This window comes from Geomicrobium halophilum (assembly GCF_014207655.1).
GTDB classification, from domain to species: Bacteria; Bacillota; Bacilli; order Bacillales; family Marinococcaceae; genus Geomicrobium; species Geomicrobium halophilum.
The window spans coordinates 1-57671 of the sequence record NZ_JACHHJ010000008.1; the positions used below are offsets into that span (position 1 = coordinate 1).

Below are 57671 nucleotides of genomic sequence, written 5' to 3' on the forward strand. Positions count from 1 at the left end.
GAGCGTAGGACGTCGCCTGGCTTTTCCCTAAACCAACGCAGGATACTCATCTTGCGTTGGTTTTTTTTGTGTTGCCATGCACAATTTGGGCGTTTCCCCCGTAAGATATTCTTACACTCATTTTCTGCTTTGATCCAACGATGCTTTGTATAAATTCTATGAGATTAGGAAACACTAAAATGAAATGATCCGTGTAGGAGGGGAATAGAATGTATGCAAAGGAATTAGGGGAAAATTGCGGGGTTTGCGAAAAGGAAAGCGAAAAGGGATTCTATTTATTATCGATGTGGATCTGTCTTTCTTGTGAGCGTAAAATAGTAGAATTAGACGCTGATGATTCAGATTATATGTGGTATATTAAAAAGTTACGTGAGAGTAAGATGAACGCCATGCTCCTTCAATGAGCATGGCGTTCTTTTTTTTCTGTCTGTTATAATAGGAGAAAAAGGATTTGAATGTAATGATCGGGTATTGCCCTCTTATAGAAAAGTTAGAGGCTCATAACGAGCAAAATCCTGTTTCCATGCATGTACCAGGTCATAAAAATGGACGTTTGTTGTCTCCCCCTTATTCTACTTATTTTGAGCAAGTGATGCAGTTGGATCAGACTGAATTAAAGGGTCTTGATGATTTGCATGCTCCAATGGGAGCGATTCTTGAAGCGGAACATCTGGCCGCTGAACAGTATGGCTGCGGGCGTACTTTTTTCCTGGTTGGGGGGTCTACACTTGGTAACCTGACGATGATTCTTGCTTTTTTTGAGCGGGGAGATCGCGTGCTCGTACAACGAGATGTACATCATTCGGTTATTCATGGGTTAGAGCTTGCCGGGGTAGAAGCGGTGTTTATTTCACCGGATTACGATAAGTACAGCGGTTTAACAATAGGAGTGTCAAAAGCGTCAGTGGCTTATGGTTTTGAAAGTTATCCAGATATTCAAGGGGTACTGCTCTCTTCTCCGAGTTATTATGGAAATGTCGGTGATCTCAAGGGAGCGATTGATGAAGCAAAGAGTCATGAAGCCTATGTATTCGTAGATGAAGCCCATGGAGCCCACTTACATATCGACGCAGAATTCCCCATTTCGGCTTTGGCTGCGGGTGCAGATGCGGTGGTGCAATCAGCGCATAAAACATTGCCCGCGCTTACGATGGGGGCTTTTTTACATCTACGTTCTACCGAACATGAAGCCCGATGTCGTTATTGGCTGCATCGTTTACAGACGAGCAGCCCATCTTACCCGATACTTGCGTCACTTGACGTTGCCCGCGCTTTTAGTGCTTCAATGTGTGGGAAAAAAATCGCTTCTCAGTTAGATGCCTTTCAGAAAAGCGTAGATGAAGCCTGCCCTGCAGCCCGTGTGAAAAACGATGATCCTTTGAAATTGATCTTACGTGCACCTGCTGGATGGAATGGTTGGGAATGGGAAGATCGTTTAAATAAAGAGCAAATTTATGTTGAGTTAAGTGATCGCAGGCATGTGCTCCTCGTTTTGCCGTTAGAGAGCCCGGATTTATGGAAGCATACAATATTACCTGTGCTTACCTCGTTATACGAGGGGGAGCATATGGAAACGACGTTTGATGAGATGGTTTTTCCCCCTTTTCCAAGCGTGGAACGTTATTCCTTTTCCAAAAAACTAGAAAATCAGGATGTTGAAACTGTTTCGGTTAAAAATGCAGAAGGTAGAAGGATTGCTGAGGAAATCATTCCGTATCCACCAGGAATTCCACTCTGGATGGAAGGGGAAATGATTGATCAGCCTCGGTTACAGTTTCTTTGTAATTGGTTAGCTTCAGGTGGCCGTATTCAAGCAGCATCACGGATTTATGAAGGGCGCTTGCTCGTTAGAAAAGAGGTCGGTGAAAATGAGTAGAGGAACGTTTGTCACTTTTGAAGGCGGTGAAGGCGCTGGAAAATCAACAGTAGTACCTAAAATCGCGAAAGATCTAGAAGAAAAAGGGTATGAAACGCTCGTTTCAAGAGAACCAGGAGGTGTCGCCAGCGCTGAGCAAATTCGGGCGATTTTACTTGGCGATCAAGAGCAAATTCTTGATGAATACACAGAGGTACTTTTGTTTGCAGCCGCTAGACGTCAGCATCTAGTGGAAAAAATTATTCCGGCCCTTGAGGCCGGCAAAGTGGTTCTATGCGATCGTTATCTTGATAGTAGTCTAGCTTATCAGGGATATGCAAGTGGAGTAGATATGGAACAAGTGAAAATGATAAATATGTTTGCGGTTCAGCATTGGCTCCCTGAGCGTACGATATTTTTAGATCTCCCTGTAGAGATTGGTTTATCACGGATTACGAAAAATGCTCGGGAGGAAAATCGATTGGATCAAGCAGGGATTGACTTTCATGAACGGGTGCGTGAGGGGTATCAACTGCTTGCAAAAGAGGATCCGGAGCGTTATCGTATAGTCCAAGCAAATCAAAGCATGGAACAAGTAGAAAAAGCCGTACTCCAGTATATACAGGAAGTTTTGGGATAGAAAAGCACTAGTTTTTCCATCCGGCATAAAGTATGATAAGAATAAGAAGCTTCATATTCAGGGAGGAGGCCGTCCATGAAATTAATCATTGCCGTTGTCCAGGATAAAGATAGTAATCGCTTATCTACGGCGCTTATAGAAAATGACTATCGAGCCACAAAATTGGCATCTACAGGTGGTTTTCTGCGTGCGGGAAACACAACATTTTTAATCGGTGTTGAAGATGAAAACGTCGCTGACGTGCTTGATATTATAAAGGAAAACTGTGAAAGCCGTGAGCAACTGGTCGCACCTGTCTCTCCTATGGGCGGAAATGCAGATTCTTATGTCCCTTATCCTGTTGAAGTACAAGTTGGAGGCGCGACAGTATTTATTATGGATGTTGAGCAGTTTGAACAATTTTAATACGGGGGGTCGCTCATGGAATGGGATGCACTACGTGCGGAACAGCCGGTAGTGACGCAGTTACTGCAGCATGCTGTGTGGCGGGAGCGTCTTCCTCATGCTTATACTTTTGAAGGCGAGGACCGTGGTGAACTCATAGGAGCAGCAACGCTTCTTTGCCGTGCTTTTATGTGCAGCTCTAAAGAGCCCAAGGACAAGCCTTGTAACCAATGCAGTGAATGTAAACGAGTGCTTTCCGGTAACCATCCGGATGTCACCTTTATTCAACCAGATGGTCTTTCCATCAAAAAAGGACAGGTCGAATTATTGCAAAAAGAATTTGCATTTAAAGGGATGGAGTCTGTCAAAAAGGCATATATCATAGAAGAAGCGGATAAAATGACCGATAGTGCCGCCAATAGTTTATTGACTTCCTTGGAGGAACCAGGTGGAGAAACCTTAGCCATTTTAACGACAGGGAATCTCCATTTTTTACTTCCTACTATCGTGTCCCGGTCTCAAGTACTATCGTTCACTCCATTGTCGGAGTCAAAGCGGCAGGAGCGGTTACAAGAACAGGGGGAGACGCTGGAACTGGCAGCGATTAAAGCTCGAGTTGGGGACAAGCCAACTGAAATTCCGGCAGAAGAGCGTAAGACCTGGATTGTACAGGGGCGTCAGGTAGTGATACAATTAGCGGAAGAGGTCTTCAAAAGGCCTCCGCAGGCAAAATTGCTACTCCAGGAAAAATGGCATACACATTTTAAAGATAGAGGGTCTATTGATATAGGTCTTGACCTTTTCCTTTATTGGTATCGGGATGTACTATATACAAAATGGGGCAGGGAGGATCTTGCTTATCCTGATCAGTTGGAACGATTGAAAGCCGAAGCATTCAATCGATCGGAATACATGCTGGCTGCCAATATGAAGGCAGTCATGGAAGCGAAAAAATATCTGGCGGCCAACGTGAATCCGCAACTGTTGATGGAGCGGTTACTGCTTCGCCTCCAGGAGGGATCATGATATTGCACGAAGTGATAGGCGTTCGCTTTAAAAAGGCTGGGAAGATTTATTATTTTTCCCCCGCTGGGCATGATGTGCAGGTCGGTCAATCTGTAATCGTTGAAACGGCGCGCGGCATTGAAAACGCTTATGTCGTAAAAGAAGAGAGAACGGTAGGCAGTGACGATGTTGTTTTACCGCTTAAGAAGGTTATACGGCTCGCAACGGCGGATGATCATAAACAGGTAGAAGAAAATATAGAACTTGCACGGCAAGCGAAGGACGTTTGTAAGGAAAAAATTATTGAACATGATTTAGACATGAAATTAGTAAATGTTGAATATACATTCGACCGCAACAAAGCGTTATTTTATTTCACCGCGGAGGGGCGGGTCGATTTCCGAGCCCTTGTTAAAGAATTGGCTTCAATTTTTCGGACGCGGATTGAACTCAGACAAATCGGGGTTCGGGATGAAGCAAAAATGCTGGGGGGGATCGGTCCTTGCGGTCTCATCCTTTGTTGTTCAACGTTTCTCGGTGATTTTGAACCTGTTTCCATTAAAATGGCAAAAGATCAGAATTTATCGCTCAATCCGGCGAAAATTTCTGGACTATGTGGTCGTTTAATGTGTTGCCTAAAATATGAAAATGATGAGTACGAACAGGCGAAGAAAGAGCTTCCTGACATTGGTGAACAGATTTATACAGAGGAAGGCAAAGGAAAAGTGGCTGGATTAAATATGCTGGAACGTCTCATACAGGTAGAAATGGAAGATCCGGCACGAACATTGGAATTTTCTTTAGAAGAGCTGATTGAGCAAGGATCATTAACCGGCTAAGTGTGCCACGAGAAGGTGGGAAAGCAACGTGGCGAAAAAAGAAATGTTTTCACAAGTCATTCATATGGAGAAAAAGCTGCTCACCTTTCATGAAGAGCTTCGAGAGTTAAAAGAGCAGTTGGCAACGCTTATTGAAGAGAATCAAGGCCTGGTCACCGAAAACCGTTTGTTACGCGAGCGGTTGGAGAGTGAAGGTATAACTGCCACTTCGGCAGACGAAGAGCCTTCAGAGAAAGATTCTAGTGCTGTGACTGCCCTACCGGGTGAAGGCTATGATAACCTTGCTCGCTTGTATCATGAAGGCTTTCACATATGCAATTTGCATTATGGCAGTTTACGAGCGGATGGTGATTGCCTCTTTTGTCTCTCGTTTTTCCAATCGAAATAGTAAAGATGAGCCCGTGCACTTTTGTGATACGGGTCTTTTTATTCTTTGAGGTGAACATATGGAGTTAGGGTCGAAAGAACGGGTTGATTATATTTATAAAAATCAATTGCGGATTATTCAAGGCGAGGAAACGTTTCCTTTTTCGAAGGATGCGGTATTGCTAGGGCAATTTGTTTCGGCGAAAAAAACGAAGGGGAAAATGATTGATTTATGCGCAGGGAGCGGTGCGATCTCCCTGGTCCTTTCCACGCGGAGCCAAGTACCGATTACAGGGGTAGAGTTGCAGCCTGAATTATGTGATATGGCCAGACGGAGCGCGAAACTCAATGGCCGGCAGGAACAGCTTACGTTCATATGCGAAGATATTCGAAGGGTTTGGGAAAGGCTAGGGGTAGAGACTTATGATGTGATTACGTGTAATCCCCCTTATTTCCAAGGGATGGGTAAAAAAAACACGAAATCATCTATAAAGGCAGCCCGCCATGAAATGGATGTCACCATAGAAGATGTGGTCCAAACGTCGTCGCAGTTGCTCAAATACAAAGGGAAAGCTGCTTTTGTTTATCGGCCGGAACGTTTACAGGAACTGTTTCGTGCTTGTGAACAGGTTCAATTGACGCCGAAACGCATCCAGTTCGTGCATCCAAAGGAAAATAGGGATTCGAACATTGTACTGGTGGAAACAATGAAGGGGGGGAATCAAGGACTTAAAACCTTGCCACCGGTCATCGTGTACGGGAGTCATGGATATACAGATCAGTTCCAACGGGCGTATGAAGGAGATCATGAAAAAGGCCCACAGCTGGCCACGAAGGTTGCTACAGAAGTCGCCGAACACTATGTCTATATGCTTGAATGCGGCGATGGATCGTATTACACAGGCTATACGACGGAACCTTACGCACGCTTACATAAACATAAAGAAGGCATTGCGGCAAAGTATACACGAGGACGCGGACCTTTCTCGCTTATTCATTTACAAGCGTTTCCGAGTAAAACAGAGGCCTTGCGAGAAGAATGGCGGATTAAGCAGTTAACTAAGGCTGAAAAGAAACAGTTAATTCAAGAAAGGAGAGGGAGCTTTGGAAAACGGTATACTCTATCTCGTTCCGACGCCGATCGGTAACCTTGAAGATATCACACATCGAGCGGTTCGTATCCTTAAGGAAGTGGAACTCATTCTTGCTGAGGATACGCGGCAAACGCGGAAATTGCTCTCCCATTTTGACATTCGTACACCAACGCTAAGCATGCATGAGCATAATGAGAACAAAAGAATCGAGGAATTATTGGAAAAACTACAGAGTGGGCAAAACCATGCACTCGTAAGCGATGCCGGAACACCGCTTGTGTCCGACCCCGGGGAACGGCTCGTGTCAGCATGCATTCGTGAACAAGTGACAGTGACTCCGTTGCCTGGGGCCAACGCAGCGGTTACGTCTTTGATTGCATCGGGGTTTGGGGGCGGTCCTTTCTATTTTCACGGCTTTCTCCCCCGTAAGAAAAAAGAGGTGACCGAAACATTGAAACGATTGGGTGACATTCAGGTCCCCCTTATTTTTTACGAATCGCCTTATCGACTTACGGCGACGTTGGAACAGCTTCGGGATAGCTGGGAAAATCGAGAAGCGGTTGTTGCCCGTGAGCTGACGAAGCACTATGAACAATTTTATCGCGGTACGTTGGAAGAATTGGCGAGTATCGGTCGCGAGAACGGTTGGAAAGGTGAATGTTGTCTTATTGTCGGCGGGGCGTCAGATGAAGAAGCAGATGCCTACCGTAAAGTACATTGGTGGGAGGGGCTTACGGTCATCGGACATGTGGAAGCTTATGAAGCGAGCGGATGGGGGCGGAAGGCTTCCCTTAAGCAATGCGCTGTCGATCGGAAGATGAGTAAGAATAAAGTGTATGCTATCTATCATGGGTTAGATCAATAAAGGCGGATGGGGTTTGAAGATCCGCCTTCTTTCTCGTGCGAGGGATTTTTTATGTGGATGATTTCGAATTTTCTACATAATTTTGCAGAGTACCGATGATTTCTTCAGCGCCTTCAGGGCTTAAAACGATTTTGCCATCTGCTAGTGATAAGTTGTGATCTGACACATCACCTGTAATTTGGCATGCTTTATTTGGTTTGTATTTTTTCAAAATAATCTGGTCATGGTCAACGTAGATTTCCAGGGCATCTTTTTCCGCAATATCGAGCGTACGCCTCAATTCGATCGGAAGGACGACACGACCAAGCTCGTCTACCTTTCTTACAATACCGGTGGATTTCATAAATATCCACGCCTCCTTGTGCATGCAAGTATTATTGTGTCAATTTTTTGACACATTATCTCTATAATGTCATAATAGCAAAATTGTAAAATCAAGTCAATAAAAAGCATATTTGCCCATTTATGTAGAGTTTTAGATTTATAATTGTTTAACCTCTTTTTGTGGGTTCTTCGCTTTCTTGACATCTCCATACATTGGCGCTATAGTTTTTATTAGGAATATATGTATACCCTTTGAACGGATGAGTAAATGCTCACGTGTCTACAGAGAGCTGGGTTTGCTGAAAGCCGGCGACAAACGAAGTGTTGAATATGGTCCGGGAGGATTTTGTTCTCGAGCTTCGAGTAAGAGAATAACGTTGATCCGCGTTACGGATGGCCATCAGCTGCGGAGTTGATGCTTTGAGCTCTTGATACGTCAGGAGAAAAAAGGGTGGTACCGCGTGAGTATACTCTCGCCCCTAAATGAAGGGGCGGGAGTTTTATTGTGGACTGGATTAAAAGCGCTCATTTACGTTCATGATGAGACGAAGAAGATCTTAAAGAAGGAGGAGTTCCACGATGGCAAAACCAACATTTTATTTAACGACACCGATTTATTATCCAAGTGGCAAACTTCATATTGGCCATGCGTATACAACAGTGGCCAGTGATGCCTTAGCCCGTTACAAGCGTCTAAAGGGCTATGATGTGATGTTTCTAACGGGGACAGATGAACACGGTCAGAAGATTGAACGAAAAGCAGAAGAAGCCGGGACGACCCCGCAAGCATTTGTGGATGATATTGTTACAGGCATTCGCGATCTATGGGAGAAGCTGGATATTTCCTATGATGACTTTATTCGAACCACGGAACATCGGCATAAATGGTCGGTACAGGAAGTGGTTGAACGGCTGAAGGCGCAAGGTGATATTTATTTGAGTGAGTATGAAGGCTGGTATTCCGTTTCTGATGAAACCTTTTACACAGAAATACAGCTGGATGAACCCATTAAAGATGACGATGGGAAGATTATTGGGGGAAAGAGCCCTGAAAGCGGACATCCAGTTGAATGGGTACGTGAAAAGTCGTATTTTTTCAGAATGTCAAGATATGCCGACCGTTTACTTGCTTTTTATGAGGAAAATCCTGATTTTATCCAGCCAGAAACACGAAAGAATGAAATGATCAATAACTTTATTAAGCCAGGCCTGGAGGACCTTGCTGTATCCCGCACTGCATTTTCCTGGGGAGTCCCATTAAAGAGCGATCCTGAACACGTCGTGTATGTCTGGATTGACGCTTTATTAAATTATATTACTGCTCTCGGGTATGGAACCGACAATGAAGAGCAGTTCAAACGCTACTGGCCGGCAGACATTCATGTGGTCGGAAAAGAAATCGTCCGTTTTCATACAATCTATTGGCCAATTATGCTCATGGCTCTTGATCTTCCACTACCTAAAAAAGTATTTGGACATGGCTTTTTACTTATGAAAGATGAAAAGATGTCAAAGTCTAAGGGAAACGTTGTATATCCGGGGCCGCTCGTTGATCGTTATGGATTAGACGCAGTACGTTACTATTTGCTGCGAGAAGTTCCATTCGGTGCCGATGGTGTTTTTACTCCGGAGAGCTTCATTGACCGCTTGAATTTTGACTTGGCGAATGATCTAGGGAATTTGTTAAACCGGACGATCGCAATGATTAATAAATATTTTGATGGTAAATTGCCAGCTTATATAAAAGATGGTACCCCTTACGATAACAGCCTTGTAGAACTTGCTTATGCAACGGTGAGCAAGGTGGAAACGCACTTGGAGGATATGGAGTATTCCATAGCATTAACGGCCATTTGGCAATTCATTGGACGTGCGAATAAATACATTGATGAAACGCAGCCGTGGATGTTGGCCAAAGATGGTCCGGGTGAACAGTTGCAGGCTGTGATGTATCATTTGGCGGAATCCCTCCGTTACATTGCGATTATGATCCAGCCTTTTCTCACGAACACGCCTCAACAAATGGCGGAACAACTAGGATTTGCAGATCAAAAGGACCTTCTTTCGTGGGATTCACTGCAAACGTTTGGACAGTTATCGGAAGACACAGTAGTCGTTAAGAAAGGGGCTCCGCTCTTTCCTCGTCTCGATGTGGAAGAAGAAGTTGCCCACATTACTAAGCAAATGGCTGATACCGAAAAACCTGCAAAGAATGAGCCGTCGAAGAAAGAAACCGAAGGCATCATTACGATCGATGAATTCAAAAATGTGGAATTGCGAGTCGCAGAGGTTACTGCTGTAGAACCCGTAAAGAAAACGGATCGATTGCTTAAAATTCAACTGGATGTCGGAACAGAAAAGCGCCAGGTCGTCTCTGGGATTGCTGAACACTATAATGCAGACTCACTGCTTGGAAAAAAACTAATCTGTGTCACCAACCTAAAGCCTACCACATTAAAAGGTGAAAAATCTGAGGGAATGATTCTTGCTGGGCAGGCAAAAGAAACATTGCGCGTCGTCACCGTTGATGGTGAATTGCCGAACGGCACAGTAATTTCATAGGAAAGGACGTTAGTATGGCAAAACTATTTGATACGCACGTCCATTTGAACGTGGAGCAATTTGAAGAAGACAAAGAAGCGGTTATCGAACGTGCAAAAGAAGCCGGTGTAACATTGATGAATGTTGTCGGCTTTGATCACGATACGATTAAAGGAGCCATCGACCTCGCAGAAACTTATGATTTTATCTACGCTACGGTGGGATGGCATCCGGTTGATGCCGTTGATATGAAAATGGAAGATTTGGATTGGATTGAATCGTTGGCTGATCATCCAAAAGTGGTTGCGATCGGAGAAAGCGGTCTTGATTATCATTGGGATAAATCTCCCGCTGATGTTCAAAAAGATGTGTTTACAAAGCAAATCGAGTTAGCGAAAAAAGTGAACCTGCCGATCGTTATTCATGGACGTGAGGCACAGGAAGATATAGCCGAAATCATGGAGAAAGAGGGTCTTGGAGCAGCAGGCGGGATTATGCATTGCTATAGTGGAGATGTCGAAACTGCGAAACGCTGTTTAGACCTGGGCTTTCATATCTCATTCGGAGGACCGGTTACCTTCAAAAATGCACAGATGCCGAAGGACGTTGCTAAAATCGTCCCTTTGGATCGGCTGTTGGTCGAAACAGACTCCCCTTTTCTAGCCCCTCACCCATACCGGGGGAAACGAAACGAGCCGGCATACGTATCGAAGGTGGCCGAAAAAATTGCAGAATTGCATGAGATACCGCTGGAACAATTGGCAGAAACGACGACAAGAAATGCGAAAACATTGTTTCAGATCCAGTGAGGGAGATCATCATGGAAAAAGCAAAAATGATCATTGAAGAATGTATCGTCGTTGAGGGGCGGGATGATTCAGTCACGGTTAAACGTGCAGTCGATGCTGACACGATTGAAACGAGGGGTTCAGCTGTGCCCGTCCATGTCATTGAACAGATCAAGCTTGCGGATCGTCGTCGGGGTGTAATCGTACTCACTGACCCAGACACTCCAGGGGAGCGGATTCGGCGGATTGTGGCTGAATCTGTGCCCACGAGTAAACATGCGTTTCTTAGCAAAAATGAGGCAAAATCTACCTGTGGTAAAAGGGTGGGGGTGGAGCATGCCGCCCCATCATCGATTCAGCGTGCACTGGAACAGGTGCGAGTGCCTGGCCATGACGTAGTAACGCATAGAGATCCTGTGTCTGTTGCAGATGTGCGGGCAGCCGGGTTATTGGCCGGGCCGGATGCCAGAGGGCGACGGGGTCTTGTCGGGGAACAGCTGCACATAGGATATGCCAACGGCAAACAGTTTTTAAAACGTCTTCACATGTTCCGTATTGATCGACAAGAGTTTCACAATGCCGTTGCTAAAGTCCTGCAACGAGAAGAGGAGCCTCCGCGATGACAAAAGATATTGCTACGCCTTCAAGAACGAAAGCGATTATGGATAAGCATCAGCTTTCGTTTAAAAAGAGCCTTGGTCAAAATTTCATCCTTGATGCGAATATCTTGAGAAGAATGGTTGAAGCAAGCGGGGTCACAAAAGAAGATGGTGTCATTGAGGTAGGCCCTGGGATAGGTGCACTCACTGAGCAGTTCGCCAGAAGAGCTAAAAAAGTCATCGCTTTTGAAATTGATCAGCGTCTCTTGCCTGTGCTTGACGACACGCTCTCGGATTATACGAATGTCGACATTTATCATCAGGATATCCTAAAAGCAAACATGCAGGAACTATTTGAAACGACGTTTTCCGATACAAAAGATGTCGTCGCTGCCGGAAATTTGCCTTATTATATAACGACGCCCATCCTCATGGCCTTTTTGGAAAAGCGGCTCCCTATCAAAACATTGACGGTAATGATGCAAAAAGAGGTTGGGGAACGTTTAGCGGCAAAGCCTGGGACTAAAGCTTACGGCTCTCTCTCCATTGCGGCACAATACTATGCGGAAACGGAGGAGGTTATGACTGTTCCTGCAACTGTATTCATGCCGCGGCCACACGTGGACTCAACGATTATTTGTTGTCGCATACGCACTCAGCCTCCTGTTCAGGTGGAGGATGAACAATTATTTTTCACAGTGGTTCGTGCAGCCTTCGCGCAGCGTCGCAAAACGCTGATGAACAACTTGCGCCATTGGATAGGGAAAAAAGGAGATCAAGATGCGCTGAAAGCCGCTTTCAGATATGCTGGCATCGAAGGGGGCACCCGGGCAGAGATGCTCTCTCTGTCTGAATTTGCGGCTTTAACAGACGGATTGTTAAAAGAAAAGGTTGTACCATCCCTTGAGCTAAGCTGAGCTCAAGGGATTTTTTGTATATATTGCGCTTTTTTAATTGAATTTTTCACCAGGCACGCGTCCTTCGCATAGGTTGAAGTATGAAGGAGGAGTCACGATGTCATTAGAGATCGGTGATCTCGTTACTCGATTTTCTTATAATGAAGATATCTTATTTCGGATTACCGCCATTCAAAAGGATGGCAATTATGAGCTAAAAGGTGAAGACTTACGATTGGTTGCGGATGCACCATATGAAGATCTAAATAAGATTGATGACGATGAACGAGCGAAACGGGAAAAAGAAGAACGAAAAAAAGAAGAACAAACGTATCATCTTTTTCGACAAGGCTGCCGTTTGTTAAGAGAGAAAAATGAATATGAAATGTCTTCATCCTATTCCACTTCCACCCCCCTCTATTTTGAAATGAGGGGTCGTGTTTTGCATATGGATGGAGATGGTTCATATTTGCAAAAATGCAAGTTAATGTATGAGCGCCTTGGAATCCCTGTTTACGGAGCGCATATGAAAGAAACCGATATGCAACATCAGGTTTCCTCACTTCTGGAAATGGTGCAGCCTGATATTTTGGTTATCACCGGTCATGATGCTTATACATCAGCAAGAGGGGAACACAATGATCCAAAAGCCTATAGGCATTCCCGTGCTTTTGCCCAAACAGTCAGGGAAGCAAGGAAGGTCGTTCCGCATCTGGATAATTTAATCATTTTTGCCGGTGCCTGCCAATCCTACTTTGAAGCTCTTATAAGAGCTGGCGCTAATTTCGCGAGCTCCCCAGCAAGGGTTAACATTCATGCACTTGATCCCGTTTATATCGCAGCAAAAGTAAGTATGACTCCTTTTATGAATCGTGTAGAGTTATATGATATTTTAAGAAATACACTCACGGGCGATGACGGACTTGGCGGTATTGATACAAAAGGGGTATTGCGACGTGGATTGCCCTTACGTGACGAAACTGAAATGTAAAGGTTTTATCATCTTTTTTATTTTCTCTAACCCTCCCGTATAAAATGTATAGAAATGCGCAAAATAAAGGGAAATCCTACCGTTTAAAAAAATGTATTGACAGGAGGGTTTGTTAGTTGATACAATTTAAATTTTATATAAATTGACGGTTGGGCAAATGTATGGTATAATGCCAGAAGTGAGGTGGGGTGATGAGATGGGTAAAACGTTAATGGAAATTAAGGAAGCTCTTGAAGAGAATGTCGGTAAACGGATTACACTGAAGGCCAATGGCGGGCGCCGCCGGATCGTTGAGCGCTCTGGGCTTTTGGAAGGCACATACCCCTCTGTGTTTATTGTTAAGTTAGATCGGGATAAGCATAAAATTGAGCGTGTATCCTATAGCTACACGGACGTTCTGACAGAAACCGTACAACTTACAGTATGTGCAGATGAAGAACTACAAGCTTAATCCTGCTCCTTAACCGGAGCTTTTTTTTTAGGATCAATACATAATTGACATTGACGTTAGAAACTGGCAGCTATATTTTTGCTCCAATTGTTTTAAACTATAATCGCATGTTCAAAAAGGAGAACAAACGGGGAAAGAGTGTTTTTCTTTTTCGAGAAAGTTTTCCTAGACTTTTTGAACATTGTCTATAGAAGCACGGCACATTTAAAGCAGGGGGATGGTTCCGTTGAGTCGGAAACGCGGTATAATGTCCGATGCCTTAAAAGAAGAAATTGCGAAAGAGCTCGGTTTTTATGATACCGTTACCAAAGAAGGATGGGGCGGTATAAAGTCCCGTGACGCTGGTAACATGGTGAAACACGCAGTTGAGATGGCCGAAAGAAATATGGCGGACAAAAACCAACAGTAAATGTCGTGCCTTAACCCGGAGCATACTAGCTTCGGGTTTTTGACTTGGTTTCCTTATCAGTAACTGTACAGTTAAGCTTTTTTCGACTAAAATGGGGCTAACAGTTAGAAATGATCGATATCGTTTCAATACGGATTAACAGCGAAAAAGAGGAGAATGAACGTTGAAGTGTTCACTAAAAGCCCCAGCGAAGATAAACCTGTCCTTGGACGTACTCGCGAAGCGTTCGGATGGTTATCATGAAGTTGAAATGATCATGACCGAAGTCGACCTTGCCGATCGTATCGACTTGACAGGTAGGAGCGACGAGAAAATTGTGGTTGAGATGTCTGAAGGATTTCTTCCGCTGGATAATCGTAATTTAGCGTTTCAAGCAGCTCAAAAACTCAAGGATAGATACAGAATAAGAGCTGGGGTAACGATAACTATACAAAAAAATATTCCGGTCGCAGCTGGTCTTGCGGGAGGAAGCAGTGATGCGGCCACAGTGTTACGTGCTTTAAATGCGATGTGGGAACTCTCTCTTTCGAAAGAAACGTTAGCGAGCATTGGTGCAGAAATCGGCTCGGACGTTGCTTTTTGTGTTCACGGTGGGACTGCTAAAGCGGTTGGCCGAGGAGAGAAAATTGAAAGGCTACCTGTACCTCCTCCATGTTGGGTCGTATTGGCAAAGCCTCCGATCGGGGTTTCTACAGGCGACATTTACCGTCAGGTTTCTGTCCCGGAGCGTAACGAGTCCTATTCATCTCGTATTGAGAATGCCATCTATGCATGGGATTACGGACAGATTTGCCGGCACCTTCACAATGACTTGGAACAAGTAACTTTAGCCCTTTACCCTGAAGTCCGCCGCATTAAGCAACGGATGCTAGAATCAGGTGTTGATGCAGCACTGATGAGTGGAAGTGGGCCAACCGTATTTGGTCTCGTGAAGCACGAAAGTCAGGTCAATCGTGTCTACAACGGTTTGCGTGGTTTCTGTGAAGATGTATACGCTGTGCGCTTATTGACGACCTGACTTGATAAAAGCCGGATGAAAATGGTATATTTTCTATAAATATTCGTGTTTAAGAATGTGTAATGTCAGGGGCATGAGTGATTGTGCTCATGTGCATATAGGCTATGCCCCTGTATATACTCGGCTTTTGGAATGAGGGAGGGTGTACATGAAAAAGAAATTAAAACGAAGCGGTCGTCTCGTGGATATGACCTATTTTTTACTTCAGCATCCCCATCAATTAGTGTCCCTCAATTTTTTCGCAGATCGTTATGCTTCAGCAAAATCGTCCATAAGCGAAGATTTGACGATCGTTAAGGAAATATTTGAAAATGAAAAAATGGGCTACTTAACGACACTCCCGGGCGCGAGCGGAGGTGTAAGGTATGAACCCGCGGTTCCTTTCGAAGAAGGAAATGAACTTGTCGAACAACTTTGCGAACGCTTGGAGGAACCTGATCGACTACTACCCGGCGGTTATTTATACATGATGGATATCCTTGGAAACCCAGGGATGATGAACGATATTGGACGTTTGTTTGCCGGGATGTACCGGGGGCAAAACATAGATGCGGTGATGACGATTGCGACGAAGGGAATTCCTTTTGCCTATGCTATTGCTACCTATCTTGATGTACCCGTAAGCATTGTTCGCCGTGATCATCGGGTAACTGAAGGCTCCGTGGTCAGTATCAATTACGTATCTGGTTCTTCGAAACGGATACAAAAAATGTCGCTTGCGCGCCGAAGTATCCCGGAAGGAGCCGACGTTTTAATCGTTGATGATTTTATGAAAGGTGGAGGGACAGCACGGGGAATGAGCGATTTATTAACCGAAGTCGATGCTCATCTCGTCGGTATTGCTGTCCTTGTCGAAGCTCAACATCCGGAACGGCTGATTGATGAATATATTTCCTTAGTCCGCATTGCAGAGGTAAATGAAAAAACGAGAGAAATTAAGGCTCAGCCTGGGAATTATAGAGAACACCTGGCTGATTAACATTGCAAATGGGAGATGAAATAGCATGGAAACCATCTACACAAATCAAGCGCCTGAAGCCATTGGGCCATATTCTCAAGGGATGATCGTCAACAATCTGTTCTATAGTTCAGGTCAAATTCCACTTACACCGAATATGGAAATTGTCGCTGGTGGGATTCGTGAACAAACCAATCAAGTGCTTAAAAATGTACAAGCTGTTGTCAAAGAAGCGGGCGCTTCCATGGAATCCGTCGTCAAAACAACGATTTTTATCAAGAATATGGACGATTTTCCGATTATTAACGAAGTATATGGCAGCTACTTTAGTGAGCATCAACCTGCCCGCTCCTGTGTTGAGGTAGCGCGGCTGCCTAAAGATGTGCAAATTGAAATAGAAGTGATCGCACTTGTAAATGAGTAAGAAGACCACCTTAGGGTGGTTTTTCTGCATTCAATCGAGATATGTTATTTAAAAAGCCCGGGAAAAAATTAGCTTTCGTATTTCTTAATCGTCTTGCTTCTAAGGCTCCTCATGGATAATCCGGTGGATCGAAGCTACATCTCCTCGTCCTATCTCGGTTCTTTGTGTCCTTTTTTTGAACACACTATAGTACACTTTTGTTATTGGAGGGTTCTGTATGGCCAATCAACCACTTATTTCACAAACAAGTGCGAGCCTTATTGAGCATGCCCGTCGCCAGGGGCTATCTGAGTTAGAATTACAACAGGCTTTTGCAGAAGAAGATGTATCTTTTTTAAACGCTAAAAGTGCAGAATACTTTAATTACGATGAGCTATTCACCTATGCCAAAAGGCATAATGAAGAGTTAGTGAGGGCGATCGAGCAAGGGTATCAAATGAAATTTAACACCCTAGACGGTTTAAAAACATGGTTAACGGAGAAATTTGGTTTTCAAGAAGGGGTTCCTACCGAGAAGAAGCAGGCGAAATTAAAGGGTTAAAAGTGGAAGATGATACTCTACAAACATTGGAAAGTGCATTGGCAACAAATTGGCGGGTCGTACGATTTGAAAAGGAGGAGGAAAGTAAACAAGAAGTGTTATTGCAATTAGATGTTTGGGTGTGATATGAAAGTCACTAGATTCCATTAATTAAGATAGAAAGATCCAAAGAAGGGCGACCCTTTGTTCAGGGTTATCTTTTTTCGCTCGATATCTATAAACGATATAACTGAAATTTCTTACTATATTTATGCGACATTAGTGATAAAAGAGGAACCTTTGCCTGATATCGATTTTCACCTTTTCAGTCATCATTATGAAAATTTTTTATAGTTGGAAAGAGGATTTTGGGTGTTTCATGTGGAACCTTGTAGCCAAGAGCTCATTTTTAGCGTTAACATTAGAAAAGGTGGTGAAAAGATGGAAGTCACAGATGTAAGACTTCGCAGGGTGAATACATCTGGTCGTATGCGGGCCATTTCTTCCATTACGTTCGATCAGGAATTTGTCGTTCATGACATTCGGGTCATCGATGGGAATAACGGGTTATTTGTCGCGATGCCAAGTAAGCGTACCCCTGACGGGGAATTTCGAGACATTGCCCACCCGATTTCGTCTCAGACACGTGAGAAAATCCAGATAGCGGTTTTAGATGAGTACGAACGTCAAGGTGATAACATTGAATATGAGGAAGCGGGGGCTTCATAAAGACGATTTGTTCAAAAGGGGGGGTTGGAGTCTTCCAAGAAGACAAGCCTCCGAGTCATGAACGCGAACGTGTTGTTACGGAACCAATCTTTCAAATTTCATAACATGCGTAGGGCAAGAGACGTAGGATTGGCTGAACTGCCTTTGTTTGCAAGTTGTTGAAGAAATATTTTTTCCCGAACTTTTTGAATATGCTCAATTGAGGCCTTGTACGGAAAAGTACAGGGTCTTCTTCACGATTTGTGATCCTTGAAAACAACCGATATTTAGGATATATTCGAATGGAATAAGCAGAGCTGGAGGTCATTAGATGGACGAACGATATGCGGTTATTCTCGCAGCAGGCCAAGGCACACGCATGAGATCCAAACAACCCAAGGTGCTGCACACTGTATGCGGAAAACCGATGGTTACTCATGTTGTTGAGCAAGTCCAAAGCGCTGGTTTTGCACAAACAGCGGTTGTCATCGGCCATGGGGGGGAAGAGGTGCAGGAGTCTCTCGGAATTGATGTCGATTTCGTTTGGCAACAAGAGCGCTTAGGTACGGGACATGCTGTGAAGCAAACAGAAGCTTTGCTTGCAAACAAAAAAGGTGTGACTCTCGTGATTAGTGCGGATACACCCATGATCTCGGCTGCAACAATGCAAGCGCTTAGCGATCATCATGAGGTGAGTGGTGCAAAGGCTACTGTACTAACGGCGAGGGTTGAGGACCCAACCGGACTTGGACGTGTCATTCGCGATTCAAGGACAAGCGATGTAGAAAAGATCGTTGAACATAAAGATGCTAGTGCAAAAGAGAGGGGAATTTCTGAGATCAATACAGCTACATACTGCTTTGACAATGAAGCCCTTTTTTCTGCTCTTCAGGAAGTCAAAAATGATAATGCCCAACAAGAATATTACTTGCCAGATGTGATTGAAATCTTGAAAGAACGTGGGGAGAAAATCTCCGCCTGGGAAACGCACGATGCTTCAGAAGCGCTTGGCGTAAATGATCGCGTTGCTTTAGCGAGTGCTGAACAAGCGATGCAAAAACGTATAAATGACTATTGGATGAAGCAAGGGGTTACAATGATCGATCCTGATCACACGTATGTAGCAGCGGATGCGGAAGTAGGCGCTGATACAACCCTTTATCCGGGTACGATGATCCGTGGACAAACAGTGGTTGGTGAAGGGTGTGAAATCGGGCCTCATTCGGATATTACCGACAGTACGATTGGAGATGGGAGTGCGATCCATCATTCAGTCGTTTCTGCAAGTAAAGTTGGAAACCAAGTGCAAATTGGACCCTTTGCCCATATTCGACCGGAAACTACTGTTTCAGCTGAAGCAAAAGTCGGTAATTTTGTTGAAGTGAAGAAGTCCGAGATTGGAAAAGGATCTAAAGCGAATCATTTAAGTTACATTGGCGATGCCTGGATTGGCGAAAATGTAAACCTTGGCTGCGGAGCCATTACAGTGAATTATGATGGAGAGGATAAGCATTTGACGACGATTGAGGATGGTGCTTTTATCGGTTGCAATGCGAATCTGATCGCGCCTGTGAAGGTAGGAGCAGAAGCATTTGTCGCTGCGGGATCAACGATTACTGAAGATGTACCTAAAGAATCGTTATCGATCGCAAGGTCGAGACAGACGAATAAAAATGACTATTTTAAGGAAAAATAAATTCTTAGGTTTTTCCATATTTTTTAGTTCATTACACGTGAAGGAGACTTCAAAATGCCCACGTATAACGATTCATCACTAAAAATATTTACGCTGAATTCAAATCCTGATCTTGCAAAAGAGATTTGTAGTCAAGTTGGAGTTGATTTGGGCAAAAGTTCCGTGAAGCGCTTCAGTGACGGTGAAATCCAAGTAAACATTGAAGAAAGTATTCGCGGCTGTGATGTCTATCTTGTCCAATCCACATCCGAACCAGCTAACGAACATATTATGGAACTCCTTATTATGATTGATGCTTGTAAACGTGCTTCAGCAAAGTCTATCAACGTTGTGATTCCTTACTATGGTTATGCCCGCCAAGATCGAAAGGCCCGTTCCAGAGAACCGATCACATCTAAACTCGTGGCGAATTTAGTGGAGAACGCAGGTGCTACAAGGGTGTTAACCCTTGATCTACATGCATCGCAAATTCAGGGATTCTTTGACATTCCAGTGGATCAATTAATAGGAACTCCGCTATTTTCTTCTTATTTTATCGAAAAACAACTGGAAGATGTTGTAATTGTCTCACCTGATCATGGTGGGGTTGTCCGCGCAAGGCAAATGGCCGAGCGGCTTGAAGCGCCCATCGCAATTATTGATAAGCGACGCCCGCGTCCAAATGTAGCAGAAGTGATGAATATTGTCGGGGAGATTGAAGGGAAGACCGCCATTATTGTTGACGACATTATCGATACAGCAGGCACACTTCAATTAGCTGCAGATGCTCTCGTGGAACAAGGGGCGGCACATGTATATGCTTCTTGTACTCATCCTGTACTTTCAGGTCCGGCTATTTCTCGGATTCAGGATTCGAAACTTGAAGAATTGATTGTCTCTAATACGATTGCTCTTCCTGAAGAGAAGAAAATCCCGAAAATCACTCAACTTTCGGTGGGGCCGCTAATGGCACAAGCAATTATCCGGGTTCATGAACAAACCTCTGTTAGTTCGCTGTTTAACTAGCAAGTTGCAAAAAAGCACGTGTAATGGTAAAATTGTTCATTAGAGTGCGTAGGATATACGGATCCGTACGATATATTGAAATAACGCATGAGCGCATGCATTTCATAGTTTTTTTGGTGAAAATGATGAATGAGGTGAAATTATGGCAACATTACAAGCAAACGCAAGAGAAGACTTGCGTCGTTCCGAAACGCGTAAGCTAAGAGCAGAAGGGTTTGTTCCCGGCGTACTTTACGGGAAGAAAACTGCCAGTACAGCGGTTTTTGTGCCGGGTCTTGAATTCACAAAGACCTTGCGTCAAGTGGGGCGGAACGGAATTATTGACTTGACAGTAGACAATGGAAAAAAACATCAAGTTATGGTCCATGACTTGCAACAAGATGTTATTAAAGGGCACATCACCCACATCGATTTTTTTGAAGTGGACATGACTTCAGAACTTGATGTGGATGTTTCCGTTAATCTTGTCGGAGATGCGCCTGGTGAAAAAGAAGGCGGTGTCCTTTCTCAAATGCTCTACAGCATATCTGTTCGCGCACTTCCTAAGGACATTCCGGAACAAATTGACGTTGACATTTCTGAACTTGGAATCAATGATTCGATTGCAGTTGGTGACTTAAAATCAGGTGCAAAATTTGAATTTCATAGTGAAGATGAAGAGACAGTCGTTGCGATTCTTCCTCCAACAACCGAAGAAGAACCGGGTGAAGAGGATGAAGAACAAGAACCTGAACTTGTCGACAGCGACGACGATGAAGAGGAAAGTAAAAACGATTAATCTTTGTAAGAGATAGGGCATAGCCTGAGGGTTATGCCTTTTTTCAACTGGATAGCAATGATACTTGGTTCCTCTAAAGGAGGTTCAAAAATTGAAATTACTTGTTGGTCTTGGTAATCCCGGATTAAAGTATGCGAAGACCCGTCATAACATAGGGTTTATGACGCTGAATGATATTGCGAAAGAATTGGGCATCAAATTAAAGAAAAATACAAATTTTCACGGTGAATATAGTGAAATAATCGTTAACGGCGAGCGTATAATGCTTCTAAAACCTTTAACATATATGAATCGTTCAGGTGATTCTGTTCAATCCATGGTTAGTTATTTTAAGATCGCCCCCTCTCAAATCATGGTCATTTATGATGATCTTGATTTGCCTGTTGGTACGGCGAAGTTTCGGAAAACAGGCGGGCATGGAGGGCATAACGGTATCCGTTCACTCATACAACATTTAGGAACAAAAGAGTTTAACCGTGCTCGTATCGGCATCGGTCGCCCGCCGGAGGGAAAATCCGTTACCTCACATGTCCTTAATCGTTTTAGCAAAGGGGAAAAGGCTGAGGTGGACAATGCCCGTCTCCATGTAACTAAAGCCTGTACGGCCTGGATGGAAACGAGTTTTGATCAAGTTATGAATCACTATAACTAAATGAGAAGCCAGGCTTGGTTACCTCTGATCCCATGTATATCTTTTTTCTCAATCGTGGACACTACTTGTAAGTGTAGACGGAAGGAAAGGGGTTAAGCATGGCGATTTACTATCAATGTAGGCAATGTGGCTCACATATGGGAACAATCTCAACGACAGAGGCTAAAAATCGCGACCTAGGCTTTGGGCTTCTCTCTAAGCAAGACGAAGAAGAAATGATGCATGTGGATCAGGCAGGTCATGTTCATGTCGATATTCTTTGTGATGCCTGTCATGAGGCGACAGCTTTGAATCCGGAGCTTCATGAACAAACACGGTGGATTCATTAAATGAAACGAGCTTTGGCTTGCCAAAGCTTCTTCGGTCGTTGAAAGAAAAAGAAAACACGATGCCTAGGGGTTTCGAATAGTTTGAAAATAAAGAAGCATTTGCGGAAAAATGGACGGACAGAAGATGAGCAGGGGAGGATTAACGTTCATGAAGGCAATTGAACAAACTTTAATTAAGAATCAACATATACGTAGTATCGATGATGGCCTAGAAAATGGGCTGCATGAACAATTGCTTACGGGAATGAGTGGCTCTTCGAAAACGTTACTGTTATCGGGTTTTTATGAAGAAGGGCGAAAACCGCAAATTCTCGTTACTTATAATTTACTACAAGCGCAAAAATGGCAAGAAGATTTAAGCGATTTACTCGGGGAAGAGAACATTTATTTATACCCTGCGAACGAGCTAATTTCTGCAGAAATAGCAGTGGCCAGCCCAGAAATGAAAACGCAGCGCATGGAAGTGATGAATGCGCTTTTTTCTGATTTTCAAGGGGTTGTTATTGTTCCCATTGCGGGTCTTAGACGTTTGTTGCCGCCTAAGGAAGTTTGGGAGGAGAACCAGATTTATCTCCGTACTCAAGATGAATTGCATGTCGAAGATTTTCTGAACCGGTTAGCTTCGATGGGATATTCACGTGCGGACATGGTTTCTGCTCCCGGGGAATTCAGTGTACGTGGTGGTATTATTGATGTTTATCCGTTAACTGAAGCGCATCCGATCCGCATTGATCTCTTTGATACCGAAGTGGAGTCCATGAGGTATTTCAATGCAGACGATCAACGATCACTAGATGAGGTTGATTCGGTGCAGCTGGGGCCTGCAGAAGAAACCGTCCTGTTTGACCATCATTGGCAGCGAGCTGCAGAGAAATTAGAAGCTCAAATGGACGAGACCATTCAGGGAGCCAAAGACGTGGAGCTCAAAGATGAATTGCAGCGAAATTTGTCTTACGAGCGTGATCAGCTTAAAGAGCAGATTCGATTTCAAGGGATATACAAATATATCTCCTATTTTTATAGGAAAGCGCATACGCTCATTGACTATTTACCCGAAGATACGGTCATCTTCGTGGATGAGATTAGCCGCGTTCAAGAGACGGCAGAACGCCTAGACAGGGAAGAAGCAGAATGGCAGACAACATTACTTGAGCAAGGAAAAGCACCGCAAGGAATAAGGATGTCTGAATCTTTTCAAGATGTATTAAAAGTAATTCGTCAACCTATCGTTTATTTCTCTCTGTTTTTACGAAGTGTCCCTGGGACACAGCCTCAAAACATCGTCAATGTGAACTGCAAGGCTATGCAACAATTCCACGGACAAATGCCTGTCTTGCAAGGAGAGATGGATCGTTGGGTTAAAGGCAACTTTGCCGTGGTTTTTATCACCTCTGATGAAGAGCGGGGGCGGCGTTTGAAAAATATTCTGCAGGATTATGATATGGATGCGGAAAGGGTGAATCGCGATACGGATATACAGCCCGGTCGTGCTTATATCATGCAGGGCGATTTACACAATGGCTTCGAGCTCCCCTTCGATCAACTGGCGGTTATTACGGAACGCGAGACTTTTACCAAGAAAGTGACGCGTACACGACGCAAACAAAATGTATCGAATGCTGAAAGAATTAAAAGCTATTCGGAGCTTCAGGTTGGAGACCTCGTGGTACATGTGGATCATGGAATCGGGAAGTATTTAGGCATCGAGACACTCTCGGTGAATGGGCTTAACCAAGATTATGTACACATTTCCTATGCAGGTAATGATAAATTATATGTCCCTGTGGAACAGATCGATCAAGTGCAAAAGTACGTAGGTTCTGAAGATAAAGATCCGAAAATCTATAAACTTGGCGGTCAAGATTGGAAAAAAGTGAAACGGAAAGTGCAATCGTCTGTGGAAGACATTGCTGATGACTTAATTAAGCTTTACGCGGAGCGTGAGGCATCAAAAGGTCATGCCTTTTCCGAAGATACCCAGGAACAACGGGACTTTGAAGCGGCCTTCCCTTATCAAGAAACAGAAGATCAGTTAAAGGCCATTGAAGAGATCAAAGAAGATATGGAGCGGGAACGCCCTATGGATCGCCTGCTTTGCGGTGACGTTGGCTATGGAAAAACCGAAGTTGCGATTCGAGCTGCTTTCAAGGCGATAATGGATGGAAAACAGGTGGCTCTTCTTGTCCCAACGACGATCCTTGCCCAACAACATTTTGATACCTTTTCCGAACGGTTTGGGGATCATCCTATCAACATTGGACTGTTAAATCGTTTTCGTACACGCAAGCAGCAGCAAGAAGCCCTGCGCTCGTTAAAGACCGGAGGCCTTGACATGGTCATTGGCACTCACCGTGTGCTGTCAAAAGACGTTCAGTTCAAGGATCTTGGCTTATTAATCGTTGATGAAGAACAGCGTTTTGGAGTTACACATAAGGAAAAAATTAAACAATTACGGGCGAATATCGATGTGCTCACGCTAACTGCAACACCGATCCCGCGTACTTTACACATGTCTATGCTTGGGGTGCGTGACCTGTCCCTTATTGAAACGCCGCCTGAAAATCGTTTCCCTGTACAGACCTATGTTCTAGAGTATAATGCGCCACTCATCAAAGAAGCCATTGAACGGGAAATAGGCCGAGGTGGGCAGGTTTTCTTCCTGCATAATCGTGTGGATAACATTGAACGGATGTCTGAGCAAATTTCTATGCTCGTACCAGATGCAAGGGTTGCCTATTCCCATGGACAGATGAGTGAGCGTGAGTTGGAAGCAACGATGGTTGATTTTCTTGAAGGACATAAGGATGTGCTGGTGACTACTACGATTATTGAATCAGGGGTAGATATTCCGAATGTAAACACGTTAATTATTAATCACGCCGATAAAATGGGACTGTCTCAGCTGTATCAAATTCGTGGCCGGGTGGGGCGTTCAAATCGGGTCGCCTATGCCTATTTTTCTTATCAGCGGGATAAAGTGCTCACTGAAGTTGCTGAGAAACGTTTGCAAGCGATCCAGGAATTCACAGAACTGGGCTCTGGATTTAAAATCGCCATGCGTGATTTGTCCATCCGCGGTGCAGGTAATTTATTGGGTTCTGAACAACATGGCTATATTGATTCCGTTGGTTTTGACATGTACTCACAAATGCTTAAAGATGCCATTGAGCAACGTAAAGGTACGAAAGAAACAGAAAGTAAAGCGTCTGATATTGAGTTGGATATAAAAGTCGAAGCCTATATTCCGGAGGATTATATTAAAGATGCTAAGCAAAAAATCGAAATGTATAAACGTTTCCGTGGGATTGAAACATTTGATGATCTAAGTGATTTGCAAGACGAAATGATCGATCGTTTCGGGGAATATCCAGATGAGGTCCGTGCGCTATTTTCGATTTCAAATGTAAAAATATATGCCTTGCAAGAAGGAGTAGAATCGATTTCAGAAAGCGCTGGGAAGTGTACGATTATGCTTTCTGAAGAAACCTCTAACGTCATCGATGGGGCAATGCTTTTTAAATTTGTCAATGAACTAGGAAGAGATGTTGTCGTTGGAACTGAAGGAGAGAAAATTAAACTTATCATCCATGCAAAACGATTATCTTCTGCCGTTTATGTGTCGTTGCTTGAACGGATTCTTAGCCGAATTCCAGAAGTAAGGAAAGATTATATGTCCGAAACAGTTTCCTCTTAAAACGGGAATTACCTGCGTTCGGTGTTCTTAGGAAAAATTATTTTATTATGGATGAATAGTTCTTTTTTGGTTACGGATAATAACAGTAGTCAGCAGGTAGATATGGTTAATGAAAAGATATCTCATCAAAGAAAGAGAGGCATCTGCATGAAAGCTACTGGTATTGTCCGTCGTATTGATGACTTAGGGCGAGTTGTTATCCCAAAAGAAATAAGGCGAACGCTTAGAATCCGTGAAGGAGATCCATTGGAGATTTTTGTAGATCGGGATGGGGAAGTTATTTTGAAGAAATACTCACCGATCTCGGAGCTTGGTGATTTCGCAAAAGAGTATGCTGAAGCGCTGTATGATAGTCTCGGTCATCCAATTCTTGTAGCGGACCGTGATTCCTACATTGCTGTATCTGGGGGTTCCAAAAAAGATTATGCAAATAAAAGTATTGGTGAAGTTGTAGAGTCTGCCATTGATAAACGACAGACGATGGCAGATTTTCAACATGGTGAGTATAATCTTGTTAGTGATCACCGGGATGCAATGCAAGGTTACGTTGTCGCGCCCATCATTGCAAATGGGGATCCGATCGGTGCCGTCGTCATGATCGGTAAAGAGGAGCTGCCAGAGGAAAGTGTTGCGCGCATGCTTATAGAGACAGCTGCCGGCTTTCTAGCAAGACAAATGGAGCAATAAATTTTTGCCCTTATCCTTTCATGACATTAGGAAACAACGATGGTCTCCTCGAACCCCAAAGTCATTCCTAATATATCATTCCGCAGGGAAGAGGAGATGAATAATGAATGTAAAAAAACAGCTGGTTTCCTCTTTACAGACACCGGCTGTTCCACTATCATGAAAGTATAACATAATCATTAGCACAAAATATCATAACTGAAGCAGGTCCGTTGAGGATCTGCTTCAATTTGGTTGGATGGAGAAAAGCGATGTTCATAATAATCAGAATTTAGTAGCGGGAAGGGATAGTTAATAGCGGAGTCAGTGAATGCGACGATGTTAAGGGAGACATATTATACTGGATCCGCCTTAGTTGCCAGAGTTAGCTATTTCTTGATCATGTGGAAGAAACGCCTGATTTTTTTAGACTTTCGCTCTTGTTTCGCCTGCTCCTGTACTGGATCCGCTTTTTCTTGTTCGATCAAGTCTTTTTCCAAGAGTTCACGAGCCTTAGTGTAGATAAGCAATTTGATTTCCTCCTTCCATTCATTTTTTAAAGAGTAATGTTTAAATAGTTTGACAAAAAAGAGGGACGTTTTGAAACAATTATCTTCAAGTTTAAGCTAAATGTAACATATTCAGATCTGTAGATAAAGTGTGAAAATATGGAATATAAAAAATAGACGATGTAAAGCGGGGTACGAACTCCGCTCAAGATCTCATGGTTTTCATTCATGATTGGATAGCAGCCATCGTGGGAATAAGAATGAACAAAGGAGGCATCGATATATGGCTGAAACACCCCCGCATATTCATCGGAAATCAGATACAGCTTTACTTCTCATTGATTTTATTAATAATTTAGATTTCCCAGAAGGAGAGGCACTACGCCCCCACGGGGAAAAAGCAGCTATACAAGCTCAACGATTAAAAACGAGAGCGAAGAACCAGAGTGTTCCGGTTATTTATATTAATGATAATTATGGAAGATGGCAAAGTAATTTTCAGCAAATTGTTGAGTTTTGTACAAGCCCCCAATCGAAAGGAAAAGAGATGTCGAAAACAGTTTTACCGGAGGCCGATGATTATTTTGTCCTTAAGCCACAGTTTTCAGCTTTCTTTGAAACTCCATTAGAATTACTGCTTGAATATCTGGGAGTGAAAAGATTGATTCTCACAGGTGTTGCTGGAGATAAATGTATTCATTTCTCTGCTAATGATGCGTACATGAGGGGGTTTGAATTATATGTCCCTGAAGATTGTTTAGCTTCAGATGAAAAAAGCAATAACATTCAAGCCCTTTCCTTAATGAAAGGAGTGCTAGGGGCAGATACTACGCCGTCCTCTCGCCTTGAGTTTCCCCTAGATAAATAAAGGAGGCAGGAATTCTTATTCCTACCTCCGCAGTCATTTGTATTTTTCCTCTGCTTCTGCAATTTCTTCCTGTAATTGCTCGATGATCTCCGCGCCATCGCTGCCTACTTGTTCTTTATACTCTTCAATGACAGGTTCGCTCGCTTGTTCAAAAGCGGCCTTTTCCTCATCATCCAACTCCACAAATTCGATATCGCTTTCCAAAATTGTTTCTAACGCCTCTTCGTTACGTTCTTCCTGCATTTCTACAGAAAGGCCTTGTAACTCTTTGATCGTTTCATCGACAACTGTACGTACTTCATCGGATAGCCCTTCATAAAATTCAGGATTGGCCACGGTCGCAGTCGCATAAATTGCGTGTTCGGATTCGATGACATAATTCTGCACTTCCTGAAAGTTCATTTCTTCGACGGCAAAATAGGGGTTCTCTTGTCCATCAATCATGTTCAGTTGTAAAGAACTATACACTTCTTCATAGGGAAGCGGTGATGGATTCGCATCATAGGCGTTGTACGTATCCGTAAGTAACGGGGAAGGCATGGTTCGGATTCTCAGGCCTTCAAAATCCTCAGGCCTTCGAATTTCCTCATCAGAGGTCCATTGTTGAAATCCCTGTGACCAGAATGAAAGAACTTTCATATTGTTTTCCTCATAGAGAAGGGCCAGCTCATCCAAGGCTTCACTGTTTTTCAAGACTTCTTGGTTGACCTCCATATCATCGGAAAATAGATGATGGAGTAAGAATAGTTGGTTTTCCGGCACAATTGTCCCCGTATTGCCGGGAGAGGCGATGGCGAGATCAACCCCGCCCATCTGAAGCTGTTCGGCCTGTTCAGGGGCATCCCCGAGCTGACCGACCGGATATACTTCAACCACGACCTCTCCGTTCGTTCGATCTTCAACCATCTCTTTAAAAGCTTCCGCATAATCATTTTGCACGCTATCCGGAGATTCTTCATGCACAAACGTGATGGTCTTCACATCATCAGAATTTTTGGTCGTAGCACCGTCGTTGCTTGAATCAGCTGTATGACAAGCCGTTAAGCCTATCACTAACAAAATGTACACCCATGCGAACGCTGGCTTTTTCACTTTTATCCTCCTCGTATAATATCTTTTAAGAGCTTTACTCCGTTGGTACGAAGAATTCGTAAACTAGAATAATGTTTGGGAACAAGATTAATAAAGCAGAGGCAATACCCAAGATCAGGAAATAAGGTAATGAACCCTTAACAATTTCAAGATACGGTCTCCGAAATATAGCGATGGCTGTAAAAATATCTACCCCAAACGGTGGTGTCGCTGACCCAATGGCTGCCTGTAAGGTAACAATGATACCAAGGGCGACGGGGTCAATGCCGGCATCCATGGCAACGGGTTCAATAATTGGAGTAAGAACAAAGATGACGACCAACGGATCGATGAACATACATACAACGAAAAATAAGACGGCGATCATAAACAGAACGTATAATTGAGAGGGATCACTTCCAAATATCGTGTCAGTGATTTGTTCTGGGATTTGCGCATAGGAAAGTACCCAGGACAGCCCTTGCCCTGCTGCGACAAGAATGAACACCGCCGCTGTTACGATCGCTGTCGATTCTGCAATCTTTGGGATCTCTGAGATTTTCACCGATTTAAAGATCACCACTTCAATTAAAAAAGCGTATCCGACACTGACGGCTGCCGCCTCTGTTGGACTAAACAAACCGCTATAGATACCGCCAATGATCAGTACTGGAAACCCGAGGGGAAGAGCAGCCTTTCGAAGATATCGCCCGGCCTCTCTCCAACTTTCTCTTCTTCCCTGATCTACCAAATTATATTTTCGTGCTTCGAGGTAGTTGTAGATAAGAAACATGGCCAGAATAATAAGGGCTGGGGTAATGCCGGCGACAAACAGTTCCCCTACGGAGGTGCCGGTCACCACGCCATAGATAATCATTGCTATACTCGGTGGGACCATTAAAGCAAGGTCACTGGCATTCACAATGAGCGGGATCGATTGACTATCTTTATAGCCTTTTTCAGCCATACGCTCCCGCATGGGTTTCCCGGCAGCCGCAATGGTCGCTTGGGTAGAACCTGAAACGGAGCCGAATAATGCACATGCAACAGAAGTTGTCATGGCGTAACCCCCGCGGACATGACCGATCATTGAACTGACAAAGTCGAGTAAGCGCCGAGAGGTGTTCCCTGAAGACATAATATCTGCAGCAAAAATAAACATCGGCACGGCCAATAGAACAAACGCTTGAATACCGGCAAAATATTGTTGAATCAATATTCCTAGATCTGTATCAGGAAAATACATCAGCATACTGATAAGACCGGCTGCGATTAAGGGAACTTTCATTGGAAATCCTATTAAGAGGAGTGTAAATATGATACCTAGAATCAGCCATATCATTCGTTCTCACCTTCAATGCTTTCTGTCCCTTCGTGAATCCCTTCATATTTCAGGTTTCGGATAAATGTTCGTAAGTATTGAATACCAGCCATAAAAAAACCAAACGTCATCACTGCAATCATGATGTACAAAGGAATGCGGAGGGCTGGTGTTACTCGGTCGAGATCAAACATCGTCACCGTATAACTGCCAGAAACATAGGTGAGGAAAAATAATAAAACGGACGTTAAGATCGTAATACATGCCATCATCACTTTTTGCACCTTGTAAGGCAATAATTCCATAATCGCACTCATCCGGATATGTCTCCCTCTTCTTGCCACATGACTAAGTCCGATAAAAGTGATAATGATAATGAGCATTTGGCCAACCTCTTCAGCAAATGTCCAGGTCACATTAAAAACCAGTCGACTAATTACATTGCCGATTAACACTAAGGCCATGAGAATAATAGCAGAGCTAATTGACCATCGTTCCACCTTTTCAAACATATTATCAAGTGCTCGTATCAATATGGATCCCTTCCTTCTTCAAGATCGGCAGATTGGTTACTATTAAGAAAAGATAGGGAATGGGTTCCCTTTTTATCAGCCACCAAAACTGAGTTTTTGAATTAAGGGTTCTTATCTATCTTTCCTGACTTTGAGGCAGTCATCCTTATAAAAGCAGTAAGACCACCCGTCAAAGAGTGGTCTTACTGTCTTTATTGGATTTAGTGCTATATGGAGTTTGTTTGGTTCTAGTGCAGAGCGTCTGAAATAAAAGGTCACCATGGGAATGGTGACCCTTGTAGCTTCAATGAATGGCTCGATATGCGATGCTTAACATATTTTTTTACAATAGTGGTACATAAAGGGTTTATGGCACCACTTAGAGGAATCATTTATCAAATGATGACGTTGAGAATCGTCGATGTAACACTCATTGGCGTGAGTGGCTGATTCGGTCATCGTGCACGAGTTTCATCTCGATGAGTCATTTTTCATGAAGTTTTATCTACTTGGATCGTCAATAAGTCACATGGCACCTGCTGTGAGAGGCGCTGTTGAAAATCCCCCTTCAACCATTTTTCTAATCCATTTCTACGGGAAATACCTAAGACGATCAGGTTCGGTTGATGTTTCTTTACCATTTCCTTCGCAATCACCGAAACAGGATTTCCAAAGGAAAGTTCGGCACTGGTGCTAGGAACGCCCTCATGATAGCAAGCAGCTTGATATTGATTCAACATTTGCCGTCTCTTTGCTGCAATGTTAGACCTATACTTAACATCTCCTCTTTCGACGAGACCATAGGTTCTTATATCGATCACGTGAACCAACACCAGGTGGGACATGTTCTGTTTTGCTAAAACAATCGCTTTTTTGAGGCCGAGCTCGGCTGCTGAACTATCATCAACGGCCACTAATATTTTTTCATAATTTTGACTCATAATATTCCCCTCCTTCTCAAGTCTTTTATTTGCAATGAATTGTTTCAGCTGGTAAAAGTCAAAGATACCTACCCGCTGAGCTATGCTGTCCTTCCCGTTTCAGCTCAATCGCCCAAAAAACCTTCTCAGTATCTACTTGTGTTTACTGTTGATGGGTGAGTAAGGAGGTTTAACGTCTCATTGATAATCATCTAAAAGAATCTTCTGTCAATATTGTGAGATATTTCTATTTTATCGAAATCATAGGAAAATTTGAAGCGGTGAATTTTGTCGATATTTATTCAAGTGCTTATAAATATTTTACCGCTATTTAAAGGAACGAACCTAGATCTTTTTCTCATTTTTTTGAGTGACTTTTCCCTTTGTTTAAAAAGGGGTTTTAACTGGATAGGGGAGTGGAAAAATAAACTGGCGTTTCGTCGAAGGGAGGGATAAGTTGTTTGAGCTATCAGATATCCCACGTTTACTCTTGTCCGCATTAATCATTTTACCGATTGTAACGATCATCCGAGAAACAGGGTATTATACGGTCGTCACTTTATTAGGGGCTACGAATAAAAAATTAACCATTGGAAGCGGGCCTGTGCTTTTTAGGACAAAAACAATAGAAGCCCGTCGTTATTTCTTTATGTATAGTTGGTTTGAATATGATGAATTACAGCCAGATAGTCGCTTTTGGCACGGGCTTATTTATGCCTCCCCTATTCTAAGTAATGTTATTGTAGCGATAATTTTGAATTCACTGCTCGCTGAGGGGATCTTAGAGAGAAACATGTTCTGGGACATATTCTTATTTTACGTATTTTATTTTGTGTTATTTGATGTGATCCCTGTTTATTTGCCCGACGGGCAGCCTACAAACGGGAGAGCAATTTTTGATTTAGTTTGGCACGGAGAGCGTTCGGATTATATCAAGAAAGAAGTGCAAGAGCAAATTCGCGAGATCGAACGTGAACTCAAAGACGCCGACACACAAGAACAAAAAGAAACGATGCAGAACCGCGATCGTGACCAACTTGAAAAAAGTGATCTAGATTCTCACGAAGGCTATACTGAATCCCAAAAAGCAACCATCGAGAATCGTGATAGAGATCAGTATGAAAGGGATGATCATAGTTCTATTGAGAAACAGAGGGCTCACCGTGAACGTGATGATCATAATAACCCTTAAAAGAAAGAAGATTTAAAGGTGAAAGCACTTATGGCGGATTTGCTCTTCATTAAGAAAAAATGTTTTAACTTATGCTCAATTTGGGTAATTATAAGATAACTCATGTAGAAAGGGTGAGGTTGTTGGAACAATTTAAGGTGAAAGTATCTCTATCAAATGGGCATGTTATCTCCATTTCCGAAGAAGCTGAAAGCATGAATGAAATTAAAAATGAACTTTTGGCAGAAAATGGAACGTACAACAAACACGGGGTCTTCTTCCATAAAGACGAAGTTGTTTCTGTTGAGATTTCTGCAAAATAACGTTTGCCTGTCTTCCCATTCTAGATTCTCAATGTAAATACGAGGAGGATACTAGCATGAAATCGAATAGGATCAAAGATCGTATAGACCAAGCTAAAGATGAAATGAACAGTGATAAAGTTAAAGGTGCTGTAAGTAAAGCAAAAGGTGAAGTGAAAGACCAGATCGGGAATGTAGTGGATCATAAGGAGATGCAAGCGAAGGGGAAAAAAGATAAACTCAAGGGAAAAGCGCAAGATACAGCTGGAGATGCAAAAAATAAAGAAAACGAATAAGTGAAGGTTCATGAGAAAAAACTCATGAACCTTTTGTTATAAGAGTGATCGCATATGGGAATGAAGGCCTCTGCTATAAGGAGGTGGCGGTAAGCCAAGCTGTATTAATGGTTATTAATCACTTCGGAAGCCCGAGATTTCGAACAGCTCAGCTTTGCTTTTGCCTTATTGAATACCAGCTGCCGTTAAGCCCCTGCATCATAATCCTTTCTTGTATTTAAGCTTGTTCCTCATCTTCCTTGATCCAAACCTCTCCGTCCTTATAAGTCATTTGCTCAGGATATCGGAGGTCAATGACATCATCTTGGAGATGTTGAGCTGGAGCGGGCGTTAATAACGAAACAATAATGCATACCAAGAAGTTAACCGGAACACTTATTAACCCTGCACCTGTATCCTGGATCCCTAAAATCGTCGTACCGCCCATGGCCAAAAAGATATACGTTAAAGTGGTTGCTAATCCAACGCTCATCCCCGCGATTGCCCCTTGTTTGTTCATTCGCTTCCACCATACTCCTAAAAAGAGCACAGGAAAAAAGGTGCCCCCGGCAATTCCAAATGCCCAGGCAACAATTTGCGTAATGACGCCTGGAGGGTCCAGAGCTAACAGCCCGGCAGCAATCGTGGCAAGCAATATAGCAAGGCGCCCCGCTTTTAGCCGTGTTTGATCGCTGGCATCCGGACGTATAAGACGATAGTAAATATCGTGGGCAAACGAGGAACTGATGGTGATTAACAGCCCACCTGCTGTTGATAATGCTGCAGCCATTGCGCCAGCAGCGACCAATCCAATCACAAACATACCAAGGTCTGCAATTTCAGGGGTAGCCATAACGACCATATCCTCTGACACCGCGATTTCTTCCCAATCAAGAATACCGTCCCCGTCTTCGTCAGCAACCGCAAGCAACCCGGTATCCACCCACCGATCTACCCAGCCTGGCAACTGGTCAATAGGCTGGCCGGCAACCTGTGTCATTAAAATAAAACGGGAAAAAGCAGCGTATGCTGGCGCAGATAAATATAAAATACCGATAAATAAAATCGCCCAAAAACCGCTCCAGCGGGCTGCTTTCATGGTCGATACGGTATAGAAACGAACGATGACATGGGGAAGTGCTGAAGTTCCTACCATTAAAGTAAATAATAAAGCGAGAAATTGACTTCGATCGCTTTCTGCGAATGGCGCAAAATACTCTGTTAACCCCAGTTCTCGATCAATCACTCCAATTTCATTAATGACATTTCCATAAGATAACCAAGGAAGCGGATTACCTGTCAATTGTAGGGACATAAAGAGAATAGGGATAATGTAGGCTGTAATTAAAATGATATACTGGGCCACCTGTGTCCAGGTCACCCCTTTCATTCCTCCAAGAGTGGCGTAAATCGCGATCACGACAACACCAAGCAATACCCCTGACCAGGTAGGGATACTAAATAAACGCCCAATGACGACCCCCGAGCCGGAGAGTTGTCCAATCAAATAAGTAAAACTAATAATAACGGTAGCGATCGCACCAATCAATCGTGCTGCATTACTTTCAAAACGATCACCGATAAACTCCGGGACGGTAAAGCGGCCATATTTTCGAAGTTGAGGAGCTAATAAGAAGGTGAGAAGTAAAAAACCACCTGTCCACCCCATAATATAGGGGAGCCCATCGTAGCCCATCACCATGACGGTTCCGGCCATTCCGATAAAGGAGGCTGCACTCATCCAATCTCCGCCTATGGCCATCCCATTCCATAATGGGGGGATGCCACGGCTGGCAACATAAAATTCTGATGTCTCTTTTGAGCGCGTATAAATGGCAATGCCAACATAAAGAATAAAGGTTAGTAAGATCATCCCGACGGAAATGAGTGTTTGTGTATCCAATAACGTAACCTCCTGCGTCATTAATGGTTGACTGTTTTACCGCTACTAATACGAACGTTTTTTCCTTCGTCAATTCCAAATTTTTTATCAATTCGATCACTAATGACTGCATTCAAAAATAAAAGCACAATAAACATGAATACAGAACCTTGAGCTCCCATGTAATAATGAAAGGGCATCCCTAAAAAGGTAAACTGTTGGAAATACTCAGCAAAAAATGCTGCTCCAAAAGATACGAGAAACGCGATAAACAGAAAGACGACAATCATAAGCGTTCGGATTTTGAAATAAGCTTCGACATGTTTACGATCAACTTTTCTCATTTTTCTCTCCTTTCAATTTCTGTTTGTTACCCTCCCCTTTAAGGTTCCCTCCCTCCTTTCAAAAAATAGTAGAGGTTGATTGATGCCGGCATTCTTTGCAAAAAAGAATCGGAGCTTTGCGTTTGGCAAGAATAATATTGGTCAAAATAATAGCTGGCATAAAGGCGATGAATACAGGTTCAACGAGCACTGCTATCAAAATAATCACGATTAGCGGCGGCACAGACATTGTAAAAATGTATCGTTTTTGTGTCATCTCCCATATCTTGTTGCTTTTACAAGTTGGACAAGCATTGGTCTCTGCCAATGGTAAGCCTCCTCCCTTTTTATTTCAGTCCATAAATAAGTTGAACTGTATCCCAAAATGGTAGTGGCACCTGAAGGATAGCAATTAGCATATAGGCTCCCATGGCTACAAGCGGGATTCCTAAATACAATGCTTGTTTTCTTTTAAAGGTCAGATAAATACTAGCAATAACAATGGCCCAAAACAGAAGAAAGAGAATCATAAGTTCACTCCTTTGCAATAAATACTAAATACTTAGTATGTATGAAAGCGCTTATATAATACAAACATTATTCCAAATTTTCTTTAGTTAAGTCAAGGGTTTTTCGTTAAAGTGTGAACGATAGAAAATTTGCTGCAAGCCTCTTAATTTTGGAAGAAAGAGTACTGCCGCCTAGAGGAGTTGTGGTACCCGGTTCTACTTGTGAGGATTACCGTTCATGTGTCTTTCTCTGGGGAACTCTAACTATGCTATAATATCTGCATCAGAAAAGATTGTCAGTGAAAAAGGAGCGGAAATACTTGAGTAAGCAATGGAAACCGGAAATTAAGATTATTGGCTTAGGTGCTGGTAATCTCGAACAGATGAGTCTGGGTACATATCGGCGGCTGAGAGAGGGAAGAGGACCTTTGTACGCAAGAACGTCCCATCATCCTGTTATCGTTGAATTACAAGACGAGGGTATTGAATTTGAGTTCTTTGATTCTGTATATGAAGCTCATGAGCGTTTTCAACCCGTATATGAGGAAATTGCAGAAGCAATCATTGTCGCCGCCACGGCGTCTCAAGACCCTCTTCGTTATGTCGTTCCTGGACATCCGCTCGTGGCTGAACAAACCGTGCAACTGTTGTTTGCTGCTGAAGCTGAAGGCAGGGCCCGAATAACGGTTGTCGGCGGTGGAAGTTTTCTTGACCCGGTATTCACGGCGCTTCGCATTGATCCAAATGATGGCTTCCAACTTCAGGATGCTACCATGCTTAACGCAAGGGATTGGTCACTGAAGCAGCATCTCATGGTTAGTCAACTGTACGATGCTTTTACGGCTTCGGAAGTAAAGTTAACATTAATGGAACTGCTGCCGGATGACTACGAGGTGACCCTTGTCACCGCCGCGGGGTCGTCTGAGGAAGCCATCGAGTCTTTTCCCTTGTATGAGCTTGATCACAACATGAAGGTGAGTAATCTCACGGTTCTTTACGTACCACCAGTCCCTGACGAAAGCTATCGTGTGCATACGTTTAGCCACCTGCAAGAAGTGATCCGTACGTTGCGGGGCCCTGACGGGTGCCCGTGGGATCGGAAGCAAACGCACTTCACATTGAAGCATTATTTACTGGAAGAAACGTATGAAGTACTTGAGGCGATTGACGAGGAGGACGATGAACACCTGGTCGAAGAACTTGGCGATGTGCTTCTGCAAGTGCTCCTGCATGCACAAATTGGGGAGGATGAGGGATATTTCGCGATCGAGGACGTCATCGGCTCCCTCACAGAGAAGATGATTCGCCGCCACCCTTATGTTTTCAATAAAAAAATGGAAGGGGAGAGCGCGATCGAGGTGGAGGAGCGTTGGGATAAGATTAAGGAATTGGAGAACAGGGATCGAGAGACTCCGGCTTCCCTGCTCGAAGATATTCCGCGCACCATGCCTGCACTCATGACCGCGTATGAAGTTCAAAAGAAGGTGGCCAAGGTCGGATTCCAGTGGCAAGAGGAAGCCCCGAGGTGGGAGAAACTAGAAGAAGAAATTGCGGAGTGGAAGGATGCTTTAACGGGTAATTCAAAAGAAGAGGCAAAAAAAGAATTCGGCGACGTTCTTTTTATCCTTATTAATCTTGCACAAACCTATAAGATTCACCCGGAAGAAGCGTTGTTGATGACGAACCGTAAATTCATTCAGCGTTTTCAATATATTGAACAACGGTTAGCTGATTCCGGAAAAACCTTGGAAGAAACCGATCTGCTGGAAATGGATGGTTATTGGGACGAAGCAAAAAACAGAGAGTAAGGAAAGGGGGATACACATGCGCATCGATAAATTTTTGAAGGTGTCACGTCTCATTAAAAGACGCACGATCGCTAAGGAAGTAGCCGGGGCGGGGCGCCTGCAAGTAAACGGGCAAGTCGCCAAAGCTGGAACTGAAGTCGTTCCAGGCGATGAGGTAACGATCCGCTACGGTAGAAAGACGTTAAAAGTTCGTGTTGAACACCTTGGTAACGCCCCGCAAAAGGAACAAGCGGCCACGATGTACACGACACTTGAGGAAAAAAAGGTAGATGAAGAATCATCTAAAGAACTATAAAGAACCACCACATGGTTTAGTTTTCACGTTTTTTTGGTATCCAATTTGTCAGAACAAGCTTCTTCAGGCTTGTTCTTTTTTTGCCTCAAGGCGCATAGGCTAATGGCAATGAATGTCATTCTTGGGGGGTTACTATGAACGAATACGGGCCAAATCAACGATATAAGAGTGCTGAACCGGTTCACGATATTGTTATGAAGGGGCGTAAGACGCTGGAAATCAGCGGTGTGAAGGAAGTTGAAAGTTTTGATAGCCAAGAATTTTTACTTGAAACCGTGATGGGATATTTATCGGTAAGAGGGAGAGACTTGCATATGAGAAACTTGAATGTCGAAGAAGGGCTTGTATCTATTGAAGGTAAAATTGATGATCTTATCTATGTGGATGAGCATAACAGTGGCAAACCTAAAGGCTTTATCGGGAAGTTATTCAAGTGACACTCGACGTTCAGTTTCAGACCTTCTTTGCCATGATGATTGCCGGCTCTATGATTGCGGTTCAGCTGGATGTCTACCAGCGTTGTTTACCGGATAAAGCAAGATCCAAATGGCCCCAAGCCTTCCTGGATCTTTGCTTTTGGATCGTACAGGCCATGCTCGTTTTTTACGTATTGTATATCATGAATGATGGAGATTTTCGATTTTATATTTTTCTAGCGATTATTCTCGGTTTCTTCGTATACTGGCAAACGGTTCGTCCCTTGTTTTTACGTTTACTGGAAGTAATCCTTAAAGTTGTAGATCACATTTATCGTATCGTGTTGAAAATCTTTTATTTGTTCTTGCTTATTCCTGTGGTATGGTTGTACAAAGGAGTCAAACAATTGCTTATCATTATATACAAGTGTTTTCGCTTGCTTTTCGATCCGTTTGTCTCTTTATTAAGGTTTTTATTACGGCCGTTATACCAAGCCGTAGGTGGAGAGCGAGTCGTTGCTTTTGTTAAGCGATTGTGGAGACGTGTTTTTCCTAAAAAAGATGAAGAAGATAAGCAATAGTTTGTCAATGACAATAAGCCATATGCGGGGAGGGGAAGGCAAATGGCAGGCGGGCCAAATCGTAAGGTTACCCAATTGAAAAGGGACAAGATGCATGAACAGGAACAGGAACGATTGGCACTGCAGGAAGAACGTCGCAAACGTGGATTAGTCAGACGTTTAACAACGATCGGTATTCTTGCAGCTGTCGTCGTTATTTTCGCAGGAATTGCGCTCGTTTCACAACAAAGTATGATTGAAGCCAATGAAGAAGAAAAGGCTGAGCTTAAAGCCCAGCTGGATGATATGGAAGCGGAGCAGCAATCGCTTGAGACGAAAATAAAGAATTACAATGACGAGGAGTATATCACTGAAATTGCACGTAGAGATCTTTATTTAACAAAACCTGAAGAAACCATCATTAAGGTTCCTGAGGAGGAAAATTAATCCTCCATTATCACGATCTCATGTTTTTGCGCATAGCATAAACATCGTGTATGCTAATAGTGCCTGAAAAGTAGTGTTCATGTTGGAAATCTTTTTGAGCGCATGCACAACTCTTGAAGGATTTAAAAAATTAAGGAGGAGCATTTCGTATAATGTCGATTGAAACAGGCAGTAAGTATAAGGGAAAGGTAACCGGTGTCACCCACTTTGGTGCATTTGTTGATTTGCCAGAAGGACAGACAGGCCTGGTGCATATCAGTGAGGTCGCCGATCAATACGTGAAGGATATCAAAGAGTTCGTAAAGGTCGGCGACGAAGTCACAGTAAAAGTGCTTAAAGTCGAAGGTGATGGAAAAATCGGTTTATCGATCCGCAAAGCGCAAGATCGTCCACGAGAAAATCGAGACCGTCATCAAGGTGGAAAGAAACGGGAGCCAAAGCTTTCTTTTGAAGATAAAATGAGCCGATTTCTCAAGGATAGTGAAGAGAACTTGGCAACACTTCGAAAACAAACGGATGGCAAAAGGGGCGGTCGCTCACGATGATAAGCGCATGCCGTTTCATTGAATAACAACGACGATCATAAATAAGAGGGGGGAGGTCCTCCTCTCTCTTTTGTTTGGACTGATGAAATGATATGGGTAACTTTAAAAAAAGAGTTGTAAAATAACCATTGACTTAAAAAATGACAGTCGTTATAATGTAGCTTGTCTGGTTTTAATTGGCGGTGTAGCTCAGCTGGCTAGAGCGTACGGTTCATACCCGTAAGGTCGGGGGTTCGATTCCCTCCGCCGCTACCAAATGATACAATTAACCAAGAGACCTTCGGGGTCTCTTTTTTTATTGGCAAAAAATAAAAATCATCGGTGTGGCTTATCTCCATGGGTCAGCAGCACGTTCAATCACCCTCGGCTCACTTCGTGCCATATGTTTACAAACGATATGCCGTCTAAGGAAAGAAACCTTTGTCGTAAATCATATATTCCACGCTTTGTCGATCCAATATGCGCTGATTCGGCACTAGCACCATTTCCAAATGTTTATTAAACAGGAATGCCTGTTCTATATATGCGGAAAAAACTTGAGTTATTCGCACTTGTGAAAGAAGTCGAACGATTTTCAACATCATAACAGTATTCTGACAAACACTGCACTTATATGCATCTATACTCGACTATCAAGAATACATCCAAACGATGGTGGTGAACGTATATGATGCAAAAAGATACAACACAGGGTCAGCTAGGGAGAATTTTCAATCCTTTGAATTGGGCTGCTGGGATGAAGGACCTTTGGGTTAAGGGGGGAAATAAGTTACAGAGCGGCGCTGAGCTTGTTTTTTTAAAGTGGGGGCTGTTGTTGTTCCTCGTAGGTGTCATGTTAGGCCGAGCCGCGATTTTATCTGACCTTTACCCTTTTGCGATTCCCTTTTTTGCTGCAGTATTTGCCTGGAAAAAAGAAAAGGCGGTTTTGGCAGCTGTAGCCGTTATTGCTGGAACGATGTGGGGACTCACTTTTAATATTCCCTATGTTCTCGCGGGGTTATTGCTTTTTCTTCTTTTCTACCGTGTAGCACGATACATAGCAGGGAATAGGAAATGGACGCTTCCCGCAGCGGTTTTTATGGCGTCCCTTGCTTCAAGAGTTGTCGTGACTGCTGTTGGAGAAGGAGTAATGACGCAGTACCACTGGTTTATGGCGGGCATTGAAGCTGGCTTGGGATTAATGCTGACAATGATTTTTTTGCAGAGCATACCTTTATTGGACGTTCGGAAACCACAACGCTCATTAAAACATGAAGAGATTATCTGTTTTATTATACTGTTAGCTTCGGTGATGACAGGGGCCATTGGATGGGTGATCTACGGCCTTGGTGCGGAACATATTCTCGCTCGTTATCTCGTTCTTTTGTTTGGACTTGTTGGAGGCGCGGCCATTGGGGCAACGGTCGGGGTCGTTACCGGGCTTGTTCTTAGTTTGGCTGCACTCGCAAACTTGTATCATATGAGCTTACTCGCATTTGCAGGACTGCTTGGCGGTTTGTTGAAAGAGGGGAAAAAAGTTGGTGTCAGTATAGGTTTGTTAGTAGGTACTGCTTTAATCGCATTGTACGGCGATGGGATGAACAATCCTGCTATTACTGTGATGGAATCTGTGGTGGCGATCATGCTTTTCTTGCTTACGCCAAAGGTACTTACGAATTATATGGCAAAATACACCCCAGGAACGTTGGAGCATTCGAATGAACAACAGTTGTATCTTCGTAAAATCCGGGATATTACCGCAGCGCGTGTTGAGAAGTTTTCGGAATTGTTTCAAACGTTATCGGTAAGCTTTTCGACACCTGAAATTCGTGAAAAGCAAATTCAGGATGACAAGGAAGAAGACCGCTTTTTGGCGGATATTACGTCGAGTACGTGTCAGAAGTGTTTTCGTAAAGAAAGGTGTTGGGTGGATCGCTTCGATACAACTTATGATATCATGCACAACACTATGACCGATATTGAAAAAACAGAGCAAGTTGAGCCAAGAACCTATGAACGTTTAAAACGGCATTGCATCTATCCGGATCGGATTGTGCGGACGATGAAGGAAAAATGGGAACCCCATGAAATGCGGCAATTGTATGTCCAGCAGTTAGAGGAAAGCCGAAAGCTTGTGGCTGACCAGCTGCAAGGCGTATCCGAGGTGATGAGCGAATTCGCAAAGGAAATTCAAAAGGAGAAAGAAGCTCATTATTATCAGGAGGAACAAATTCATCTCGCCCTTCATGATGCTGGACTTGAGATCGGGCAAGTAGACATCTATAACTTAAATCCCAGGAATGTGCATATAGAAATTGTGTTAGGAGAAAGAATGAATCATGAGGAAGCAGAGAAGTTGATTGCACCTATGCTTTCAGGAATTTTATCTGATCATATAATCGTGGAGACGATGTACTACGATGAGGCTCAGATGGGGAATCGGGTATCGTTTGCTTCTGCGAAAACATTCACGATTGATACAGGATCAGCGACTGTTGCAAGAGGCGGGGAGTGGCTTTCGGGAGATAATCACGCAGCTATGCAACTGGGTTTTGGAAAATTTGCGGTGGCGATTAGTGATGGGATGGGAAATGGTAAACGTGCGCATCAGGAGAGCCGGGAAACGTTACAATTACTTCAGAATATTTTGCAGTCAGGCATCGATGAGAGAGTCGCCATTCAGTCGATGAATTCGGTATTAGCACTACGCGCAGATGAGGAAATGTTCTCAACTCTTGATTTGACGATGATCGACTTGCAAACGGCAAATACGAATTTTCTTAAAATCGGATCTATGCCTAGTTTTATAAAGCGAAATAGCGAAGTATTCTCTGTTGAAGCAGGCAATTTACCGATGGGAATCATTTCCGAGGCAAGTTTTGATGTAATTACCAAACAATTGCAAGATGAGGATCTTCTTGTGATGATGAGCGATGGACTGTTTGATGCTGCTCGTTTCATAGAAAATAAGGATCGATGGATGAAACGACTGATCCGGGAAATGGAGACAGAAGACCCGCAGATACTTGCAGATGTATTGCTGGAACAAGTCATACGGGCAGGGGATGGTACCATTGGAGATGATATGACCGTTGTTGTAGCAAAGGTTCGCCGTAATACGCCAGATTGGGCAGCCATTCCGATGGGGAGGTGGGTACAACCGTTCGCAAAGGATGCTTAAAACAAGTATATCTCCGCTTGTATTGGTCAATGATTGTGATAACCAATCAAGATTTTACGCAGGGGAGGATATAGATGGGCACAGGAACATTAAAGCAAATTCTACTACTCACGGATGGATGTTCAAATGAAGGCGGTGATCCTTCTGCCATTGCAGCACTAGCCAGAGAACAACAGGTGACGGTCAACGTTATTGGTGTGCTAGAAGAAGGAGCGATGAATGAAAGCGGACAAACGGAAATTGAAAATATTGCACTAGCGGGCGGCGGTATTAGTCAGATTGTCTATAAGCAGCAACTAGCCCAAACCGTGCAGATGGTTACCAAGCAAGCGATGACGCAGACGTTACAAGGGGTGGTCAATCAAGAGCTTTCGCAAATTTTAGGGAAAGAGCAGGAATGGGATGAACTCCCTCCTGAAAAACGGGGGGAAGTGATGGAAGTTGTTGATGAAATTGGTGAAAAAGTAGACTTAGAAGTTGCCATCCTTGTTGATTCCAGTGCGAGTATGCGGATGAAATTACCAACGGTTCAAGAAGCGTTAATCGACTTATCGCTGAGCATGGCTTCGCGTGGGGGGAGTAACCGATTTACCTTGCTTGCATTTCCAGGAAAGAAAAAGGATGTCGATGTGCTTTGCGAATGGACGAAGGGAATGGATCAGTTAGACGGTATTTTTCAAAAAATCACCCCAGGTGGAATAACACCTACTGGACCAGCCTTAAAAGCAACGCTTAATCAATTTGAAAAGTTGAAAAAAAGGAGCTTGATCTCCCGTGGAGAAGAAACATTCTTTGAAGAACGAAGCTCCTGACCTTTCAAAAGGCACGAAGCTGCTCGGCAAATGGAATAAAAACCCTTACTACATTCGCAGGACGTTAGGGAGAGGGGCGACAGGGGCGGTTTATTTAGCTGATTCCAGAGAAGGTCAAGTGGCACTTAAAGTTGGTCACAACAGTATGTCAATTACTTCTGAGGTCAATGTTTTAAAGCATTTTGCCAAGGTCCAAGGACAAGTACTTGGACCTTCTTTGATCGATGCGGATGATATTACGATTGCTGGACGAAGATACCCGTTCTACGTGATGGAATTTTTAAAAGGTGAAACCGTTTTTAAACATTTAGATCGTCACGGCAAAGAGTGGGGTCCCGTTTTAATTGTTCAGCTTCTTGGTGATTTGGATCGACTGCATCGTGCAGGTTGGGTATTTGGAGATTTGAAACCCGATAATCTCATCGTTGTCAGTCCTCCTTATCGGATTCGTTGGCTTGATGTAGGAGGGACAACATTACAGGGACGAGCAATCAAAGAGTATACTGAGTTTTTTGATCGTGGATATTGGGGGCTTGGCGATCGTAAAGCCGAACCTTCCTATGATTTATTCGCAGCTGCTATGATTCTCATGAACATGATTTATAAACGACAGTTTGATAAGGGGCGTGACGGACAGCAGACGTTAACAACCCATATTGATCGCGCTCCAGAGCTTTGGCCTTATCGGAAATGGTTGAAAAAGGCCCTGACCGGACAATTTTCAGATGCGCAAAAAATGAAGCAATCATTGATGAATATTATTTCAAAAGAAGCAAAGCCTGTAAAAAGAAACCCCTCTTTTCACCAGCAGCAGCAAAAGCCACAGACTTTGAAAAAAAGGGGGAGAAAAAGAGGGAAGACTCAAAAAAGCACGTTTGGCATGCTCGACGGTGTTTTAGTGATTGCTTTTCTATTGCTTGCATCTGCTTTATACTGGGTGGGACAACTGATTTGATGTGGATTGGTGCTGCCAACGATGTGAGTGAATAGCAGCTGATTCGTTGGAGGACAATATTCATGAAAGAACGTGAACGCTTGAGCGACTTATGTTTATTAGCCGGGAAGCTTATGGTGACCTATGGGGCGGAAACGTATCGGGCGGAAGATACCATGAGGCGTATGGCGATCGCAGGCGGGATGAAAAATGTCCATAGTTTTGTAACCACCACGGGAATTTTTTTATCAGGTGTCCATGAAGACGGCCACAATATCATGCAGATGATTCGAATCGTTGACCGTTTTCAGGATTTAAACAAAGTCACGGAAGTCAACCATCTATCACGGGAATTTGTACTTGGACGCCATAGCATTGCTGAAGCAAATCAAGTGCTTCTTACAATCTCGGAAGCACCGATGAATTATCCGCTTTGGCTCATCTATATGGCTTCTGCAGTTGCAGGGGGGACATTTTCTTATTTAGTGGGAGATTCCATGTTTGATATGGTGCCTGCTGCTGTTGGCGGACTAATCACAACTCTATTCCTCGTTTTATTTCAACATTACTTAAAGGCTAAATTTTTCTCGGAATATTTAGCTTCGTTTTTCGGTGGAATTACAGCTCTCGTCTTAGTGCATAGCGGTTTTGGCAATAATTTGGATCAAGTTGTGATTGGAACGTTGATCCCGCTCGTACCCGGGGTTCCATTGACCAACTCGGTACGGGATATGATGAATGGCGATTTAATTTCAGGGCTTGCGCGCGGTTCTGAAGCAGCGTTAACGTCAATATCAATTGCAGCAGGAGTAGCAACGTCTGTATCATTGTTTTTGTCGTAGGGGGACAAAAGATGTGGGAAATATTGATTTGTTTTATGGCGACGGTTGCATTTGCAATTATTTTTAACACCCCCTACCGTCTTCTTTGGAGGATTGGATGCATCGGCATCTTAGCGTGGATGATATACAGTTCGCTTCCAAAGATCGATGTTTCCCTTGTACCTGCAACGGCCCTTGCCTCGTTCGCAGCTTCACTCGTTAGTTATTGGCTGGCGAGGCGCCATCGCGTCCCTGTAACGACTTTTACGATCCCGGGGATTATCCCGCTTGTGCCCGGTGGGAAAGCATATGAAACGATGCTTGCATTTGTAGACGAAAATTACATAGAAGGGCTAACGCAAGGGGCGGAAACGCTTCTGCATGCAGGTGCAATTGCCAGTGGAATCGTATTCGCTCTGTCGATTTTTTCTATTGGGAGGGGGGCTGGTCAAAGATATGAAACAAAAAATCGCTGAGTTTTTGGCTCGCCATCAAATGTTCCCAAAGGGTTCGTCTGTACTCGTCGCCGTGTCCGGGGGTGTAGATTCCATGGCATTACTCCATTATCTACATTCCCAAAAGGATGTTTTTGAAATTACAGTTAACGCTGTGCATTGCAATCATGGCTTGCGGGAGGAGGCTTGGAAGGAAAAGGCTGTTGTCCAACAATTCTGTGCCGATCGAGATATCCCTTTTTTTTATAAAAACTTGGGAGTGAAAAAAGAACATAACACCTCGATTCAGCAGGTCTCCCGGGAGAAAAGGTATGAATTTTTTTCCCAAATCATGAAAACAGATGAGATCGATCGTTTAGCGACTGCCCATCATGGGGATGATCAAGTAGAAACCATGTTGATGAAACAAATGAGAGGCTTTAATTATTATGGCGGGGAGATGGGCATAGCCGCCAATCGTTTGTTTGGAACGGATAAGAGGATCATTCGTCCCTTTCTACCAGTCACTAAGAAGGATATTATTGATTATTCACGGCGCAATGAGGTCCCCTGGTGTGAAGATACGAGCAATGAAAGCAATGATTATACGCGGAATCGTATTCGTAAGAAGTTGTTGCCAACCTTAAAAAGTGAAAATAAAGAGGTACATACACAGTTTCAAATGCTTGCTGAAGATCTTAGGGAAGATGCCCTTTTTCTTCGTCAACAAGCCGAAAAAATCGTAAAAGAAGCGGCTGCAGTACAAACAGACGAGGTAACATTAGACTTGACAAGGTTTCGTCATCACCCTTTTTCTTTACAACGGCGAGTAATTCACTTACTATTGAACTATCTGTACCACCAAAAAAATGCGCAGTTTTCTCGCGTACATATTGAGGATTGTCTGGAGTTGATCACAGCCAAACACCCTTCGGCTGAACTCTCATTACCTGATGGGGTGTCTGCGCTTCGAAATTACGAAGAGCTGTGTTTGTCAGCGAAAAAACATAAAGGTGGGATTGAATCACCACAAGAATTACGTGAATTTCCGGTAAAGTTGGAATCTGCAATTGGGACCCTATCTTTTGCAGAGGGACATACTTCTCTTTCTGATCGAGAACCTACTGTCTATTGTTGCCCGATGTCTCAACTTTCATTGCCTATCTATGTCCGTACGCGTAAACCGGGAGACATCATGCGGCCCCTTGGCTTAAGTGGAACACAAAAGTTGAAGCAGATCATGATTGATGCTAAAGTTCCGCGCCGGCAGCGAGAGCATTGGCCGGTGATTACGGATGCGTTAGGTAACATTCTTTGGGTTCCTTTACTTAAAAAAAATGAGGGTGCAAACCAGAAAGCTAAAGATAGCAATTACCTGGTCATTGAATTATTTAAAAATGATGGTACGCCCGAAATGTAAAATGAAGTTTTATGATCGATAATGCGGAAACGAGGGTGCAAAAGCAGAATGAGAGAGGAAATTGAAAAAGTATTGATAAGCGAAGAAGCTATTCAGAAAAAAACCCAAGAGATTGGTGAACAGATTAAAGATCAGTATGAGGATCGTTTCCCTCTTTTGATCGGTGTGTTAAAAGGGGCCATGCCATTTATGGCAGATTTGAGCCGTGCGATTGATGCCCACCTTGAAATTGATTTTATGGATGTTTCAAGCTATGGAAATAAAATGGTTTCTTCTGGAGAAGTTAAGATTGTAAAGGACCTAGATGCATCAGTAGAAGGAAGAGATATTTTAATCATTGAAGACATCATTGATAGTGGCTTAACTTTGCACTACCTTGTAAACTTGTTTCATCACCGAAAAGCGAATTCAGTGAAGATCGTTACCTTGTTAGATAAACCTGAAGGGCGAAATGTTGATATTGTTCCAGATATTGTCGGTTTTACAGTGCCGGACGAATTTGTAGTTGGTTATGGCCTTGACTATGCAGAACGATACCGCAACCTCCCTTACATCGGTATTTTAAAGCCGGAAGTTTATCGAAGCTCATGATTGGACTGTAAAATGAAGTATGATAATATTAGCTTTGTTGTGTCACCTGCGGGAGGAGGTTAGGAATGAACCGAACAGTGAGATATACTATTTTTTGGCTAGTGATTCTTCTAGTACTTATCGGGATTGTTCAACTTTTTACTGATGAACCAGTTGAAGATGAAATGCTGACAACTGAAGAATTCTTACAAGCGCTTGAACAAGATGATATTGCCTCGATGACCGTTCAACCTGAAATGGGTGTTTATTTTATTGAAGGTGAACTGGTAAATGGAGGAGAAGAGGAATCCAATGAATTTTCAGCATATGTTTTGGAATCACCACAAATCACATCGTTATTGATCGAAGCGATGCAAACCAACGATTCAATGGCAGTTAGCGATACAGTGCCTGAAGAAGAGCCTGGCGGTTGGGTCCAACTTATGATTGCGATCATTCCGTTCATCATTATCTTCATTCTTTTCTTCTTCTTGCTTAGCCAAATGCAAGGCGGCGGGAATCGAATGATGAATTTCGGTAAGAGTAAAGCCAAAATGCATCAGGACGATCAGAAGAAAGCCCGTTTTAAAGATGTAGCAGGGGCTGAAGAGGAGAAACAAGAACTTGTTGAGGTTGTTGATTTCTTGAAGGATCCTCGCAAATTTGCCAACATCGGAGCAAGAATTCCAAAGGGTGTCCTTCTTGTTGGACCTCCAGGTACAGGTAAGACGTTACTGGGTCGTGCTGTTGCTGGAGAAGCCGGTGTGCCTTTCTTTTCGATTAGCGGTTCTGATTTCGTTGAAATGTTCGTCGGTGTCGGTGCATCAAGAGTACGTGACTTGTTTAACAATGCGAAGAGTAATGCACCTTGTATCATTTTCATCGATGAGCTTGATGCTGTGGGCCGGCAACGTGGCGCTGGTGTCGGTGGTGGCCACGATGAACGTGAACAAACCCTTAACCAATTACTTGTAGAAATGGATGGTTTTGAAGGAAATGAAGGCATTATTATCATTGCCGCAACGAACCGTTCAGATGTCCTTGACCCCGCTTTATTACGACCAGGTCGTTTTGACCGTCAGATTACGGTCGGTTTACCGGATGTCAAAGGACGAGAGCAAGTGTTGAAGGTCCATCAGCGTGATAAGCCGTTGGATGATGATGTGCAAATCGATGTGGTCGCACAACGAACGCCTGGCTTTGCAGGAGCTGACCTTGAAAATCTCCTTAATGAAGCCGCACTTGTGGCTGCAAGAGCCAATAGCACGAAGATCAAAATGGTTCATATTGAAGAAGCCATTGACCGTGTGATCGCTGGTCCAGCGAAGAAGACACGAGTGATCTCTGAGAAAGAGAAGGACATTGTGGCTTACCACGAAGCGGGTCATACCGTCGTTGGGGTAAAACTGGAAAATGCTGATGCGGTGCATAAGGTAACGATTGTTCCACGGGGACAAGCCGGTGGATATGCGATGATGCTTCCAAAAGAAGATCGTTACTTTATGACGAAACCGGAGTTACTGGATAAAATCGTTGGCCTTCTAGGCGGTCGTGTAGCTGAAGATGTTATCTTTGGAGAAGCGAGCACGGGGGCTCATAATGATTTCCAACGTGCCACAGCTATCGCACGTAAAATGGTGATGGAATACGGTATGAGCGAGAAATTAGGGCCATTGCAATTCGGTTCTTCCGGGGGAGGTCAAGTATTCCTCGGGCGAGATATTCAAAATGAACAAAACTATTCCGATGCAATTGCACACGAAATTGATAAAGAAGTACAAGGCATCATTAAAGATAGCTATGAACGATGCCGACAAATTTTAACGGAGCATAAAGACAAGTTAGAACTTGTGGCCAAAAACCTATTGGAATTAGAGACATTGGATGCAGAACAAATTTATTCTCTAATCGAAGATGGCAAATTGCCGGAAAGTCATCACTCGAATTTGGCACAGGCAGATGCCCTTGAAAATTCTGGGAATGCAGATCCTGTGGATGATGAGAACGTCCGAGTAAACATTGGTTCCCAAGAAGAAGATAATGCTTCGAAATCCGGTGAAGAAAATGAAACTCGCGATGAAGATGCAGAGGGAAATGAAACAGATAACAAAGAGGACAACACGCCTAATGATGATCGTAGACAATAAAGCACTACATCGTGGTGTAGAGTAAGGGATGCCCCACAGGGCATCCCTTCTTCACGATTAGAGGTTGTTCAAAAGTCCGGGGCTTCTCCTTGAACGTCTCGGCTCTTTTGTCCTTCTATACACACAATTATTGGGAGAGCAGGTATTCTAGGTAAAGGGGTAATTATCTCATGATTCTGGTTATAGATGTCGGGAATACCCATATTGTTTTTGGGGTATACAATGATCAGCACCTCCTACACCATTGGAGGGTATCGACGGCTCAAGAAAGAACAGAGGATGAATACGGTGTCCTTATGCACACGTTGCTTGGAAATGAAAACGTCTCTATGGATGAAATAGAGGGTGTGATCGTTTCTTCAGTTGTTCCATCCTTGATGTTTGCGCTTGAACATATGTCCCGGAAGTATTTTAAGCAAACACCCATGGTTGTTGGCCCTGGAATCAAAACAGGGTTGAATATTCTTTATGATAATCCGCGGGATGTTGGTGCGGACCGTATTGTTAATGCTGTAGCTGCTATCGAGGAATATGGAGCTCCGCTTGTCATCGTCGATTTTGGTACAGCAACCACGTTCTGTTTTATTGATCGCCGGGGAAATTATGTTGGAGGAGCCATTGCTCCAGGGGTTTCCATTTCAACGGATGCCTTATACGCACATGCATCAAAGCTCCCCCATATTGAAATAGATGCACCCCAATCAGTGGTCGGTAAAAATACCACTCATGCCATGCAATCTGGAATCTACTATGGCTATGTCGGCCAGGTTGATGGAATCGTCAATCGAATGAAACGTGAAGCAGAACAAACTCCAACCGTAATTGCAACGGGGGGGTTATCACGTCTGATTGGCCAATCAGCGGAGTCTATTGATGCTGTTGATCCTTTCCTGACATTGAAAGGGTTAAAGTTAATTTATGATAAGAACCACAATGTTGATTAAAGAAGAGATGTAACGGTATATAAAAGGATGTTCAAAAGCATGGGAACAATCTCGAAAAAGAAAATCACTTTTCTTTGTATGTAGCAACAGGTTTGTACTTCGGTGCACGAAGCTGCGTCTTTTCGTATGACTTGGATCATTTTGTCATCTTTTTTGCACATACACTTAAAGGAGCGGTTTGAATTTGTCTGATTATCTAGTAAAAGCAACGGCCTTTAAGCAACAAGTAAGGGTTTATGCAACGACGACCACTGATATGGTTAATGAAGCAGTCAAAAGGCATCAAGCATATCCTACGGCTACTGCAGCGCTTGGACGAGCGATGACCGTTGGGACGATGATGGGCGCGATGATGAAAGGTGAAGATAAACTGACTGTAAAAGTAGAAGGAAACGGGCCGCTTGGTCCAATTATTGTTGATAGCGATTCTGCTGGAAATACAAGAGGGTATGTCTATAACCCCCAAGTTCATTTTGAATTAAATCGCGCAGGAAAGCTTGATGTTGCTCGTGCCGTGGGAACGGATGGATATATTGGCGTGGCCAGAGACCTAGGGATGAATGAGCAGTTTACAAGTCACTCTCCTATTGTTTCAGGTGAATTGGGAGAAGACTTTACCTACTACTTCGCAACCTCAGAACAAATTCCGTCGTCTGTTGGGCTCGGTGTTCTTGTTGACACTGATAACTCTGTTTTAGCCGCAGGCGGATTTATCATTCAAGTCCTCCCAGATGCTGATGAAGATATTGTAGATCTCATGGAAAAGCAGATCGAAGCTACCCCTCCGATATCGAAACTAATTGAAAGAGGTTATAGCCCTGAAGGGATCATTGAGACGATTACAGGCGGCGATTATCAACTTCTAGAAAACCATCCTGTTCAATTTCATTGCCCTTGTTCAAAAGACCGTATTGGAAGATCAATGATTGGGTTGGGAAGTGAAGAAATCCAGTCAATGATTACCGAAGATGGTGGAGCTGAAACTCAATGTCATTTTTGTAATGCACAATATGATTTTAGTATTGAAGATTTGCAGCATGTAAAAGAGGAAGCGCTGGCACAAGAAGAAAGAAAGGGGTAAGTGCTTGGATTCCTTAGAGGTCAACAATAATGTTGACAGATGCACACGATTCGAGTAAGATTGAATATAATACCAATAAAAATACTAGGGATTACAATGGGAGGGCACGTACATGAGTAAAGTTGTAAATTCAATTACTGAGCTAATCGGAGACACACCCCTCGTAAAGTTAAATCGTCTAACTGGAGAAAATGATGCAGATGTCTATTTGAAGCTTGAATTTTCAAACCCAGGGAGCTCGGTCAAGGATCGTATTGGTCTTGCGATGATTGAACGGGCAGAGAAAGAAGGAAAACTAACCTCGGGGGATACAATCATAGAGCCTACAAGCGGAAATACCGGTATTGGTCTTGCCATGGTGGCAGCCGCAAAAGGCTATCGTTCACTCCTTGTCATGCCTGATACGATGAGTCAAGAGCGCCGGAATTTGTTAAAAGCATATGGTGCAGAGTTGGTTCTTACGCCTGGAGCGCAAGGAATGGGTGGAGCGATTAGCAAAGCGAATGAATTGGCAGAAGAAAAAGGTTACTTCATGCCCCAGCAATTCGAAAACCAGGCAAATGTTGATGTTCACCGTGAAACGACTGGAAGAGAACTGCTAGAGCAAGTGGATGGACAAATTGATGCATTTGTAGCTGGTATAGGTACAGGCGGTACGATTACAGGCGCAGGTGGCCTTCTAAAAGAGAACTTCCCGAACGTGAAAATCGTGGCTGTGGAACCTGCAGACGCTCCTGTATTGTCAGGCGGCCAGAAAGGACCACATAAAATTCAGGGAATCGGTGCTGGTTTTGTTCCTGAAATTTTAAATACAGATGTATATGATGAGATTACAACTGCAACGACTGAACAATCATTTGAATATGCCCGTCGTGCAGCGCGCGAGGAAGGTATCCTTGGCGGCATTTCTTCTGGAGCAGCGATTTATGCTGGTTTAGAAGAAGCGAAGAAATTAGGACAAGGCAAGAAAGTTGTTGTTGTGATCCCTTCAAATGGTGAACGTTATTTGAGTACACCGTTGTATCAATTTGATGATGATGAATAAATTATTCTTTTTCGGATCATGTGCTTGGACAAAACAGGTTAATTCTTGTTTTGTCTTTTTTTATTCAATTACCCCCTAGTACTTTTCTTGGGTATTGTCAAATGATAAACTAAAGTGTGATATGAGCAGAGCTAAGAAGAGCTGAGGAGGAGCATTTATGTTATTTATGATCGACAATTATGATTCATTTACGTATAATCTTGTCCAATATTTTGGTGAGTTGGGAGAAGAATGTGTGGTTAGACGTAATGATGAGATTTCGGTGCAAGAAATTGCTGACCTTAAACCCGACCGCTTGGTCATTTCTCCAGGCCCTTGTGATCCCGATCAAGCCGGAATTACCATGGATGCTATTAAATTTTTTAGCGGGCAAATTCCTGTGCTTGGCGTTTGTTTAGGACATCAGGCCATTGGTCAGGTGTTTGGTGGAAAGGTCATTCGAGCTTCACGTTTAATGCACGGAAAGACATCTTTTCTCCTCCATGATAATCAAACAATATATGCTGGAGTCCCGCAAGAGACAGAAATTATGAGATATCACTCTTTGACTGTCGATCGTGCGACGCTCCCGGATTGCCTGGAGGTCACTTCCTGGACGGAAGAAGGAGAGCTAATGGGTTTTCGGCATAAGGATCACGCGACAGAAGGTGTCCAGTTCCATCCAGAATCCATCATGACTGCAGAAGGGAAAACGATGCTCGCCAAGTGGTTAAATACTCATTCTACTGATGTTGTGGGTTTAGTATAAACGTTAAACCAATAAATTTTGAATATATTTACAGTATCAATCGATAGAAAGGAAGAACGTCCATGGTTAATAATCTTATATCAGGCGAAAAATGGACACTGGATTTTTCGGAAAAAACGATGGTTATGGGCGTACTCAATGTTACACCTGATTCATTTTCGGATGGCGGTCGTTTTAACAATGTCGAAAAGGCTGTTGAGAGAGCGAAAGAAATGGTGGATGAGGGAGCGGATATCATTGACATTGGCGGCGAGTCAACGCGTCCGGGTTCGGTACCTGTATCACTGGAGGACGAACTCTCCCGAGTTTTGCCCGTGATCGAAGCCGTTTCGAAAAACGTCCATATCCCTATATCCGTCGATACGTATAAAGCTGAGGTGGCTCGACAGGCGATTGAAGCTGGTGCCGATATTATTAATGATGTTTGGGGCGCTAAATATGACGAGCAAATGGCATTCGTAGCTGCTAAATCTCAAGCGCCGATCATCGTTACTCATAATCGCCATTCGGCTTCTTATCATGATTTGATGGGTGAAATAATCGCTGATCTACAGGAGAGTATTGATATATGTACTCGCGCGGGTGTCAACCAAAACAAGATTATTGTTGATCCTGGTATAGGCTTTGGGAAATCTTATAAAGATAATCTGGAAGTGATGCGGCAATTAGATAAAATTGTGGCATTGGGTTATCCTGTATTATTAGGAACCTCAAGGAAGTCAATTATTAAGGAAACCTTAGGCCTCCCTGAAAATGAACGGCTTGAAGGAACGGGAGCAACTGTTAGCCTGGGGATTGAACGCGGCTGCCATATTGTACGTGTTCATGACGTGAAGGAAATCACTCGCACCGTGCAGATGATGGATGCGATGTTAGGGAAAAGGAAGGTGAGTCCAGTTGGATAAAATCTTTGCTCAAGGGATGAGTTTTTACGCCTATCATGGCGTTTTTCCGGAAGAAAACAGGCTGGGCCAACGCTTCGTTGTAGATTTGATATTGAAAGCTGATTTAAAGGGCGCAGCAGCAAATGATGATATTGAGCAGAGTGTAGATTATGCAGAAATCTATGAGTCTACAAAATGTGTAATAGAAGGGCATACGTACAATTTAGTTGAGGCCATTGCAGAACACGTTGCAACTGAAATTCTTGATACATTTGCTATTGTTGAAGGGGTTACGGTGAAAGTCATTAAACCGGATCCACCAATCCCAGGTCATTATGATCACGTAGCTATTGAAATCGAGAGGAGTCGATGATGAATACCGCTTATATTGCACTCGGATCGAACATCGGTGGTCGCTCCACCTATTTGCATAAAGCTTTGCAAAGTATAAGCCAACGAGAATCGATTCGGATTTCCGCGGTTTCTTCGATCTATGAAACCGAACCGGTTGGTCTTGAGAACCAACCCTCCTTTCTAAATATGGTGGTCGCAATTGAAACAGATGAATGTGCTGAGAGTTTGTTAAAGAAACTGCAGGATATTGAAGAGCAGCTTGACCGTGTCCGAGTTGAACGGTATGGGCCAAGGACGATTGACCTTGACATTCTCTTATTTAACGATGAAAATATTGAGAAGAATGAGTTGAGCATCCCTCATCCGCGCATGCACGAACGATCCTTTGTGCTCGTTCCCTTGGCAGAAATCGCTCCGTATGTAAAAATGCCAACTTCACATAAAACGATTGAGCATATATTGACATCGCTACCGGAAAGATTAAGAAAGGGAGTTCTTCTATGGAAACGACAAGGGCAGGAGGAAGACTTCGGGCTTTTCGAAAGTTGAAAGGGCACACTCAGCAAAGTTTTGCCAATCAGATGCATATGTCCGTTTCTGTCATCGGTGAAATTGAACGTGGAACGAGACGAGCGGAAGATGAATTTTTAGAACAGGCATGCGCCCTTTTGGGTATTACGACTGAAGAATTGCTAGGCAAAGATCATAATGAAAATGAAGTGCGGTGAGAATGATGTTACAAATCGAAAATATTAAAATGAAAAACCCTGTGGTGCTGGCACCCATGGCTGGTGTATGCAACCCGGCCTTTCGTCTAATTGCAAAGGAGTTTGGCTCCGGACTTGTATGTGCAGAAATGATCAGCGATAAGGCTATCTTGCATAAAAATGAAAAATCATTAAGAATGCTGTACGTCGATGAAAGGGAAAAGCCGCTCAGTTTACAGATTTTCGGTGGTGACAAAGATTCACTCCTCGGTGCTGCTCAAGTCGTGGACGAACAGACCAATGCCGATATCATTGATATAAATATGGGCTGTCCAGTTCCGAAAGTGACCAAATGTGATGCTGGTGCACGTTGGTTGCTTGACCCTGATAAGATCTATGAAATGGTAGCTGTTGTTGCCCGTAATGTACAAAAACCGGTGACCGTTAAAATGCGTACAGGCTGGGATGACGATCATGTGTATGTGCTTGAAAATGCGCAAGCTGTTGAAGCAGCTGGCGGTAAAGCGGTCTCCGTACATGGTCGAACTCGTTATCAAATGTATGAAGGATTGGCAGACTGGGACCTCCTTCGCCAGGTAAAGGAAACAGTAAATATTCCTGTAATTGGAAACGGAGATGTCAATACCCCTCAAGACGCCAAGCGTATGCTTGATACTACTGGTGTTGACGGTGTGATGATTGGACGCGCCGCGCTTGGGAATCCTTGGATGCTGTATCGTACGGTGAAATACCTGGAAGATGGTACTTTGCCAGACGAACCAACTCCAAAGGAAAAAATAGATGTATGTATGCTTCATATGGACCGCCTGATTGATTTAAAAGGTGAAAAAGTTGCGGTTCAAGAGATGAGGAAACACGCAAGCTGGTATTTAAAAGGATTGCGCGGCAGTGGAAAAGTACGTGGTGAAATTAACCAGCTGGAACGTAGAGATGATGTAGCCAACACCATGTATCGTTTTGTAGAAGGATTGAACGAAGAGGCCGCTGTGGGCTCCTAATCGTAAAAATGGCGGTGAACTCTGTACTCCACACTTCGGGAAATGAACATACTGCCAGTGCCCTAGCTGGCAGTTTTTTGATGATAAGATAGGAGATGATGATATGACGCAAGAAGGCCAACAAAGCGACCAAATGCTCGTGCGTCTTGAAAAACTAGAGCAGCTTCAGGAACAGGGATATAACCCTTTTGGCATGCGTTTTGACCGTACCCATACAGCAAGGGCTATGCACGAATCATTTGAAGAATATACCAAAGAAGAGTTACAAGAACGTGAGGGTCAGGATACCGTTGCTGTTGCAGGCCGATTGATGACCAAGCGGGGAAAAGGAAAGGCTGGCTTTGCCCATATCCAAGACCTCA

The 57671-nt window shown here is 43.5% G+C and carries 67 protein-coding genes, 1 tRNA gene and 1 other annotated feature (1 of these 69 running past the window's edge); of the genes, 58 read left to right on the top strand and 10 right to left on the bottom strand.

Features of this window, described 5'->3' with window-relative positions:
• Positions 1-209 precede the first annotated feature (209 nt).
• From HNR44_RS17105 to rsmI, 9 genes are all read left to right on the top strand, one after another.
• Positions 210-404 (top strand): sigma factor G inhibitor Gin, encoded by a 195-nt coding sequence (locus HNR44_RS17105; protein ID WP_184405804.1) that lies wholly within the window; start codon positions 210-212, stop codon positions 402-404.
• 56 nt (positions 405-460) lie between these two features.
• Positions 461-1876, top strand: a complete 1416-nt coding sequence (locus tag HNR44_RS17110) for an aminotransferase class I/II-fold pyridoxal phosphate-dependent enzyme (protein ID WP_246407626.1) — start codon at positions 461-463, stop codon at positions 1874-1876.
• Positions 1869-2495, top strand: coding sequence for a dTMP kinase (gene tmk, locus HNR44_RS17115; RefSeq protein WP_184405809.1), 627 nt, complete (start codon positions 1869-1871; stop codon positions 2493-2495). Before HNR44_RS17110 ends, tmk begins: the two co-directional genes overlap by 8 nt.
• A gap of 75 nt (positions 2496-2570) precedes the next feature.
• On the top strand, positions 2571-2900 hold the full coding sequence (locus HNR44_RS17120) for a cyclic-di-AMP receptor (protein ID WP_184405811.1): 330 nt from the start codon (positions 2571-2573) through the stop codon (positions 2898-2900).
• Positions 2901-2915: 15 nt separating this feature from the next.
• Positions 2916-3905, top strand: a complete 990-nt coding sequence (locus HNR44_RS17125) for a DNA polymerase III subunit delta' C-terminal domain-containing protein (RefSeq protein ID WP_184405812.1) — start codon at positions 2916-2918, stop codon at positions 3903-3905.
• A gap of 2 nt (positions 3906-3907) precedes the next feature.
• Positions 3908-4723 carry a PSP1 domain-containing protein gene (locus HNR44_RS17130; protein WP_184405815.1) on the top strand — a complete coding sequence of 272 codons (816 nt, stop codon included), beginning with the start codon at positions 3908-3910 and terminating at the stop codon, positions 4721-4723.
• A gap of 28 nt (positions 4724-4751) precedes the next feature.
• Positions 4752-5111: a DNA replication initiation control protein YabA gene (yabA, locus tag HNR44_RS17135; RefSeq protein WP_184405819.1), complete on the top strand. Its 360-nt coding sequence runs from the start codon at positions 4752-4754 to the stop codon at positions 5109-5111.
• A 58-nt stretch (positions 5112-5169) separates the two neighbouring features.
• Complete coding sequence (locus HNR44_RS17140) at positions 5170-6237, top strand: GIY-YIG nuclease family protein (protein ID WP_184405822.1); 1068 nt, start codon at positions 5170-5172, stop codon at positions 6235-6237.
• Positions 6194-7048: a 16S rRNA (cytidine(1402)-2'-O)-methyltransferase gene (gene rsmI / locus HNR44_RS17145; RefSeq protein WP_221434344.1), complete on the top strand. Its 855-nt coding sequence runs from the start codon at positions 6194-6196 to the stop codon at positions 7046-7048. The genes HNR44_RS17140 and rsmI overlap by 44 nt, the downstream gene beginning before the upstream one ends.
• Before the next feature lie 49 nt (positions 7049-7097).
• On the opposite strand, the gene abrB is transcribed toward rsmI, so the two are convergent.
• A complete protein-coding gene (gene abrB / locus HNR44_RS17150) occupies positions 7098-7391 on the bottom strand; it encodes a transition state genes transcriptional regulator AbrB (RefSeq protein ID WP_184405825.1) in 294 nt (97 codons plus the stop codon).
• Between the two features lie 224 nt (positions 7392-7615).
• Positions 7616-7856 (top strand) — a binding site (T-box leader).
• 95 nt (positions 7857-7951) lie between these two features.
• Here abrB and metG point away from each other — a divergent pair.
• The 20 genes from metG to spoVT all read left to right on the top strand — a co-directional run bounded on the left by metG (position 7952) and on the right by spoVT (position 26516).
• Positions 7952-9934, top strand: coding sequence for a methionine--tRNA ligase (metG, locus tag HNR44_RS17155; protein WP_184405827.1), 1983 nt, complete (start codon positions 7952-7954; stop codon positions 9932-9934).
• A 14-nt stretch (positions 9935-9948) separates the two neighbouring features.
• A complete protein-coding gene (locus HNR44_RS17160; protein ID WP_184405829.1) occupies positions 9949-10722 on the top strand; it encodes a TatD family hydrolase in 774 nt (257 codons plus the stop codon).
• An 11-nt stretch (positions 10723-10733) separates the two neighbouring features.
• Complete coding sequence (rnmV, locus tag HNR44_RS17165) at positions 10734-11324, top strand: ribonuclease M5 (RefSeq protein ID WP_281381449.1); 591 nt, start codon at positions 10734-10736, stop codon at positions 11322-11324.
• A complete protein-coding gene (gene rsmA, locus HNR44_RS17170; protein ID WP_184405831.1) occupies positions 11321-12217 on the top strand; it encodes a 16S rRNA (adenine(1518)-N(6)/adenine(1519)-N(6))-dimethyltransferase RsmA in 897 nt (298 codons plus the stop codon). The genes rnmV and rsmA overlap by 4 nt, the downstream gene beginning before the upstream one ends.
• A gap of 97 nt (positions 12218-12314) precedes the next feature.
• Entirely contained in the window at positions 12315-13187 is an 873-nt protein-coding gene (yabG, locus tag HNR44_RS17175; RefSeq protein ID WP_184405834.1) for a sporulation peptidase YabG, read from the top strand.
• A 196-nt stretch (positions 13188-13383) separates the two neighbouring features.
• A complete protein-coding gene (locus HNR44_RS17180; protein WP_184405836.1) occupies positions 13384-13638 on the top strand; it encodes a Veg family protein in 255 nt (84 codons plus the stop codon).
• 226 nt (positions 13639-13864) lie between these two features.
• Positions 13865-14047, top strand: a complete 183-nt coding sequence (locus HNR44_RS17185; RefSeq protein WP_184405838.1) for a small, acid-soluble spore protein, alpha/beta type — start codon at positions 13865-13867, stop codon at positions 14045-14047.
• 163 nt (positions 14048-14210) lie between these two features.
• A complete protein-coding gene (gene ispE, locus HNR44_RS17190; RefSeq protein WP_184405840.1) occupies positions 14211-15065 on the top strand; it encodes a 4-(cytidine 5'-diphospho)-2-C-methyl-D-erythritol kinase in 855 nt (284 codons plus the stop codon).
• A 148-nt stretch (positions 15066-15213) separates the two neighbouring features.
• On the top strand, positions 15214-16044 hold the full coding sequence (purR, locus tag HNR44_RS17195) for a pur operon repressor (RefSeq protein WP_184405842.1): 831 nt from the start codon (positions 15214-15216) through the stop codon (positions 16042-16044).
• A 25-nt stretch (positions 16045-16069) separates the two neighbouring features.
• The gene (locus HNR44_RS17200; RefSeq protein ID WP_184405844.1) at positions 16070-16447 is read left to right on the top strand and encodes a RidA family protein; all 378 of its coding nucleotides are present in this window, start codon (positions 16070-16072) and stop codon (positions 16445-16447) included.
• 217 nt (positions 16448-16664) lie between these two features.
• Complete coding sequence (locus tag HNR44_RS17205) at positions 16665-16988, top strand: hypothetical protein (protein ID WP_184405846.1); 324 nt, start codon at positions 16665-16667, stop codon at positions 16986-16988.
• A 2-nt stretch (positions 16989-16990) separates the two neighbouring features.
• Entirely contained in the window at positions 16991-17113 is a 123-nt protein-coding gene (locus HNR44_RS17905) for a hypothetical protein (RefSeq protein WP_281381450.1), read from the top strand.
• A 295-nt stretch (positions 17114-17408) separates the two neighbouring features.
• A complete protein-coding gene (spoVG, locus tag HNR44_RS17210) occupies positions 17409-17696 on the top strand; it encodes a septation regulator SpoVG (protein ID WP_184405848.1) in 288 nt (95 codons plus the stop codon).
• Between the two features lie 310 nt (positions 17697-18006).
• Entirely contained in the window at positions 18007-19371 is a 1365-nt protein-coding gene (glmU, locus tag HNR44_RS17215) for a bifunctional UDP-N-acetylglucosamine diphosphorylase/glucosamine-1-phosphate N-acetyltransferase GlmU (RefSeq protein WP_184405850.1), read from the top strand.
• 54 nt (positions 19372-19425) lie between these two features.
• Positions 19426-20376, top strand: coding sequence for a ribose-phosphate diphosphokinase (locus tag HNR44_RS17220; RefSeq protein WP_184405852.1), 951 nt, complete (start codon positions 19426-19428; stop codon positions 20374-20376).
• Positions 20377-20518: 142 nt separating this feature from the next.
• The gene (locus tag HNR44_RS17225) at positions 20519-21154 is read left to right on the top strand and encodes a 50S ribosomal protein L25/general stress protein Ctc (protein ID WP_221434345.1); all 636 of its coding nucleotides are present in this window, start codon (positions 20519-20521) and stop codon (positions 21152-21154) included.
• A 91-nt stretch (positions 21155-21245) separates the two neighbouring features.
• Positions 21246-21806, top strand: coding sequence for an aminoacyl-tRNA hydrolase (gene pth / locus HNR44_RS17230; protein WP_184405855.1), 561 nt, complete (start codon positions 21246-21248; stop codon positions 21804-21806).
• 98 nt (positions 21807-21904) lie between these two features.
• Positions 21905-22135, top strand: a complete 231-nt coding sequence (locus HNR44_RS17235) for an anti-sigma-F factor Fin (protein WP_281381451.1) — start codon at positions 21905-21907, stop codon at positions 22133-22135.
• A gap of 148 nt (positions 22136-22283) precedes the next feature.
• On the top strand, positions 22284-25829 hold the full coding sequence (gene mfd / locus HNR44_RS17240) for a transcription-repair coupling factor (RefSeq protein ID WP_184405859.1): 3546 nt from the start codon (positions 22284-22286) through the stop codon (positions 25827-25829).
• Between the two features lie 147 nt (positions 25830-25976).
• Positions 25977-26516, top strand: coding sequence for a stage V sporulation protein T (gene spoVT, locus HNR44_RS17245; RefSeq protein ID WP_221434346.1), 540 nt, complete (start codon positions 25977-25979; stop codon positions 26514-26516).
• Positions 26517-26884: 368 nt separating this feature from the next.
• Here the strand turns inward: spoVT and HNR44_RS17250 are convergent, their stop codons facing one another.
• Positions 26885-27025, bottom strand: coding sequence for a hypothetical protein (locus HNR44_RS17250; protein ID WP_184405861.1), 141 nt, complete (start codon positions 27023-27025; stop codon positions 26885-26887).
• 262 nt (positions 27026-27287) lie between these two features.
• On the opposite strand from HNR44_RS17250, the gene HNR44_RS17255 reads away from it, so the two are divergent.
• Positions 27288-27872 (top strand): cysteine hydrolase family protein, encoded by a 585-nt coding sequence (locus HNR44_RS17255; RefSeq protein ID WP_184405863.1) that lies wholly within the window; start codon positions 27288-27290, stop codon positions 27870-27872.
• Between the two features lie 33 nt (positions 27873-27905).
• Here the strand turns inward: HNR44_RS17255 and HNR44_RS17260 are convergent, their stop codons facing one another.
• The 4 genes from HNR44_RS17260 to HNR44_RS17275 form a co-directional block, all read right to left on the bottom strand.
• Entirely contained in the window at positions 27906-28964 is a 1059-nt protein-coding gene (locus HNR44_RS17260) for a DctP family TRAP transporter solute-binding subunit (protein WP_184405865.1), read from the bottom strand.
• A 34-nt stretch (positions 28965-28998) separates the two neighbouring features.
• Complete coding sequence (locus HNR44_RS17265) at positions 28999-30285, bottom strand: TRAP transporter large permease (RefSeq protein WP_184405867.1); 1287 nt, start codon at positions 30283-30285, stop codon at positions 28999-29001.
• The gene (locus tag HNR44_RS17270; protein ID WP_184405869.1) at positions 30282-30797 is read right to left on the bottom strand and encodes a TRAP transporter small permease; all 516 of its coding nucleotides are present in this window, start codon (positions 30795-30797) and stop codon (positions 30282-30284) included. Before HNR44_RS17270 ends, HNR44_RS17265 begins: the two co-directional genes overlap by 4 nt.
• Before the next feature lie 470 nt (positions 30798-31267).
• Positions 31268-31717: a universal stress protein gene (locus HNR44_RS17275; protein ID WP_184405872.1), complete on the bottom strand. Its 450-nt coding sequence runs from the start codon at positions 31715-31717 to the stop codon at positions 31268-31270.
• Positions 31718-32153: 436 nt separating this feature from the next.
• Here HNR44_RS17275 and HNR44_RS17280 point away from each other — a divergent pair, with 436 nt between their 5' ends.
• The 3 genes from HNR44_RS17280 (at position 32154) to HNR44_RS17290 (ending at position 33465) form a co-directional block, all read left to right on the top strand.
• Positions 32154-32888 (top strand): hypothetical protein, encoded by a 735-nt coding sequence (locus tag HNR44_RS17280; protein WP_184405875.1) that lies wholly within the window; start codon positions 32154-32156, stop codon positions 32886-32888.
• Positions 32889-33010: 122 nt separating this feature from the next.
• Complete coding sequence (locus tag HNR44_RS17285) at positions 33011-33190, top strand: hypothetical protein (protein WP_184405878.1); 180 nt, start codon at positions 33011-33013, stop codon at positions 33188-33190.
• 56 nt (positions 33191-33246) lie between these two features.
• Entirely contained in the window at positions 33247-33465 is a 219-nt protein-coding gene (locus HNR44_RS17290) for a CsbD family protein (RefSeq protein WP_246407622.1), read from the top strand.
• A gap of 217 nt (positions 33466-33682) precedes the next feature.
• Here HNR44_RS17290 and HNR44_RS17295 read toward each other — a convergent pair whose 3' ends face one another.
• From HNR44_RS17295 to HNR44_RS17310, 4 genes are read right to left on the bottom strand one after another with little or no spacing between them, the layout of a single operon-like run.
• Positions 33683-35347, bottom strand: a complete 1665-nt coding sequence (locus HNR44_RS17295) for a sodium:solute symporter family protein (protein WP_184405881.1) — start codon at positions 35345-35347, stop codon at positions 33683-33685.
• 20 nt (positions 35348-35367) lie between these two features.
• Positions 35368-35670, bottom strand: a complete 303-nt coding sequence (locus tag HNR44_RS17300) for a DUF4212 domain-containing protein (RefSeq protein ID WP_184405884.1) — start codon at positions 35668-35670, stop codon at positions 35368-35370.
• A 58-nt stretch (positions 35671-35728) separates the two neighbouring features.
• Positions 35729-35977, bottom strand: coding sequence for a hypothetical protein (locus HNR44_RS17305; protein ID WP_184405887.1), 249 nt, complete (start codon positions 35975-35977; stop codon positions 35729-35731).
• A gap of 19 nt (positions 35978-35996) precedes the next feature.
• The gene (locus HNR44_RS17310) at positions 35997-36179 is read right to left on the bottom strand and encodes a hypothetical protein (protein WP_184405889.1); all 183 of its coding nucleotides are present in this window, start codon (positions 36177-36179) and stop codon (positions 35997-35999) included.
• 299 nt (positions 36180-36478) lie between these two features.
• On the opposite strand from HNR44_RS17310, the gene yabN reads away from it, so the two are divergent.
• The 25 genes from yabN to lysS all read left to right on the top strand — a co-directional run.
• Positions 36479-37966: a bifunctional methyltransferase/pyrophosphohydrolase YabN gene (gene yabN, locus HNR44_RS17315; protein ID WP_281381452.1), complete on the top strand. Its 1488-nt coding sequence runs from the start codon at positions 36479-36481 to the stop codon at positions 37964-37966.
• Positions 37967-37982: 16 nt separating this feature from the next.
• Positions 37983-38261, top strand: a complete 279-nt coding sequence (locus HNR44_RS17320; RefSeq protein ID WP_184405893.1) for an RNA-binding S4 domain-containing protein — start codon at positions 37983-37985, stop codon at positions 38259-38261.
• A gap of 134 nt (positions 38262-38395) precedes the next feature.
• Positions 38396-38698, top strand: coding sequence for a sporulation protein YabP (gene yabP / locus HNR44_RS17325; RefSeq protein ID WP_184405897.1), 303 nt, complete (start codon positions 38396-38398; stop codon positions 38696-38698).
• Positions 38695-39258 carry a spore cortex biosynthesis protein YabQ gene (gene yabQ, locus HNR44_RS17330; RefSeq protein ID WP_184405900.1) on the top strand — a complete coding sequence of 188 codons (564 nt, stop codon included), beginning with the start codon at positions 38695-38697 and terminating at the stop codon, positions 39256-39258. The genes yabP and yabQ overlap by 4 nt, the downstream gene beginning before the upstream one ends.
• 42 nt (positions 39259-39300) lie before the next feature.
• Positions 39301-39684 (top strand): FtsB family cell division protein, encoded by a 384-nt coding sequence (locus HNR44_RS17335; protein WP_184405903.1) that lies wholly within the window; start codon positions 39301-39303, stop codon positions 39682-39684.
• 152 nt (positions 39685-39836) lie between these two features.
• Positions 39837-40229, top strand: a complete 393-nt coding sequence (locus tag HNR44_RS17340; protein WP_184405906.1) for a S1 domain-containing RNA-binding protein — start codon at positions 39837-39839, stop codon at positions 40227-40229.
• Positions 40230-40407: 178 nt separating this feature from the next.
• A tRNA-Met gene (locus HNR44_RS17345) sits at positions 40408-40484 on the top strand.
• Between the two features lie 412 nt (positions 40485-40896).
• A complete protein-coding gene (spoIIE, locus tag HNR44_RS17350) occupies positions 40897-43389 on the top strand; it encodes a stage II sporulation protein E (RefSeq protein ID WP_246407624.1) in 2493 nt (830 codons plus the stop codon).
• Between the two features lie 74 nt (positions 43390-43463).
• Complete coding sequence (locus tag HNR44_RS17355; RefSeq protein ID WP_184405908.1) at positions 43464-44201, top strand: VWA domain-containing protein; 738 nt, start codon at positions 43464-43466, stop codon at positions 44199-44201.
• Positions 44164-45156 carry a serine/threonine protein kinase gene (locus HNR44_RS17360; protein WP_343069577.1) on the top strand — a complete coding sequence of 331 codons (993 nt, stop codon included), beginning with the start codon at positions 44164-44166 and terminating at the stop codon, positions 45154-45156. The genes HNR44_RS17355 and HNR44_RS17360 overlap by 38 nt, the downstream gene beginning before the upstream one ends.
• A gap of 62 nt (positions 45157-45218) precedes the next feature.
• Complete coding sequence (locus HNR44_RS17365; protein WP_184405911.1) at positions 45219-45977, top strand: threonine/serine exporter family protein; 759 nt, start codon at positions 45219-45221, stop codon at positions 45975-45977.
• Positions 45978-45988: 11 nt separating this feature from the next.
• Positions 45989-46432 (top strand): threonine/serine exporter family protein, encoded by a 444-nt coding sequence (locus HNR44_RS17370; RefSeq protein WP_184405913.1) that lies wholly within the window; start codon positions 45989-45991, stop codon positions 46430-46432.
• Positions 46413-47810: a tRNA lysidine(34) synthetase TilS gene (gene tilS, locus HNR44_RS17375; protein ID WP_184405916.1), complete on the top strand. Its 1398-nt coding sequence runs from the start codon at positions 46413-46415 to the stop codon at positions 47808-47810. Before HNR44_RS17370 ends, tilS begins: the two co-directional genes overlap by 20 nt.
• Before the next feature lie 48 nt (positions 47811-47858).
• Positions 47859-48401, top strand: coding sequence for a hypoxanthine phosphoribosyltransferase (gene hpt, locus HNR44_RS17380; protein WP_184405918.1), 543 nt, complete (start codon positions 47859-47861; stop codon positions 48399-48401).
• A gap of 65 nt (positions 48402-48466) precedes the next feature.
• Positions 48467-50527 carry an ATP-dependent zinc metalloprotease FtsH gene (gene ftsH, locus HNR44_RS17385; protein WP_184405921.1) on the top strand — a complete coding sequence of 687 codons (2061 nt, stop codon included), beginning with the start codon at positions 48467-48469 and terminating at the stop codon, positions 50525-50527.
• Positions 50528-50697: 170 nt separating this feature from the next.
• Entirely contained in the window at positions 50698-51471 is a 774-nt protein-coding gene (locus HNR44_RS17390) for a type III pantothenate kinase (protein WP_184405923.1), read from the top strand.
• Between the two features lie 184 nt (positions 51472-51655).
• Positions 51656-52552: an Hsp33 family molecular chaperone HslO gene (gene hslO / locus HNR44_RS17395; protein ID WP_184405925.1), complete on the top strand. Its 897-nt coding sequence runs from the start codon at positions 51656-51658 to the stop codon at positions 52550-52552.
• Between the two features lie 112 nt (positions 52553-52664).
• Positions 52665-53597 carry a cysteine synthase A gene (gene cysK / locus HNR44_RS17400; protein ID WP_184405927.1) on the top strand — a complete coding sequence of 311 codons (933 nt, stop codon included), beginning with the start codon at positions 52665-52667 and terminating at the stop codon, positions 53595-53597.
• A gap of 157 nt (positions 53598-53754) precedes the next feature.
• On the top strand, positions 53755-54345 hold the full coding sequence (locus tag HNR44_RS17405; protein ID WP_184405930.1) for an anthranilate synthase component II: 591 nt from the start codon (positions 53755-53757) through the stop codon (positions 54343-54345).
• A gap of 62 nt (positions 54346-54407) precedes the next feature.
• On the top strand, positions 54408-55250 hold the full coding sequence (gene folP, locus HNR44_RS17410) for a dihydropteroate synthase (protein ID WP_184405932.1): 843 nt from the start codon (positions 54408-54410) through the stop codon (positions 55248-55250).
• A complete protein-coding gene (gene folB, locus HNR44_RS17415) occupies positions 55243-55602 on the top strand; it encodes a dihydroneopterin aldolase (protein WP_184405934.1) in 360 nt (119 codons plus the stop codon). The genes folP and folB overlap by 8 nt, the downstream gene beginning before the upstream one ends.
• On the top strand, positions 55599-56132 hold the full coding sequence (folK, locus tag HNR44_RS17420) for a 2-amino-4-hydroxy-6-hydroxymethyldihydropteridine diphosphokinase (protein ID WP_184405936.1): 534 nt from the start codon (positions 55599-55601) through the stop codon (positions 56130-56132). The genes folB and folK overlap by 4 nt, the downstream gene beginning before the upstream one ends.
• Positions 56084-56311, top strand: coding sequence for a helix-turn-helix domain-containing protein (locus HNR44_RS17425; RefSeq protein ID WP_184405939.1), 228 nt, complete (start codon positions 56084-56086; stop codon positions 56309-56311). Before folK ends, HNR44_RS17425 begins: the two co-directional genes overlap by 49 nt.
• 5 nt (positions 56312-56316) lie before the next feature.
• Entirely contained in the window at positions 56317-57309 is a 993-nt protein-coding gene (gene dusB / locus HNR44_RS17430) for a tRNA dihydrouridine synthase DusB (protein ID WP_184405972.1), read from the top strand.
• Positions 57310-57412: 103 nt separating this feature from the next.
• Positions 57413-57671, top strand: the 5' portion of a protein-coding gene (gene lysS, locus HNR44_RS17435) for a lysine--tRNA ligase (RefSeq protein ID WP_184405942.1). 1247 nt of this gene lie beyond the right edge of the window; only the first 259 of its 1506 coding nucleotides appear in the window; its start codon is at positions 57413-57415; its stop codon lies off the right edge, out of view.

Excerpts from the sequence above, each read along its gene's own strand:
- HNR44_RS17180 (WP_184405836.1), top strand. The coding sequence starts at position 13,384 with ATGGGTAAAACGTTAATGGAAATTAAGGAAGCTCTTGAAGAGAATGTC.
- tilS (WP_184405916.1), top strand. The coding sequence starts at position 46,413 with ATGAAACAAAAAATCGCTGAGTTTTTGGCTCGCCATCAAATGTTCCCA.
- glmU (WP_184405850.1), top strand. The coding sequence starts at position 18,007 with ATGGACGAACGATATGCGGTTATTCTCGCAGCAGGCCAAGGCACACGC.
- tmk (WP_184405809.1), top strand. The coding sequence starts at position 1,869 with ATGAGTAGAGGAACGTTTGTCACTTTTGAAGGCGGTGAAGGCGCTGGA.
- HNR44_RS17105 (WP_184405804.1), top strand. The coding sequence starts at position 210 with ATGTATGCAAAGGAATTAGGGGAAAATTGCGGGGTTTGCGAAAAGGAA.
- HNR44_RS17290 (WP_246407622.1), top strand. The coding sequence starts at position 33,247 with ATGAAATCGAATAGGATCAAAGATCGTATAGACCAAGCTAAAGATGAA.
- HNR44_RS17200 (WP_184405844.1), top strand. The coding sequence starts at position 16,070 with ATGGAAACCATCTACACAAATCAAGCGCCTGAAGCCATTGGGCCATAT.
- HNR44_RS17355 (WP_184405908.1), top strand. The coding sequence starts at position 43,464 with ATGGGCACAGGAACATTAAAGCAAATTCTACTACTCACGGATGGATGT.
- spoIIE (WP_246407624.1), top strand. The coding sequence starts at position 40,897 with ATGATGCAAAAAGATACAACACAGGGTCAGCTAGGGAGAATTTTCAAT.
- HNR44_RS17140 (WP_184405822.1), top strand. The coding sequence starts at position 5,170 with ATGGAGTTAGGGTCGAAAGAACGGGTTGATTATATTTATAAAAATCAA.
- dusB (WP_184405972.1), top strand. The coding sequence starts at position 56,317 with ATGTTACAAATCGAAAATATTAAAATGAAAAACCCTGTGGTGCTGGCA.
- rnmV (WP_281381449.1), top strand. The coding sequence starts at position 10,734 with ATGGAAAAAGCAAAAATGATCATTGAAGAATGTATCGTCGTTGAGGGG.
- HNR44_RS17390 (WP_184405923.1), top strand. The coding sequence starts at position 50,698 with ATGATTCTGGTTATAGATGTCGGGAATACCCATATTGTTTTTGGGGTA.
- hpt (WP_184405918.1), top strand. The coding sequence starts at position 47,859 with ATGAGAGAGGAAATTGAAAAAGTATTGATAAGCGAAGAAGCTATTCAG.
- mfd (WP_184405859.1), top strand. The coding sequence starts at position 22,284 with ATGAAGGCAATTGAACAAACTTTAATTAAGAATCAACATATACGTAGT.
- metG (WP_184405827.1), top strand. The coding sequence starts at position 7,952 with ATGGCAAAACCAACATTTTATTTAACGACACCGATTTATTATCCAAGT.
- folP (WP_184405932.1), top strand. The coding sequence starts at position 54,408 with ATGGTTAATAATCTTATATCAGGCGAAAAATGGACACTGGATTTTTCG.
- HNR44_RS17255 (WP_184405863.1), top strand. The coding sequence starts at position 27,288 with ATGGCTGAAACACCCCCGCATATTCATCGGAAATCAGATACAGCTTTA.
- HNR44_RS17265 (WP_184405867.1), bottom strand. The coding sequence starts at position 30,285 with ATGATATGGCTGATTCTAGGTATCATATTTACACTCCTCTTAATAGGA.
- HNR44_RS17225 (WP_221434345.1), top strand. The coding sequence starts at position 20,519 with ATGGCAACATTACAAGCAAACGCAAGAGAAGACTTGCGTCGTTCCGAA.
- rsmA (WP_184405831.1), top strand. The coding sequence starts at position 11,321 with ATGACAAAAGATATTGCTACGCCTTCAAGAACGAAAGCGATTATGGAT.
- yabG (WP_184405834.1), top strand. The coding sequence starts at position 12,315 with ATGTCATTAGAGATCGGTGATCTCGTTACTCGATTTTCTTATAATGAA.
- spoVT (WP_221434346.1), top strand. The coding sequence starts at position 25,977 with ATGAAAGCTACTGGTATTGTCCGTCGTATTGATGACTTAGGGCGAGTT.
- HNR44_RS17275 (WP_184405872.1), bottom strand. The coding sequence starts at position 31,717 with ATGAGTCAAAATTATGAAAAAATATTAGTGGCCGTTGATGATAGTTCA.
- HNR44_RS17220 (WP_184405852.1), top strand. The coding sequence starts at position 19,426 with ATGCCCACGTATAACGATTCATCACTAAAAATATTTACGCTGAATTCA.
- purR (WP_184405842.1), top strand. The coding sequence starts at position 15,214 with ATGAAAAAGAAATTAAAACGAAGCGGTCGTCTCGTGGATATGACCTAT.
- spoVG (WP_184405848.1), top strand. The coding sequence starts at position 17,409 with ATGGAAGTCACAGATGTAAGACTTCGCAGGGTGAATACATCTGGTCGT.
- HNR44_RS17370 (WP_184405913.1), top strand. The coding sequence starts at position 45,989 with ATGTGGGAAATATTGATTTGTTTTATGGCGACGGTTGCATTTGCAATT.
- ftsH (WP_184405921.1), top strand. The coding sequence starts at position 48,467 with ATGAACCGAACAGTGAGATATACTATTTTTTGGCTAGTGATTCTTCTA.
- HNR44_RS17205 (WP_184405846.1), top strand. The coding sequence starts at position 16,665 with ATGGCCAATCAACCACTTATTTCACAAACAAGTGCGAGCCTTATTGAG.
- HNR44_RS17235 (WP_281381451.1), top strand. The coding sequence starts at position 21,905 with ATGGCGATTTACTATCAATGTAGGCAATGTGGCTCACATATGGGAACA.
- HNR44_RS17300 (WP_184405884.1), bottom strand. The coding sequence starts at position 35,670 with ATGAGAAAAGTTGATCGTAAACATGTCGAAGCTTATTTCAAAATCCGA.
- abrB (WP_184405825.1), bottom strand. The coding sequence starts at position 7,391 with ATGAAATCCACCGGTATTGTAAGAAAGGTAGACGAGCTTGGTCGTGTC.
- HNR44_RS17110 (WP_246407626.1), top strand. The coding sequence starts at position 461 with ATGATCGGGTATTGCCCTCTTATAGAAAAGTTAGAGGCTCATAACGAG.
- HNR44_RS17335 (WP_184405903.1), top strand. The coding sequence starts at position 39,301 with ATGGCAGGCGGGCCAAATCGTAAGGTTACCCAATTGAAAAGGGACAAG.
- HNR44_RS17120 (WP_184405811.1), top strand. The coding sequence starts at position 2,571 with ATGAAATTAATCATTGCCGTTGTCCAGGATAAAGATAGTAATCGCTTA.
- yabP (WP_184405897.1), top strand. The coding sequence starts at position 38,396 with ATGAACGAATACGGGCCAAATCAACGATATAAGAGTGCTGAACCGGTT.
- HNR44_RS17405 (WP_184405930.1), top strand. The coding sequence starts at position 53,755 with ATGTTATTTATGATCGACAATTATGATTCATTTACGTATAATCTTGTC.
- HNR44_RS17310 (WP_184405889.1), bottom strand. The coding sequence starts at position 36,179 with ATGATTCTCTTTCTTCTGTTTTGGGCCATTGTTATTGCTAGTATTTAT.
- cysK (WP_184405927.1), top strand. The coding sequence starts at position 52,665 with ATGAGTAAAGTTGTAAATTCAATTACTGAGCTAATCGGAGACACACCC.
- HNR44_RS17365 (WP_184405911.1), top strand. The coding sequence starts at position 45,219 with ATGAAAGAACGTGAACGCTTGAGCGACTTATGTTTATTAGCCGGGAAG.
- HNR44_RS17340 (WP_184405906.1), top strand. The coding sequence starts at position 39,837 with ATGTCGATTGAAACAGGCAGTAAGTATAAGGGAAAGGTAACCGGTGTC.
- HNR44_RS17320 (WP_184405893.1), top strand. The coding sequence starts at position 37,983 with ATGCGCATCGATAAATTTTTGAAGGTGTCACGTCTCATTAAAAGACGC.
- HNR44_RS17160 (WP_184405829.1), top strand. The coding sequence starts at position 9,949 with ATGGCAAAACTATTTGATACGCACGTCCATTTGAACGTGGAGCAATTT.
- folK (WP_184405936.1), top strand. The coding sequence starts at position 55,599 with ATGATGAATACCGCTTATATTGCACTCGGATCGAACATCGGTGGTCGC.
- HNR44_RS17125 (WP_184405812.1), top strand. The coding sequence starts at position 2,916 with ATGGAATGGGATGCACTACGTGCGGAACAGCCGGTAGTGACGCAGTTA.
- HNR44_RS17425 (WP_184405939.1), top strand. The coding sequence starts at position 56,084 with ATGGAAACGACAAGGGCAGGAGGAAGACTTCGGGCTTTTCGAAAGTTG.